The sequence below is a fragment of the Pseudomonas sp. P7758 genome, from assembly GCF_013386485.1.
Lineage (GTDB): Bacteria > Pseudomonadota > Gammaproteobacteria > Pseudomonadales > Pseudomonadaceae > Aquipseudomonas.
The window spans coordinates 1-56,931 of sequence record NZ_JACARS010000062.1; the positions used below are offsets into that span (position 1 = coordinate 1).

The window sequence follows — 56,931 nt, forward strand, 5'->3', positions numbered from 1 at the left end:
CGATGACCTTGGCGCCGCGTACGTACTCGCCGGTGACCGCCGCCAGCATGGTCGGTGAGCCCTGTACGGCTGCGCGTTGCAGGTAGTGTTTCACGGCGCGCAAGCCGCCGAGTTCTTCGCCGCCACCGGCGCGGCCCGGGCCGCCGTGCTTGAGTTGCGGCAGGGGCGAGCCGGGGCCGGTGGCGGCGAAGAACTCGGCGGCTTGCGCGCCGTGAAACACTACCTGCAACGCGCAGCCGTACAGGGCTCACCGACCATGCTGGCGGCGGTCACCGGCGAGTACGTACGCGGCGCCAAGGTCATCGAGACCGAAGTGCACCCGTTCCGCCGCTTCTTCCAGGACCTGCAGATTGGCGAATCGCTGCTGACCCACCGCCGCACCGTCACCGAGGCCGACCTGGTGAACTTCGGCTGCCTGTCGGGCGATCACTTCTACATGCACTTCGATGACATCGCCGCCAAGGAATCGCAATTCGGCAAACGCATTGCCCATGGTTACTTTGTGCTGTCGGCGGCGGCCGGGCTGTTTGTGTCCCCGGCACCGGGGCCGGTGCTGGCGAACTACGGGCTGGACACCCTGCGGTTTATCAACCCGGTGGGCATTGGCGACACCATCCAGGCGCGGCTGACCTGCAAGCGCAAGATCGACCAGGGCAAGAAGAGCCCCCAGGGCATTCCGCAAGGCGTGGTGGCGTGGGATGTGGAGGTGACCAACCAGTTGGGTGAGCTGGTGGCCAGTTATGACATCTTGACGTTGGTGGTCAAACGCGAGGAGTGAGTGCTGAGACCAATGTGGGAGCTGTCGAGCCCCAGCGAGGCTGCGATGGGATCACCGCGCCGTACCTGCCAGACCGCGGCGCCTGCATCGCAGCCTCGCTGGGGCTCGACAGCTCCCACAGTTGATCTCAGTTGATCAGGAGCGTGTATTCGTATCCCGTGACGCCCTGCGTCACCACTGAACAGATTGATTTTTTATTCCGCACGACACACCTTAGCGAATCGTTTTTCTAAAAGGTGACGCCCGCAGTGTCCGATTTTCCGACTCTCAAAACCGAACGCCTGACCCTCAGAGAACTTACACAGGAGGATGCGGTGGGGTTGTTTGCGATTCATAGCGACGCTGAAGCAATGAAGTGGTTCGGTGCCGACCCAATCACCGAGCCTCATCAAGCGGAGCAACTGATCGAGCTGTTTGCCAGTTGGCGCACCTCACCCAATCCGGGGATTCGCTGGGGGATTGAGGAGACAGCCACGGCAGCGCTGATCGGCACCTGTGGTTTCTTCAAATGGAATCGTATGTGGCGCAGTTGTGCCATCGGGTTTGAGATGGCGCAATCGGCACAGGGACAGGGGCTCATGAAGGAGGCGGTTTACGCCGCCCTTCGATGGGCGTTCCAGCACATGGAACTCAACAGGATCGAGGCGCTGGTTCATCCTGACAACGCCCGGTCACTGAACCTGCTTGAGAAAGCCGGGTTCGTGCGTGAAGGAACGTTGAGGCAGGCGGGTTACTGGAACGCAGCTCATCAAGACCTGGTTCAGCTTTCGCTGCTGCGTGGGGAGTGTGAGTACCTTTAGTGTCTGCGCGCGGTCCGGCGGTAAACCAGCGTATCGCGTACGCCGAAGTACTCGCAGCGCCGCGCGCCTTGAAGGGTTTCCACCCATTCAAACCCCGTTGCCTCAGCCAGTCGTTGACTGGATATGTTCGCCGAAGAAGTGGTCAGGCGCAGTGTGTGCCCGCTCAACTGCGAAACCAGAGCGGTCAATGCCTCCCTCATCAGCCCATGACCGGCGTGTGCCTGATTGCCCCAATAGCCAACTTCGTAGCTGTGAATCTCATCGGCCAGCGGCAGCAGGCCGATACAGCCCACCAATGCCTGGGGCTCGTCGCGAGATAACAGGAAATACCGTTTCTCCCCGACAGGCGCATCGAAGTCTTTTGCCGCGCGCTGCAGGCTTTCCTGCGTGTCCTCCAGCGTCCAGTGCGGCTTGCTCCATACGAGAAACCGGCGGTGCAGTGCGTAGCTGGCGTTCAAGGCATCGGCGAGTTTTTCAGCGAGCGCCACATCAGGCGCAACCAGGGTCATCCGGTCAGTTTGCAGGGTTGTGGGCAGCGGCGCCTGCTGTTCAATGGTTTGCACCCACACGAATCCTTCGTCTTCACTGGGTGGCTCGAGCATGCTGAACACGCTTTTCAGCGCGTCCTCCGGCACCTTTTTGTCGGCATTGCGTTGGGCATTTCGCGATAACGCCAGCTCCAGCGGTGCGCTCACCAGGATGCCGATCACCGGGACTGCATAGTCCCTCGCGATGGACAGCAACTCCTCCCGATGACGCCGCGCCGGCAAAGCAGCATCGAAGACGATTGCGCCGTGCCCCAATCGCTCAAGGTTTTCCGCCACCCAGCGAGACTTGCCCGCCCCCTGCACGCCCATGACCACGTACACATGAGTGCCCTTTGCCGCCTGTGACAGCTCGTGCCTCAACCGCGCATACGCGAGCTGCCATGCCTGTCGATTTCGTTCAGGCGTGAATTCCCTGCCGAACTCGGTTTCCAGATAGTCGTCAGGGTTGATCACCAAGGGCAAGTCCATCGACCGATCCTCCATCAAAAAGGCACGTCGCCCAAAATCGTCGCGCGGTGCATCACCCGCCTTTGCGGTCGGTAATCATCAATCGCGTAATGCTGGGTAATGCGGTTATCCCAGAACGCTACATCATTCGCCTTCCATCGCCAACGCACGGTGAATTCCGGACGGCTCACGTGGCTGAACAATAACCGCAACAACGCATCACTTTCCGCCGCCTCAAGCTCATTGATCCGCGTGGTAAAGCCTTCATTCACAAACAACGCCTTGCGCCCGGTGGCAGGATGCGTCCTGACCACCGGGTGTGACAGCGGCGGGTGATCCTTCCGGGCTTTTTCGTAGCGCGCCAATGCTTCGGGCGTGCTGCCGAAGCGCTCGGTGGGAAATGATTTGGTCAATTCGTGGGTGGCGGTCAGGCCGTCGAGCAGTTGCCTGACGGGGGCCGATAACCCTTCAAACGCAGCCACGCCATTGGCCCACAACGTATCCCCGCCGAACGCAGGCACTTGCCTGGCCGCCAACACAGAGCCCATCGCCGGTGCAGCGAGGAAGGTCACATCGGTGTGCCAGATGGCGTTGTCGCGGACATCGGTCACGGCGGTGTCGATCAGCAGCAGTTCCGGGTGCCGGTCAACGTGCGGGTAAATCGGATGCCGGTGCAAATCACCAAACCGCGCGGCAAATGCCACGTGCTGCCCGGGGGTAATGGCCTGGTTACGGAAGAACAACACCTGGTGCTGCAGCAGTGCTTGCTCCACCCAGTCGTGTTGTTGATCCGTCAGAGGCAGGGCCATATCCAGCCCCTCAACCTCGGCGCCGATGGTAGGGCCAAGGGGATGAAGCGTCAGGCCCATGATTATTCTCCGATGAACTTGTCGCTGACGAAGGCGGAATAGTCAGGCAGGACCTTTTCGATTTTTCCCTGCTCTTTCAGAAATTCGGCGGTCTTGCCGATTTCCCTGGCGGTGCCACCGGCGAGGTATTGCGCGCTTTTCTGTTCGGCGGCCGTCGGGAACGACGAGCCATCGAGCAGCTCGGGAATGTCCGCAGCGTTGGCGCCTGTGAGCCGGGCGATGCTCTTCACGGGGGCAGAATCAGCGGTCCAGTCTTTTTTATGCGCGGCGTAATCGGCAATCGCCGCCAGGCTGACCCTGGCAAAATCGGCAACGACCTTCGGATTCTTTTCAGCGAAATCCTTGCGCGCTACCCACACTTCAAAGGTCGGGGCGCCCCAGTTGGAAACTTCGGCAGCATCCGTGAGGATCTTGCCGGTCTTACGGATTTCACCCAGGGCAGGCGACCAGGTAAACGCCCCGTCGATATCGCCGCGGGCCCAGGCGGCGGTGATTTGTGCCGGTGTCAGGTTGACGATGTTGACTTTGCGCGGGTCCAGGTTCCAGTGCTTCAGCGCGCCCAGCAGGCTGTAATGGGAGGTCGACACAAAGGGCACGGCGATGGTTTTGCCGATCAGGTCATCAGGGGTCTTGATCCCGCTGCCGTCGCGAACCACCAGGGCCTCGGAACTGCGAATCTGCGCGCTGACAATGAACGCCACCAGCGGCATGTTTCGCGAAGCCGCCGCGGCCAACGGGCTGGAACCCAGGTTACCGATCTGCACATCACCGGAAGCCATGGCGGCCAGGACGGCCGGGCCCGCGTCGAATCTGCGCCAATCGATCTGCTGGCCGATACCTTTTTCATATTCGCCATCGGCGATGGCGCGTTTGATCGGGTCGATGCCGTTGATGTAGCCGATGGTGAGGTCAGCGGATTGAGCGCTTAGGGAGAGGACAGCGAGGCCCACGGCCGAGAGGAGGTTGCGGGCCAGTTTCAGCGTGTTCATTTTTATAGATTCCTGAGCGGATAAGACTTGAACAGCGCGGACTCCGGCTCTCCAAGGGTCAACTCAGTTAGATGATATTGATCTATAAAAAATAAAATAAATAATTTTATGGAATTAGCTTAGAGCTTCTGCAGGAGCGATCAAGCTCGCTCCTGCAGGGTCATGTCACTCTTGAACATCCATGAACTCTTTGGCCCAGCTCACGTAGGTGTCGGGGAACGTGTAGGTGTGGGTCAGTTCGCTGGCGGTCAGGTTTGACGTGCTGCGCGTCAGGTTGCGCTGTTCGCGAAGGCTGTCGTAGGTGGCCTTGATCGAGGCGAAGTACGCGCCGTGCCCGGCAACCACAATCCGCACACCCAATTTGGCCAGGCGTTCGTTGTCATTGAGATGCGGGTTGGCGTAGGTCACCAGCATCAACGGCACCGTCAGGCCTTCGGCGATCTGTTCAAGGTGGTCGAAGTCACGGACACCCACCATGCAGATGCCGTCTGCGCCAGCCTCTTGATACGCCTTGGTGCGATGGATAACGTCTTCCACCGGCAATACGGCGGCGTTGGTCCGGGCGATGATCGAAAGCTGCGGATCGACCCGGGCCTCCAGGGCCGCCTTGACCTTGCCCACGCCCTCTTCCGTGCTGATGAGGTCGGTGGATTTGCGCCCGAACTGCGCGGGCAGCAGGGTATCTTCAATGGTCAGCGCCGAGACGCCAGCACGCTCCAGTTCCTGAACGGTGCGCATCACGTTCAGTGCATTTCCGTAGCCGTGGTCGGCGTCGGCGATCACCGGAAGCTGCGCCACCCGGCCGATGCGGGTGGCCTGCTCGACGAACTCACTCAGGGTAATCAGCGCGAAGTCCGGTGCAGCCAGGACCTGTAATGACGCCACCGAGCCTCCCAGGATGCCGACTTCGAAGCCCAGGTCTGCAGCGATCCTGGCGGACATCGGGTCGAACACCGAGGCGGTGTGAAAGCAGTGTTGGGAGGCCAGCAGCTCGCGAAACGAGCGCCGTAGATCCTGGTGGGAAATTTTCGACATGTTCACTCCTCACTGTCGCCGTATACGCGGGAACGACCAGTGCCAATTCAAAAGTAAGGCTAGCGTATCACGCCGGAAAAAGATGGTTGATGACGTTTGAGAAACTTATACATCACGCTTGGCGGGGGGAAGCCCGCCGCCATTACTTCAACCGTCCCGCCTCTCCCAGCCAGGTTGACGCGCCCTGGTGCAACCATTCGGTGGCGGCGGGATTGTGTTTGACCCGGCTATCCAGGAACGCCACACCCATGGCCTGAATCGCGGCCACCTGCTTGGGGTCCGGCGCCGGTTCGCCCGCCATCGGGCCGCCGCCGCCAGGTTTGGCGCCGTGCTTGTGCCCTCGACCCTTGGGCGCGTCGCCAGACGAAGCACTGCCCTTGTCGGTCCTTTTCGCCGGCCGGCTGAACAGCTCGCTCCCGGACAAGGTCTTGTGCGTCGCACTGTTCAACTCCAGCTGAACACTGCCCGCCGCTGTCACCGACTCGCCCAACACCTCTCGCTGACGGTAAGAGCTGACCCAGTTGAACGGGTCTTCATCCTGCTGGCCGGTCATCGACAGCACGGGCGCCGTTATCCGGGCAAACACGTCCGGCCGGGCATCGGCGTCCACATAAGGGCTGAGCAGCAACACCGCCTTGGGTTGAATCCCGACGCCCGGGGTGGCCCCGGGCTCCAGCGCCCCGGCGAGTGCCTCAGCGGTCTGCGCGCCAAAATCAAAGCCGGCCACCACCACCTGGTTCCAGTCGATGGCCGCCAGTTGCGCGTCGCCTTTGGCGGCCCGTGCCCGAACTTCGCTCAGGACTTTCTGCAAGGTCGACAGCCTGTCACGCAGGGCGGCGGCGGAGTAATGACTGCTCGCCATCCCGCGAAAGTCGCCATATACCGCCTGCTGCGAGGCAAAGATCGATTGATCATGGGCGGGTTCCTGAACCGACAACACCGCATAACCGGCCTGCGCCCAAGCCTTGCGCCACGCCACCCCGCCCGAGGCCGGCTCACCCAAACCCGGCAAGTAGATAATCAGCGGCAGGCGCTCATGGGTCACCGGTGCCAGCCACGCAACGTTCACCGATTGCTTGTCGAGCTGCCAGGTCGCGCCCCAGCCGGACGTTTCATAATGGGACGGTTGATACGCGGTGCTCAGTTCCTTGTTGACCCGCTCGCTGAATTCGGCCCGCGGGTTTGGCGGATCGCCCGCACACCCCGCAATCAATCCCAGGCTGCCCACCAGGGCGCTCACCGCCAGCCAGTACCGAGGTTGAAGGTTCATTCGATTCACACCGCCGTTCAGTTCAAGGTAACTGGCAGCCTAACCGACCCGCCGGCGAACGCAGCACCCGCGCAGGTAAAGAATGGGTAAAGCGTGACGGCACGATGGCCCTCTTCGCGGGTCTTTGTTTTATCAAAGCCGGAAAAATTTCAAGGAGACGCCTGTGAGCATCAGAGACAATCCCGAGGACTATCAGGATCTCAAGCGGGCCGTCGGTTTGCTGGAGTCACCCTCCCTGACGGCCAGGCTGTCCGGCATGATCGGCTCCCCGATTGAAAGCGCGGTAAAGGCATTGCCGGGGGTGGTTTCCAAACGGATCAATGGCGCGGTGGCGGCAGCGCTGCATTCATCCGCCGGCGCGGCGCTGAAAAGCCTGGACAACAGTCCGAGAAAACCGGCCTCGACCCGGCTGCACAAGGCTTTTGCGGCCACCTCGGGCGCCATCGGCGGGGCCTTCGGTTTCGCGGCGCTGTTTATCGAGCTGCCGATCTCTACCACCATCATGATGCGCGCGGTCGCCGACGTGGCGCGCAGCGAGGGTTTCGACCTGGGCGACTTTTCGACCAAACAAGCCTGCATCGAGGTGTTTGCCATGGGTGGCACCAGCCAGGCCGACGATGCAACGGAGACCGGTTACTACATGACCCGCAGCTTCACCACCCAGGCCATGCAACAACTGTCCAAGGAGCTGGCGGGGATCGCCGCCAAGCAGGGCTCCAAGGCCATCAGCAGCTTGTCCCCGGGCCAAGCCGGGAAATGGCTGGCGATCCTCATCGATAAAGTCGCGACACGTTTTGGCTTTACCATTTCCAGCAAGTTCGCAGCCCAGGCCGTTCCCGTGATGGGCGCCTTTACCGGGGCGACAATCAATGCACTGTTCACCCACTTCTACCAGGACATGGCGCGGGGGCACTTCATCGTGAAACGGCTGGAAGAGAAATATGGTTTTGAGCCCATCAAGGATGCGTACATGGCCATCAAGGCGGCGCCCCGGGTGAACTAGAAGCGCGGAAATGCCGGAAAAATTTTTAATGCCGTGCATCCACTTCGCTGCCTCGCGCGTACATTCATCCGCAGGGCGCAAGAATTAGGGAGATACGCAGGAAGAGATCACCCGGACGCCATACCCTTGAGCTATCTGATGAATAGAAAAACAACATCATAATGATGGCACTGTCTGATACCTTGTTGTACGAACATAACCACTTTGAGGATTGTCATGGGCGAAGGCGCTCCTATTCCGCCGAATGAAATTGAACGGCTAAAAGAGGTCGCGAAATTTTGTCCAACCGACAGCGATAGTGATGATGTATTTGAAAAGATCGTCGAGATGGCGTCTGCCTATTACAACGCCCCCATCGCACTGATTTCAATTGTCGATAAACACCGGCAATGGTTCAGGGCACGGGTGGGAATTACAGAAACGCAGACACCGCGAGAAGTGTCTTTTTGCGCCTACTCTACCCTGGATAACGCCCTGCTGGAGGTGTCGGACGCAACGCTGGATGCCCGCTTCAAAGACAATCCCCTGGTCACGGGGCCGCCGCATATTCGTTATTACGCGGGCGCGCCATTGATCACGGAGGATGGCTTTACCCTGGGAAGTCTCTGCATCATTGATACTGTCCCCCGCCCTCCCATGAGCGAGCGTGACAGTGCAATGCTCAACGACTTTGCCGAGCTGGTCATGATGCGCATACAGGGCATGCGGTCCCGCAACTTCGTAGACCAACCGACTGGGCTATTCAATCGACTCAGGCTTGAGGAAGATATACGTCAAGCGCTTAAGCTTGAAAACGCGTGCCATGTGTACGCAGTTGACATTATCTCGCCAAAGTTTCTCAACGATATTGTAAAGGCCCTGGGCTACAGCTTTGCCGGAGACCTGGTTCTGGCGATCAAATCTCGCCTGCAAAACCTGTTACCCGCGCAGTGCCTGCTTTACAAAATCAGCCCGACGCGGTTTGGCTTCATCCTAGAGGAGAATCAAACCACCGAGCACATCTGCGAAAGTATTCTCAAGGACTTCAAAAAGCCTGTTGAATGCCACGGCATCCCCATCCTCATGCAAGTCGGGATTGGCGTGCTGCCCATTCACCATTCCGGCCCGCAAGACTGGCTACGCCTGCTGGTGAGTGCGGCAGATGAGGCGCGTGACCGCAAGCTGGGCTGGTCTCTTTATGAACCCCAGTTTGATGCGGCTCAGCAACGCGCTTTCATGTTGCTGAGTTCGTTGCCGGAAGCGGTCAGCTGCGACAAACAGTTCAGCCTGGTGTATCAGCCCAAAGTCAAACTGCCCTCGGGAAGCTGTGATTCGGTAGAGGCATTGCTACGCTGGACCCATCCGTTGCTTGGCCCCATCAGCCCTGCCGAGTTCATCCCCCTGGCCGAAAAAACCGCGTTGATACCGTCCGTTGGATTATGGGTGCTCAACGCAATCATCCGGCAAGCCGCAGCCTGGAAAGCACAAGGCGTGCGCCTGCGAATAGCGATGAACATTACCGTCAGCGATCTGGAAAGCTCCGAGTTCGTGGACGCGATGATTGATGAGCTTCACCGGCATGACCTTGACCCTGCCGACTTTGAACTTGAGTTTACCGAAAGCATGTTGATGACCAACCCTGAGGAAGTCATCCGGCAACTGCAGCGCGTTCGGCAGATTGGCATAGAGGTCGCGGTTGATGATTTCGGCACGGGCTACAGCAACTGGGCGTACCTGAAGGAACTGCCGGCCACTACCGTCAAGCTGGATCAATCATTGATCAGCGGGCTGGGCAGCAATCAAAATGACAAGCAGTTGGTTAAAACCCTGATAGGCCTGGCGAAAGGGCTCGGCTACCGAGTCGTTGCCGAAGGCGTAGAAAACCAGGAAATCCTCGACCTCTTGATACAGTGGGGATGTTCCGAAGCGCAGGGCTACCTGATAGCAAAGCCCATGACCGCAACGGACCTGGAAACCTGGATAAGCCAGGGCCGCTAGCGAACAGGCCCACAGCGTGGGCCCGTAAACGTCAGGCGCCAGTGTCAGGCCAGTTCAAAGCGATCCAGGTTCATCACCTTGGTCCAGGCCGCCACGAAGTCCTCGACGAACTTCTCCTCGGCGTCGGCACTGCCATAGACTTCGGACAGCGCCCTCAACTGGGCATGCGAACCGAACACCAGGTCGACCCGGGTGCCCGTCCACTTGACGGCACCGGTCTTGCGGTCATGCGCCTCAAAGGTATCGTGGCTGCCGGTGACTGGCTTCCATTCAACGCCCATGTCCAGCAGGTTCCTGAAGAAGTCATTGGTCAGGGTTCCCGGGCGCTCGGTGAATACCCCGTGCTTGCTTTCCCCGACATTGATACCCAAGACCCGCAGTCCGCCCAACAGCACCGTCATTTCGGGTGCGGTCAATGTCAGCAGTTGCGCCTTGTCGATCAGCAACGCTTCGGCCGACACCTTGTAGTGCCCCTTCTGGTAGTTGCGAAAGCCATCGGCGACCGGTTCAAGGAAACCGAACGACTCGACATCCGTCTGCTCCTGGGAAGCATCCGTGCGCCCTGCCGTGAAAGGCACCGTGGTCTGGCGGCCGGCATTTTGGGCCGCCAGCTCAACCCCCACGCTGCCCGCCAGCACGATCAGATCGGCCAGGGAAATCTTTTTGCCTCCCGTCTGTGCGGCATTGAAGTCGCCCTGAATAGCTTCGAGACGCTTCAGTACGCCCGACAGTTGCTCAGGCTGGTTGACCGCCCAGTCCTTCTGCGGAGCCAGGCGCAGGCGCCCGCCATTGGCTCCCCCGCGTTTATCGGAGCCGCGGAAGGTGGACGCCGCTGCCCATGCCGTCGAAACCAGTTGTGAGACCGTCAGCCCCGCGGCGAGAATCTTTTGCTTGAGCGCCGCCACATCCTGTTCATCCACCAGCGGATGATCGACCGCAGGAATCGGGTCCTGCCACAGCAACTCTTCCGCGGGGGTTTCCGGGCCGAGATAACGCGCAAGCGGGCCCATGTCGCGGTGGGTAAGCTTGAACCAGGCACGGGCAAAGGCGTCTGCCAGTTGGTCCGGGTTGGCCAGGAAACGTCGGGAGATCTGCTCGTACGCCGGATCGAAGCGCAGCGCCAGGTCCGAGGTCAGCATGCTCGGCGCATGCCGCCTGCCGGCGTCATGGGCATCCGGAACTTTGCCGGCGCCGGCACCGTTCTTCGGCGTCCACTGGTGGGCGCCCGCCGGGCTCCTGGTCAGTTCCCATTCAAAGCCGAAGAGGTTTTCGAGGTACTCATTGCTCCATCTTGTCGGCGTCGAAGTCCAGGTCACCTCCAGCCCGCTGGTGATGGTGTCACCGCCCTTGCCGCTGCCGAAGCTGTTTTTCCAGCCCAGCCCCTGCTCTTCCAGGCCAGCCGCTTCCGGTTCCGGGCCGACGTTATCCGCCGGACCTGCGCCGTGGGTCTTGCCGAAGGCGTGACCGCCGGCGATCAGGGCTACGGTCTCTTCATCATTCATCGCCATGCGACCGAAGGTTTCACGGATATCCTTCGCCGAGGCGACCGGATCCGGAACACCTTCAGGCCCTTCCGGGTTCACGTAGATCAAGCCCATCTGCACAGCGGCGAGGGGATTTTCCAGGTTGCGCTCACCGCCCCCGGTGCGGCTTTCTTCGTTGCCATGGTTCTGCGGTTCAGCCACCAACGGACCATCACCCGGCTGCTGCATTTTCTTTTGCACGCCGTAACGCTCTTCTCCCCCCAGCCACGTGGTCTCGGCGCCCCAGTAAACGTCCTCGTCCGGCTCCCAGACATCCGGGCGACCGCCGGAGAACCCGAAGGTCTTGAACCCCATGGACTCCAGCGCAACGTTACCGGTGAGTACGATCAAATCGGCCCAGGAAATCCGCCGGCCGTACTTTTGCTTGACCGGCCAGATCAGGCGACGGGCCTTATCCAGGCTGACGTTGTCAGGCCAGCTGTTGAGCGGTGCAAAGCGCTGCTGACCGGAACCGGCACCGCCGCGACCGTCGGCGGTACGGTAGGTCCCGGCGCTGTGCCAGGCCATGCGAATGAACAGCGGGCCGTAATGGCCAAAGTCCGCAGGCCACCAGTCCTGGGATTGCGTCATGACATCGCGCAAATCCTGCTTGACCGCTTCGAAGTCAAGGCTCTTGAACGCCTTGGCGTAATCGAAGCCCTGACCCATGGGGTCGCTGAGGGAGGAATGCTGATGCAGGATCTTCAGGTTCAGTTGCTGGGGCCACCAGTCTCGGTTCGTGGTGCCGCCACCCGCAGCGTGGTTGAAAGGGCATTTCGATTCAGTTGACATGCTTGGCACACCTTTTAGTGACGTTTTCAAAGATTAGCCTCGTTCGCAGAAAACTCTAATAGCTGCAACGTTATCCCCTGATAGACCTGTTCTTGGGATTGAAAGCCGTCCTGGGGCCCCGCCCTGCATAAGAGCCACTGGGATCTCAAGACCAGAAAAAGCCATCCGCTCGACCTTTTATCGCGCGAACCCATCTTCAGTTTGCTTGCAGCTCTTGCGCTTGCGGTATTATGGTATACCATCATACACAAACCAATCAGCACCCAGGTGGAGCAGCCATGAGTTTTGAAATCCGCAAGATCGTCAGCTATGTAGAAGAAACCTTTATTGAAGGCGGCAAGGCCTCCGACACGCCAGTGACTATGGTGGGCCTGGCTGTCGTCCTGAAAAACCCGTGGCTGGGTCGCGGTTTTGTCGAAGACCTGAAACCGGAAATCCGTGCCAACTGCTCGGATCTCGGCGCACTGATGGTGGAGCGCCTGATTGGCATTATCGGTGGTGCAGACAACATCGAAGCCTATGGCAAGGCCGCCGTGGTCGGTGCCGACGGTGAAATCGAACACGCCTCGGCAATCATCCATACCCTGCGCTTTGGCAACCACTACCGCGAAGCGGTCAAGGCCAAGAGCTACCTGAGTTTTACCAACAAGCGCGGTGGCCCGGGCACATCGATTCAAATCCCGATGATGCACAAGGATGACGAAGGGCAGCGCTCGCACTACATCACCTTGGAAATGCAGATAGAAGATTCCCCGCGTGCCGACGAGATCGTGGTGGTCCTTGGGTGCGCCGACGGCGGCCGCCTGCACCCACGCATCGGCAACCGTTACATCGACCTGGAAGAGCTGGCAGCCGAGAAAGCCCAGTAAGCAAGACCGGTCACCCAAACAAAAAACATGCAGGAGCGCTCCATGATTCAGCTCACCGCTGATCGCACCCCGGCTGGCACCAGTTATCTGGCGACCGGCCAAGGCCAGCCTGTGGTTTTGATCCACGGCGTGGGCCTGAATAAAGAAATGTGGGGCGGGCAAGTCGTTGGCCTGGCCACGAATTATCGCGTGATCACCTATGACATGCTGGGCCATGGCGCCAGCCCACGCCCGGCTGCCGGCACCCCGCTGCTGGGGTATGCCGACCAGTTGCTGGAACTGCTCGACCACCTGCAACTGCCTCAGGCAACGGTGATCGGGTTTTCCATGGGCGGCCTGGTTGCGCGGGCGTTTGCCTTGCATTACCCCGAACGCCTGCAAGGCCTGGTGGTGCTCAACAGTGTGTTCAACCGCAGCGCCGAACAGCGTGCCGGGGTGATCGCACGCACTGCCCAGGCCGCCGAGCATGGCCCGGATGCGAATGCCGAAGCCGCGCTGTCACGCTGGTTCAGCCGCGAGTACCAGGCAGCCAACCCGGCGCAGATCGCTGCGCTGCGTGAAACCCTGGCGGGCAACGACCCCCAGGGCTACCTCACCACGTACGAGCTGTTCGCGACCCAGGACATGTACCGCGCCGACGACCTTAAGGGTTTGCGCACGCCGACCCTGGTCGCCACCGGTGAACTCGACCCGGGCTCGACCCCGGAGATGGCCCGGCAACTGGCCGATCGCATTCCCGGTGCGACGGTTGCAGTGCTGGCCGAGCAACGGCATATGATGCCAGTGGAATCGCCGCGGCTGGTCAACCAACTGCTGCTGGGCTTTCTTGACACGGTGTACACCCAAAAAAATCCAATAAAGGGGATCGTTGCATGACACTCGCACGCTTCCAGATGTGCATCGGCGGTGAATGGGTCGATGCCCTGTCCGGCAAGACTTTCGACAGCCTCAACCCGGCCCTGGCCGAACCCTGGGCGCAACTGCCCGACGCCGACGAGACGGATGTGGAGCGCGCCGTGCAGGCCGCGCAAAGCGCCTTCGACAGCCCGGCCTGGCGTGGCCTCACCGCTACCGCGCGGGGCAAACTGCTGCGCCGCCTGGGAGATTTGATTGCCGAAAACAAGGAACAACTGGCACAGCTCGAAAGCCGCGACAATGGCAAGCTGATCCGCGAGACACGCGGTCAGGTCAGTTACCTGCCGGAGTTCTTCCATTACACGGCAGGCCTGGCCGACAAGCTTGAGGGCGGCACCCTGCCGCTGGACAAGCCGGACCTCTTCGCCTACACCGTGCACGAAGCCATGGGCGTGGTGGCCGCGATCATTCCATGGAACAGCCCGCTGTACTTGACCGCGATCAAACTCGCGCCGGCCCTGGCAGCGGGTAATACCATCGTGATCAAACCGTCGGAGCACGCCTCGGCGACCATCCTCGAACTGGCGCGCCTGGCCCTGGAGGCTGGCATTCCGCCGGGCGTGGTCAATGTGGTGACTGGCTACGGCCCAAGCACCGGCGCCGCCCTCACCCGCCACCCTTTGGTGCGCAAGATCGCCTTTACCGGCGGCGCAGCCACGGCGCGGCACGTAGTACGCAGCAGCGCCGAGAACTTCGCCAAGCTGTCGCTGGAACTGGGCGGCAAGTCACCGAACATCATCTTTGCCGATGCCGACCTCGACAGCGCCATCAATGGTGCGATTGCCGGGATATACGCGGCGTCGGGGCAAAGCTGTGTGTCTGGCTCGCGCCTGCTGGTGCAGGATGAAATCTACGACGAATTCGTCGAGCGCCTGGTAGAGCGCGCCAAACGCATTCGCATCGGCAACCCGCAGGACGACGCCAGTGAAATGGGCCCCATGGCCACCGCACAGCAACTGGCCGTGGTCGAAGGCCTGGTGGCGGATGCCATCGCTGAAGGTGCGCGCCTGCGTACCGGTGGCAAGCGTCCGCAGAACCTGGGCGAAGGCTGGTTCTATGAGCCGACCCTGTTCGAGTGCGACCGCAACTCGATGAAGATCATGCAGGAAGAAGTGTTCGGCCCAGTGGCCTCGGTCATCCGTTTCAAGGACGAAGCCGAAGCCCTGGCCATCGCCAACGACTCTCAGTTCGGCCTCGCCGCCGGCATCTGGACCCGCGACCTCGGTCGTGCCCACCGCCTGGCCCGCGACGTGCGTTCGGGGATTATCTGGGTCAACACCTACCGCGCCGTCTCGGCCATGGCGCCCATTGGCGGCTTCAAGAACAGCGGCTATGGACGTGAAAGTGGCATCGATTCGGTACTGGCTTACACCGAGCTGAAGACGGTGTGGATCAACCTTTCCCAGGCGCCCATGCCTGATCCTTTTGTGATGCGTTAAGAGACCCCGACCATGATCGAACCCGGCATTTACAAAGACGTCATGAGTTCATTCCCGTCCGGGGTGACGGTCGTCACTACCCTCGACCCGGATGGCGGCATCGTCGGCATCACCGCCAGCGCATTCAGTGCGCTGTCGATCGACCCGGCACTGGTCCTGTTCTGCCCCAACTATGCATCGGACACCTATCCGATCCTGCGCGACAGCAAGCGCTTTGCGATTCATTTGCTGTCCGCCGACCAGACCGCCGAAGCCTATGCCTTTGCCAGCAAGGGCAAGGAAAAGGCCAAGGGCATCGAGTGGCACTTGAGCGAACTGGGCAATCCGCTGCTGGCCAAGGCCACGGCGATCATCGAGTGCGAGTTGTGGCGCGAATACGACGGTGGCGATCACGCGATCATCGTCGGAGCGGTGAAAAACCTGATCCTGCCCGAGCAACCGGTCACACCGATGATCTACCACAAGGGCAAGCTGGGCCCGCTGCCCACCCTGGCCTGAGGAGCTGATTGATGAGCGACGACAAGTACCAACGGGGCCTGAAAATCCGTACGCAAGTGCTGGGCGAAGCCTATGTGCAACGTTCGATCGAGAACGCCGACGACTTCACTCGCCCCCTGCAGGAGATGGTCACCGAATACTGCTGGGGCCATGTGTGGGGCCGTGAGGGTTTGTCGCTTAAAGAACGCAGCATGATAAACTTGGCGATGATTTCGGCCCTCAATCGGCCCCATGAACTCAAGCTGCACGTGCGCGGCGCCTTGCGTAACGGGCTGAGTCGTGAACAAATACGCGAAATTCTGCTTCAGGTCGGCATTTATTGCGGGGTTCCCGCCGCCGTGGACAGTTTCCGACTGGCCCGTGAAGCCTTCGCCGAAACCGACGCCGAGGCCTCCAGTTAACCGCAACATTCAGAGCAGCCCCCATGAAACGCCTGCCACTCGACGACAGCTTCAAGGTCAATCACAACCCGGTCACCCTGCGCGAAATCGTGCTGGCAAAACTGCGCAGCGCCATCATGAACTTCCAACTGCTGCCGGGTGACCGCCTGGTGGAACGCGACCTTTGCGACCGCCTCGGCGTCAGCCGCACCTCGGTGCGCGAAGCCTTGCGCCACCTGGAGTCCGAAGGCCTGGTGGAGTTCGCCGATGCCAAGGGCCCGCAAGTGGCGATCATCACCCTGGCCGATGCCGTCGACATCTATGAACTGCGTTGCGTGCTCGAAGGCTTGATCGTGCAGTTGTTCACCCTGCGCGCCAAGGCCAAGGACATCAAGGCACTGGAAAAAGCCCTCGAGGAAAACCGCAAGGCCCTCAAGGACGGTGAGCTGCAACAGGTCATTGATTCGGTACAAGGATTCTACGACGTGTTGCTCGAAGGCTCCGGCAACCACGTGGCGGCCACCCAACTGCGTCAGTTGCAGGCACGTATCAGCTACTTGCGCGCGACCTCGGTATCCCAGGAAAACCGTCGCGGTACCAGCAACCAGGAAATGGAGCGTATGGTCCAGGCGATCAAGAGCGGCGACCCGCTCGCCGCCCACCAGGCCTGTGTCGACCACGTGCGCGCCGCCGCCGCCGTGGCCCTGGATTACCTCAAGCGCAAGCAGGAAGAGACCGGCAAGATCCCCGAGATCACACTGCCCATCGCCCTCAAAGAACCGCGCATAGGTCACTGACCATGCCCAGCCCCAGTTTTTGCCCGACATGTGGCAGCAGTGACCTCGGTCACCAGCTGCCACCGGGTGATACCCATGAGCGCCTGATGTGCCGGGGCTGCGGCTACATCCACTACATCAACCCGAAGATTATCGCCGGCTGCATCATCGAGCAGGACGGCAAATATCTGCTTTGCCAGCGGGCCATCCCGCCGCGTCCTGGCACCTGGACGCTGCCGGCCGGCTTCATGGAAGGTGGCGAAACCACTGAACAGGCCGCACTACGCGAAGTCTGGGAAGAAAGCGGCGTACGCGCGGAGATCCTCTCGCCCTACTCGATTTTCAGCGTGCCGAAGATCAGCGAGGTGTACATCATCTTCCGCGCCATCGCGCTGCAGATCACCGGCCAGTTCGGGCCGGAGACCCTCGACTACAAGTTCTTCGCGCCCGAGGACATTCCCTGGGACAGCATCTACTACCCGGCGATCCGGCAGATCCTCGAGCGTTATATCGAGGAACGCCAGGCTGGGGTGTATGGCATCTACATCGGTAACGACGACAGCGGCAAGATTCACTTCATCCGCTGATCGTCAGACCCGACACGGATCAAAAATGTGATGTATGCCTGATACCCCTAAGGCACCAGCCCTTCCACGATGATGATCTGCGCCTCGCCCGCCCCTTCACGACGCGCCTTTGCCTCCTGATACTCCGCAGACTCATAACAGGCCAGCGCCTGCTCGTAGCTGTCGAACTCGATCACCACATTACGTTGCCTGGCAGGCCCGCCTTCCATCGCGGCGCTGCGCCCGCCCCTGGCCAGGAAGCGCCCGCCAAACTTCGCGAAGGCCGCAGGCGCGCGCTGGGTGTACTGCGTGTACTGCTCTGCATCGGACACATTTACATGAGCAATCCAGTAAGCCTTCATCGTGACATCCTCTTGCTTGGTTTTGTGGTATACCATAATACATACAACCAATAAATCGAGCAGCCACCATGTCTTTCAACAACATCGCAGACATCATCGAAGACTACCGCCAAGGCAAAATGGTGCTCCTGGTGGACGACGAGGATCGGGAGAACGAAGGCGACCTGTTGCTGCCCGCGGTGTGCTGCACCGCCGAGACTATCAGCTTCATGGCCCGGGAAGCGCGTGGCCTGATTTGCCTGACCCTCACCGACGAACACTGCCAGCGCCTCGGCCTGCAGCAGATGGTGCCGAGCAATGGCAGCGTGTTCAGCACCGCGTTTACCGTGTCCATCGAAGCCGCCACCGGCGTGACTACCGGCATCTCCGCCGCCGACCGGGCGCGCACGGTGGCCGCGGCCGTGAATGCCGATGCGGGGCCGGCCGACATCGTGCAACCGGGGCATATTTTCCCGTTGCGCGCCAAGGATGGCGGCGTGTTGACGCGCGCCGGGCACACCGAAGCCGGTTGCGACCTGGCGCGCCTGGCCGGGCACACACCAGCCTCGGTGATCGTCGAAGTGATGAACGATGACGGCACCATGGCACGTCGCCCTGACCTTGAGGTGTTCGCGCACAAGCATGGGATCAAGATCGGCACCATCGCCGATCTGATCCACTACCGCCTCAGTACCGAGCGCACCGTAGTGCGCATCGGCGAGCGCGACCTGCCCACAGTGCACGGCACGTTCCGCCTGATCACCTTTGAGGACCGCATTGATGGCGGCGTGCACATGGCGATGGTCATGGGGCAGTTACACCGCGACACGCCCGCCCTGGTGCGCGTGCACGTGATCGACCCGCTGCGCGACCTGGTGGGCGCCGAGTATAGCGGCCCCTCCAACTGGACCTTATGGGCCGCCCTGCAACGCGTCGCCGCAGAAGGCAGCGGCGTGGTGGTGGTGCTGGCCAATCATGAATCCTCCCAGGCCCTGCTCGAACGCGTCCCGCAGTTGACCCAGACGCCGCGCCAGTTCAGCCGTTCGCAGTCGCGGATCTATTCGGAAGTCGGCACCGGCGCGCAGATATTGCAGGACCTTGGCGTCTGCAAGCTGCGCCACCTTGGCCCTCCGCTGAAATACGCCGGGCTGACAGGCTACGACCTGGAGGTGGTGGAGAGCATTCCGTTCACCGAATGACGGATAACCGGTAAGGCAAAGTGCTTGCACAAAGCTTGGAATACCATAATATGATATTCCATCGACCGAGTACTTTTGCCAAGTGCGCATGCCAGGGATAGCGCCAGTAACAAGCCTTGGTACGGTCGACTTTTGAGGCTTCGCAATAGAGGCTTCGAGAGACCTACTGCTCCCGATAGGCGGGCATTACCAGGCCCGCTCAATAACAAAACAAATGAGGGCGTGAAAATGGTGTTGAACAAACGTGCAACCGCGATGCTGTTCGCGGGTTTGCTGGCCACGGCCACTCACGCGGCCCTGGCGGCCGAAAGCGTCAATTTCGTGAGCTGGGGCGGTAGCACCCAGGATGCGCAAAAGCAGGCGTGGGCCGATCCTTTCAGCAAGGCCAGCGGGATCACTGTGGTGCAGGACGGTCCCACCGACTATGGCAAGCTCAAGGCCATGGTCGAGAGCGGCAACGTGCAGTGGGACGTGGTAGACGTGGAGGCTGACTTCGCCTTGCGCGCCGCCGCTGAAGGGCTGCTCGAACCCCTGGATTTTTCGGTGATCCAGCGCGACAAGATCGACCCGCGGTTTGTCTCCGACCATGGCGTCGGCTCGTTTTTCTTCTCCTTCGTACTCGGCTACAACGAGGGCAAGCTCGGCGCTGGCAAGCCACAGGACTGGGCCGCGCTGTTCGACACCAAAACCTACCCCGGCAAACGTGCCCTCTACAAATGGCCAAGCCCTGGCGTACTCGAACTGGCGCTGCTGGCTGACGGCGTTCCCGCCGACAAGCTCTACCCCCTGGACCTGGACCGCGCCTTCAAGAAACTCGACACCATCAAGAAAGACATCGTCTGGTGGGGCGGCGGCGCACAGTCCCAGCAACTGCTGGCCTCGGGCGAAGTCAGCATGGGTCAGTTCTGGAACGGCCGCATTCATGCCCTGCAGGAAGATGGCGCACCCGTAGGCGTAAGCTGGAAACAGAATCTGGTGATGGCGGACATCCTGGTCGTGCCTAAAGGCAGCAAAAACAAAGGCGCGGCGATGAAGTTCCTGGCCAGTGCCAGCAGCGCCAAGGGCCAGGCCGACTTCTCTAACCTGACCGCTTATGCACCGGTGAACATCGACAGTGTGCAGCGCCTGGACTCAGTGCTGGCGCCCAACCTGCCGACGGCGTATGCCAAGGACCAGATCACCCTCGATTTCGCCTACTGGGCCAAGAACGGTCCGGCCATTGCGACACGGTGGAATGAATGGCTAGTCAAATGAAAATGACGGCAACCACGCCGACCGGGAGCGCCCTCGGCGTTGCTGGCGCAGTTTCCTGCAAACCAGGTGCGCCATCCCTGGCGCAGCGCTGGCGGGGGTCGAGCAACCTGATCCCGGCGCTGCTGTTCCTCGGCCTGTTCTTCCTCGCGCCGCTGATCGGCCTGTTGCTGCGCGGCGTGCTGGAGCCCGTACCGGGCCTTGGCAACTATGAGCAACTGTTCGCTAACTCGGCATACGCCCGGGTACTGCTCAATACCTTTTCGGTGGCCGGCCTGGTGACCCTGTTCAGCCTGTTGCTGGGCTTCCCGCTGGCCTGGGTGATTACCCTGGTACCACGCGGCTGGGGGCGCTGGATCCTGAACATCGTGCTGCTGTCGATGTGGACCAGCCTGCTCGCCCGCACCTATTCATGGCTGGTATTGCTGCAAGCCTCCGGGGTGATCAACAAGGCACTGATGGCGATGGGCATCATCGACCAGCCGCTGGAGATGGTGCACAACCTGACCGGCGTGGTGATCGGTATGAGCTACATCATGATCCCGTTCATTGTGCTGCCATTGCAGGCAACCATGCAGGCCATCGACCCGATGATCCTGCAGGCCGGCTCCATCTGCGGTGCCAGCCCTTGGACCAACTTCTTCCGGGTGTTCCTGCCGCTGTGCCGACCGGGGTTGTTTTCCGGCGGCTTGATGGTGTTTGTGATGTCCCTCGGTTACTACGTCACCCCGGCGCTGCTCGGCGGCGCGCAGAACATGATGCTGCCTGAGTTCATCATCCAGCAGGTGCAGTCGTTCCTCAACTGGGGCCTGGCGAGTGCCGGCGCCGCATTGCTGATCTTTATCACGCTGGTGCTGTTCTACTTCTACCTGAAGCTTCAGCCGGAATCCCCGGTTGGCGCCAGCAACGCGAGGTAAGCCGTCATGCTCCTGACTTCCAATGCCATGAGCCGCAGGATGCGCCTGGGCCTCTACACCACCACCGGCATGATTGGCCTGTTCTTGCTGTTGCCGATCGTGTTCATCGTGTTGCTGTCGTTCGGCTCGTCCCAATGGCTGGTGTTCCCGCCACCGGGCTGGACGCTGAAATGGTACGGCCAGTTCTTCTCCAATGCCGACTGGATGAACGCGGCGGTAGCGAGCCTCAAGGTTGCGGTACTGACCACCGTGTTCGCCGTGGCGCTGGGCCTGCCCACCGCATTTGCCCTGGTGCGTGGGCGATTTCCTGGCCGCGAGTTGCTCTACGGCCTGTTCACCCTGCCGATGATCGTGCCGTTGGTGATCATCGCGGTGGCGGTGTACGCACTGTTCCTCAAGCTCGGCTATACCGGCACGATGTTCGCCTTTGTAGTGAGCCATGTGATTGTCGCGCTGCCGTTCACCATTATCTCGATCATCAACTCGCTCAAGCTGTTCGACCAATCGATTGAAGATGCGGCGGTGATCTGCGGCGCATCGCGCCTGCAGGCCGTATTCAAGGTGACATTCCCGGCGATTCGCCCGGGAATGGTGGCCGGCGCGTTGTTCGCCTTTCTCGTCTCATGGGACGAAGTGGTGCTCAGCGTGATGATGGCCAGCCCGACCCTGCAAACCCTTCCCGTAAAAATGTGGACCACCCTGCGCCAGGACCTGACGCCTGTGATTGCCGTCGCCTCGACGTTGCTGATCGGCCTCTCGGTGCTCGTCATGGTCATCGCCGCCGCCCTTCGCCGGCGCACAGAAACCCGCGCTTGAGCGCCCAGGAGCAAGACATGAGTGCAGTGATCCAAGATACCGCGCAAAACCATGGCCAACCCCTGGTCAGCTTGCGCAACCTGAACAAGTACTACGGTGAATTTGCCGCCGTGGATAACATCTCGCTGGACATCAAGGACGGCGAATTCCTGACCTTCCTCGGCTCCAGCGGCTCTGGCAAAAGCACCACCCTGTCGATGCTCGCAGGCTTTGAAACGCCAAGCAGCGGCGAGATTCTGGTGAGCGGCCAATCCCTGGTCAATGTGCCGCCGCACAAACGCGACATCGGCATGGTGTTCCAACGTTACTCGCTGTTCCCGCATTTGTCGGTGCGCGACAACATCGCCTTCCCCCTGGCGATTCGCAAACTGGCCAGCGCCGAGCGCGAGAAGCGCGTCGACGCCATGCTCAAGCTGGTGCAGCTTGAGCAATTTGCCCATCGCCGCCCTTCGCAACTCTCCGGCGGCCAGCAGCAACGCGTCGCCATCGCGCGGGCGCTGGTGTACGAGCCGCGCATCCTGCTGATGGACGAACCCCTCGGCGCCCTCGACAAAAAACTGCGTGAAGACCTGCAGGACGAACTGCGCCAATTACATCGGCGCCTGGGCATAACCATCGTCTACGTAACCCACGACCAGGAAGAAGCCATGCGCCTGTCCCAGCGCATCGCGATTTTCAGCCACGGCAAGATTGTCGGCCTGGGCAGTGGCTACGACCTGTACCAGAACCCGCCAAATGCGTTTGTAGCCTCGTTCCTCGGTAACTCCAACTTCCTCAAGCTCAAGGCGCAGGGGAATGCGGTGGCATCGTTTGAAGGCCAATCGCTGTCGATCCGCCTGACCAGCGGCTTGCAAACCGAGCAGGAGGTGCTGTTGATGGTACGCCCGGAAAAAGCCTTGGCGCTGAGTGTCGAGCAAGCTACCGAGCAGGCATTGGCGGCGGGTTGGAATGAGGTGTCAGCGATTGTAGGCGAGGTGCTGTTCCTCGGCGAAAGCCAGACCTGCACCGTGAAAACCCTTGGCGGCACCTCGATGACAGTCAAGGCGTTGTCTGCTGCGGGCATGCCACTCAAGGCCGGCGACCCGGTGCGCGTGCGCTGGGCCACGGCGGATGCTTGCGTCTATACCGCATGGGCTGAAAGCGATCTGAACAAGGCCGCCGGCGCCCATTGAGTCACCCTTGGGCCGCCACAACGTCGGGTTGTGGCGGCCTTTTTTTGCCTGCTAACATTGGACTTGGCCGGATGTCATTGATCATCAAGCCAGCTTGCTACAAGGATACGGCTGCATCGGCAGGCCTTAACTGCAGATAAAAAAATGCCCGGCATTGGCCGGGCATTTCAGTTCATTCGATGATCAGTCGGTATAGCCCAACTTTACCGTCCTCATCTTCCGGCTATGCTCGCGCGTCGCCAGGCAGTAATACAGCGGACACGTCACCACCAACCCCACCAGCCACGACAGGTCTGCGCCCTCTACCAGATTGGCCCATGGCCCCACGTACAGCGACGTATTGGCAAACGGCAGTTGCACGATGATGCCGATGAAATACGCCACGATCGCATGCAGGTTAAAGCGTCCGTAAACCCCGCCGTCCGCCTGAAAGATCGACGCAATGTCATAGGCGCCACGCTTGATGATGTAGAAATCGATCAGGTTGATCGACGCCCACGGCACCAGCACCAATAGCAGCGCAAGGATCAGGCCGATAAATTGCGAGATGAAGTCCGCCGACGCGCCCAATGCCACCACGCAGCATCCGGCCAGCACCACGCTGGACAGCACCACACGCACTTTGATGCCGGGTGTCCACTGGCTGGCGAAGGTCTGGATCGAGGTGATGATCGACAGCACCGCACCATACAGATTCAGGGCGTTGTGGCTGATGATATTGAGCAGAAACAGCACCATCAGGATCGACCCCAGCCAGCCGGTGGCTTGCTTGACCGCGACCATCGCCTCAGTGCCTTCGGGTGTCGCCAGGGCGGCGACCAAGCCAAAGGAGAACGACAAAATGGTGCCGAGAGTGGCCCCCAGGTAGGTGGCGACAAAGGGTCGGGTGATGCCGATATCAGCCGGCAGGTAGCGCGAATAATCGCTGGTATAGGGGGAGAAGCTGATCTGCCAGATCACTCCCAACGACACCGTCGCCAGCCAGCCGGCCGGATTGAAGCCGCCACGGGTGAGGAAGTCTGCCGGCAGGTCGTGGGAAAAAATGTAGAGGAAACCCGCCAGCAATGCGCTGCCCATCACCCAGGTGCCGATGCGGTTCAGGGTATGGATAAAGCGATAGCCGATCACGCCAATGGCCGTGGCGCTGAGCGCGCCGATCAGGATGCTGGCCGGCACCGGTACCGACGGCACGATGCCGACGATGGACTTGCCCGCCAGCACAATGTTGGAGATGAAAAAGCCAATGTAGATCAGGGCCGCGAAGAAAACGATCAGCAGCGCTCCGTAGCGCCCGAACTGACCCCGGCTCTGCACCATCTGCGGGATGCCCATGCGCGGGCCCTGGGCCGACGCGAGGGCAATGACAATACCGCCGAGCATGTGCCCGAGGGCAATCGCCAGCAGCCCCCACACCAGGTTGAGATGGAACACCTGAGTCACCATAGCGCCGGTGACGATGGGCAGCGGTGCAATGTTGGTGCTGAACCATAGGGTGAACAGGTCGCGGGCCTTTCCATGGCGCTCCGCGAGGGGGACGTAATCGACCGTGTGATTCTCGATCAGGGGATCTTGCCGGGACATCTGGGGCATGGAAATGAACTCGCGTTTGTCTGATCTTATAGTTGTTTGACGCCAAACCGGGGGAGCTCTCTGGCCACCCCCATACGAACACCATATTATGGTATTCCAACATTTTCACAAGACTGATCCGTAGTCCTGGCACGCATCTGATCCGCTATTGTGCCACACGGCCCCTCTTCATTCAGCGGGCTAACCCCCGTATTCATTGGCTATAAGACCAAAGGTCAACGTTCATCGGCCGCCTGAAAAAGCCCTTGATTAGATTGTATTACGGTATACCATCAGACCTACAAATCTATAAAATCCGCTTCACCCTACGAGGACCGTCCCATGATCGATGCCGCCATCTACAAACAAGTGATGGGGTCGTTTCCGTCCGGAGTCACCGTGATCACCACGCTCGATGATGACGGGCAGATAGTCGGACTTACCGCCAGTGCGTTCAGCTCGTTGTCCATGGAGCCGGCCCTGGTGCTGTTCTGCCCCAACTACAGTTCCGACTCCTATCCGGTGCTGATCAAGAATCAGCGCTTTGCCATTCATGTGCTGTCCGGTGGGCAGCAAAGCGAAGCCTATGCTTTTGCGCGCAAGGGCAAAGACAAGGCGCAGGGCATCGAATGGACGTTGAGTGAACTGGGCAACCCGATCCTCGCCAATGCCACGGCGGTGATCGAGTGCGAGTTGTGGCGTGAGTATGAAGGCGGTGACCATGCAATCATGGTCGGTGCGGTGAAGAACCTGATCGTGCCCCGGCAGAACGCCGGGCCACTGGTGTATTGCCACGGCAAGATGGGCGCCCTGCCCGCCATTGCCTGATCGTTACCGTTGCAGGCGCCCGGCAGCCCGGGCGCCCACCGGTCAGGTGCGGAAGCGGCTGACCAACTGATTCAACGTCTGAGACAACGTCGTCAATTGCTGCGCATCCTGGCGCGTGGAATCAGCCAGGCTCGCCACCAACTGTGCATCCCCGTGAATCTGGCTGATGTGCCGATTGATGTCTTCAGCCACCTGGTGCTGCTCTTCGGCAGCCGTTGCGATTTGCGTATTCATGTCGCGGATCACGTCCACCGACTCGCGAATCAACCCAAAACTGGCCCGTGCGTCGTTGATCGACACCACCGTTTCCTGGGACACCTCCAGGCTGGCATGCATTTGTTTACCCATCTGATGGGTACGCCGGGCGAGGTTGCCCAGCAGCCCGTCGATCTCGCCGGTGGAGTCCGAAGTACGCTTGGCCAGGGCCCGCACTTCGTCTGCCACCACGGCAAAACCACGCCCCTGTTCACCGGCTCGGGCGGCTTCGATGGCAGCGTTCAGCGCCAGCAGGTTGGTCTGTTCGGCGATGGAGCGGATGGTGCCGAGTATCGACTGGATGTCGTTGCTGTCTTTTTCCAGTTGCTCCATGGACTGGGCGGAGTGGCCGATTTCCTCACTCAGGCGCCCTACGCTGCTCACTGCTGCGTCGATCTGCTGCTGGCCGGTGTGCGCCTGGCGCTGTCCGTTGTCGGCAGAGTCGGCGGCCTGGCTGCAGGAGCGCGCGACTTCATTGGAGGTGGCGACCATCTCATGAAACGCGGTGGACACCATGTCCACGGCCTCCCGTTGGCGTGAGGCGACCTCAGCCATTTCCACCGAGACCTCCATGGCACTCCCCGAACTGCTGTGGATCTGCCCGGCCGCCTGGCCGATGCGCTGGATCAGCGTGCGGATCGCTTCGAGGAACTGGTTGAACCAGCCGGCCAGTTGTGCCGTCTCGTCTCGCCCTTTTACCGGCAGACGCGCCGTCAGGTCTCCTTCGCCCTGGGCGATGCCTTCCAGGCCGCTGGTCACACCACGAATCGGCTTGACGATCAGCCCGGCAAACCAGGCGCCCACCACTGCAAACAACACGGCACACACCAGGGCGATCGCCGCGATCAGCCAGGTCAGGCGCGCCGCGCCGGCCATCACTTCACTTTCCCGCACCACCCCGACAAACCGCCAGCCCAATGCCCTGGACGGCCAGACAAACGCCATGTAGCGCTCGCCTGCCAACTCGACCTGCACCAGGCCCTGCCCAGCCTCGCTCAACTGCCGGTAACCCTCGCCCAACTCACTAAGTTTCTTGAAGTTGTGAGACGGGTCATTCGGGTCCACCAACACGGTGTTATTGGCTTCCATCAACATCAGGTAGCCGCTGTCACCCAGCTTGATCTGTTTGACCAGGTCGGTCAGTTGCTTGAGGGAAACATCGATGTTCACCACCCCGCTCGCGTTGCCCTGGCGGTCATTGAAGCTTCGCACCGTACTGACCAGCACCACGTCATCGGCGGCCCAGTAATACGCCTCGGTGCGCAGGGTCTTGCCCGGTTGCGCCATGGCCGTCTTGTACCAGGGCCGGGTGCGCGGGTCGTAGCTCGCCAGCTTCGGGTCACCCGGCCAGAATACATAGCCGCCATCTTCAGTACCCAGTGACAGGTAGGTGTAGGCCGAATGACTCTTGGCCAGGCCCTCGAACAGCTTGAACAACTGCTGATCGCGCTCGCCGAGTGCGACTTGGGCGGCGTCGCTGGCCAGATAGCGTTTCACATCGCCGTTGATACTTTGCAACTGCGGATGCGCCGCCAGGTAGGCGACGTTCTGACTGATACCTTCAAAAAACAATTGCATGGCATTGTCGACCTGGCGAATCTCGCGTTCGCTGCCGTCGATAAAGCCGTCCCGTGCCTCATGGCGCACGTTGAGGATGATCATCACTGCCACCAGAATGACTGGCAGGCTGGCGATCACCGCAAAGGCCAGGATCAATTTTTGTTTTATGTTCATCTAGCTCGCCTTCCTTGTGAAGTGAATGTGCGACCGCTGGAGAGAAAAGTTTTGCAGATATTCCGTATTATGGTATACCAACAATCAATCCGCCGAATAGCCTTCATCACTGGCAAGCTTCACATTGGCGAGAGCACCTAAGGGCCCGCAGTCGACAGGCCGATCACAATAGATCCGAGGTAAGCGTCATGAAATTTTCCCTGTTCGTGCACATGGAACGCTGGGATGAAAGTGTCAGCCATCGCCAGTTGTTCGAAGACTTGACCGAACTGACCCTGATGGCGGAAGCCGGTGGTTTCAGCACCGTCTGGATTGGCGAACACCACGCCATGGAATACACCATCTCGCCCAGCCCGATGCCGCTGCTGGCTTACCTCGCGGCCAAAACCACCACCATTCACCTGGGCGCCGGTACCATCATCGCGCCGTTCTGGCACCCACTGCGGGTGGCAGGCGAATGCGCGCTGCTCGACGTGATCAGTAACGGACGCATGGAAGTCGGCCTGGCCCGTGGTGCCTACCAGGTGGAGTTCGACCGCATGGCCGGCGGCATGCCCGCCTCATCCGGCGGCCAGGCGCTGCGCGAGATGGTGCCGGTGGTACGTGCGTTGTGGAAAGGCGACTATGCCCATGACGGCGACATCTGGAAGTTCCCCACCTCCACCAGCGTGCCCAAGCCGATCCAGCAGCCCAACCCGCCGATGTGGATTGCCGCACGCGACCCGGACTCGCATAACTTTGCGGTAGCTAATGGCTGCAACGTGATGGTCACGCCGTTGATGAAGGGCGACGAAGAAGTCCTCGACCTGAAAAATAAATTCCAGGCTGCCCTGGACAACAACCCGGATGTGCCACGCCCACAACTGATGGTGTTGCGTCACACCCACGTGCACGCGGTAGACGACCCTGACGGCTGGAAAGTCGGGGCCAAGGCAATCGCCCGATTCTATCGCACCTTTGATGCCTGGTTCGGCAACAAGACCGTGCCGGTCAACGGCTTCCTTGACCCGAGCCCGGAAGAAAAATTCGCCGGGCGTCCGGAGTTTGAACTGGAAAGCCTGCACAAGACCGCAATGATTGGCACGCCTGAAGAAATCATCCCGCGCATCCAGTACTACCAGGAGCTGGGTGTGGACGAGTTCAGCTTCTGGTGTGATAACAGCTTGCCCCACGCGGAGAAGAAAAAATCCCTTGAGCTGTTTATCAAGCACGTGGTGCCGGCATTTCGCTGAGGGTAATGCCTGAACCGCACACAGCGCCGGCACTTGCCGGCGTTGTTGTTTCGGGTGGCGGGAATGCGGCATGTGCTTCGGGTCGAGGAGATGTATACGATGCCGGACCGGGGTGCTCCGCCCAAAAACCGCTGTGCCCACTGCCCGTATTCCATGCACTCAAAAAAGTACTTAAAAAAGTGGCTGGAGACGGATTTCAGTAGTTTTGCGTAGAAACGAAAAAAGACGCCGAAGCGTCTATTCCTTAAATCCCAGGCAAAAAAAAGCCACTCTATTGAGTGGCTTTTTCTTTGTGTTTGGAGCGGGAAACGAGACTCGAACTCGCGACCCCGACCTTGGCAAGGTCGTGCTCTACCAACTGAGCTATTCCCGCGTCTTGGTGATGCGCATTCTATAGAATCCTCATCACCCGTCAACCCCTTGATTCAAAAAAGTTTTATTTCTTTTCAACCTCGGTGCGCAGATGCGGCCAGGCGGCGCGCAAATATTGCAGCATGGACCACAAGGTCAGGCCCGCGGCGATCAGCAGCAAGGCGTAGCCCAGCAATACCCAGAAGGAGAAATCCGACGGGTTGGCCAGCAGGATCACCAGGGCAAGCATCTGCGCCGCGGTTTTCCATTTGCCCATGTTGGACACGGCCACGTGGGCTCGGGCGCCGATTTCGGCCATCCACTCCCGCAGGGCGGAGACCACGATCTCGCGACCGATAATCACGGCCGCCGGCAACGTCAGCCAGAGGTTGCCGTGTTCCTGCACCAGCAGGACCAGGGCGACCGCTACCATCAGTTTGTCGGCCACCGGGTCCAGGAACGCGCCAAACGGCGTGCTCTGCTCCAGGCGACGGGCCAGGTAACCGTCCAGCCAGTCGGTGGCGGCTGCGAAGGCAAACACCGAACTGGATGCCATGTAGCTCCATTCGTACGGCAGGTAAAACAGCAATATGAAAATCGGTATGAGCAGGACGCGTAGTACGGTGATCAGATTAGGGATATTCATCGGCACAACTGGCTACGAGGTGAGAAGGCATTCTACTCGCTGTGCAGATTTGCATAAATCAACTCTGCGAGCTTTTTACTGATACCGGGAGCTTTGGCTATTTCTTCGATGCTGGCACGGGACAGCTCCTGCAAGCCACCAAAATGTTTTAACAAGTCCCGCCGCCGTGTCGGCCCGACCCCTGCCACCCCTTCCAGGGTTGAGGTACGCCGGGTTTTGCCACGTCGGGCACGGTGGCCGGTGATGGCGAAACGGTGGGCTTCGTCGCGGATCTGCTGGATAAGGTGCAGCGCCGGGGAGTCGCCCTTCAAGGTGAACTCATGGGCTGCATCATTCAAGTACAAGGTTTCAAAACCGGCCTTGCGGGTGGCACCCTTGGCCACGCCGAGCAGGATCAGGTCGGGTACCGCCAGTTCGTTGAGCACGTCGCGGGCCATGGACAGTTGGCCCTTGCCACCATCCACCAGCAGGATGTCCGGCAGCTTGCCCTCGCCGTCCTTCAGTTTGCTGAAGCGGCGGGTCAGGGCCTGGTGCATGGCGGCGTAGTCATCGCCCGGGGTGACGCCTTCGATGTTGTAGCGCCGGTAATCGGACTTGATCGGCCCTTCCGGCCCGAACACCACGCAGGAAGCCACGGTAGCCTCGCCGCTGGAGTGGCTGATGTCGTAGCACTCCAGGCGCTGGGGCGGCTCGTCGAGCTTGAGCACTTCGGCCAGGGCGTCAAATCGCGCGGCGACGTGTTGGCGGTTGGCCAGGCGTGCGCCCAGGGCCTGTTCGGCGTTGGTCACGGCCAACTGCTGCCAGCGCGCACGGGTGCCGCGCACGCGGTGGCTGATGTCCAGCTCGCGGCCACGCAGTTCGTGAATCGCTTCGATCAGCGCCGGGAAGTCCTCGTGCACCACGTTGACGATCAGTTCGCTCGGCAGGTCGCGCTCGGGGCTGCTGACGTAGTATTGGCCGAGGAACGCCGCCATGACTTCGGCGACCTCCTCTTCTATACCGGTCTGGGGGAAGAAGTTCTTGCTGCCCAGCACCCGGCCGCCGCGCACGCTGATCAGGTGCACACAGGCGCCGCCCGGGTTGACGAAGGCGGCGATGACGTCGACGTCACCGGTGCCGCCCTCCATGCTCTGCTGGTCCTGTACGCGACGCAGCAGGGAGATCTGGTCGCGTAGCTCTGCGGCGCGCTCAAAATCCAGGGTGCTGGCCGCTTGCTCCATGGCGCCGGACAGTTCATCGGCCAGGGCATTGCTGCGGCCTTCGAGGAACATCACCGAGTGACGCACGTCCTCGGCGTATTCCGCAGGCTCAACCAGGCCCACGCACGGTGCCTTGCAGCGCTTGATCTGGTACTGCAGGCACGGGCGGTTGCGGTTCTTGTAGAAACTGTCTTCGCACTGGCGCACGAAAAACGCCTTTTGCAGCAGGCTCAGGCTTTCGCGGATGGCGCCAGCGCTGGGGTAAGGCCCGAAGTACTTGCCCTTCTGCTTCTTGGCGCCACGATGGATGCTCAGGCGCGGAAAGTCGCCGTCCGAGAGAAACACGTACGGGTAGGACTTATCGTCACGCAGCAGGATGTTGTAGGGCGGCCGCCATTCCTTGATCAGCGTCTGCTCAAGCAGCAGCGCCTCGGTTTCATTGGCGGTGATGGTGGTTTCCACCTGGGCGATACGCGCCACCAGTGCCGCCGTCTTCGTTGCCAGGCCGGTCTTGCGGAAGTAACTCGCCAGGCGGCTCTTCAGGTTCTTGGCTTTACCGACGTAGAGCAGGCGCGCTTCGCTGTCGAACATGCGATACACGCCAGGACGGCCACTGCAGGTTGCAAGGAACGCACTCGGATCGAACAGCACTTTAATTTCAGAGGCTGTCATTTCAGGCGCTGGCGTCTACCATGCCGTGGCGTACCGCCAGCAGGGTCAATTCAACATCACTGCTGATGGAAAGCTTTTCGAAAATCCGATAACGGTAGGTGTTCACGGTTTTCGGCGACAGGCACAGCTTGTCGGAGATCGACTGGACTTTTTGACAGCCGACAATCATCAAGGCGATCTGGATTTCCCGCTCCGACAGCGCATCGAACGGCGAGTCGCTGGTGGGCTGGAACGACTTGATCGCCAACTGCTGGGCAATCTGCGGGCTGATGTAGCGTTGGCCGGCGAATACCAGGCGGATAGCCTGGACCATTTCCGCCAATCCCGCGCCTTTTGTCAGATAGCCAGCCGCGCCCGCTTGTAGCAGCCGTGTAGGAAAAGGATCTTCCTCACACACGGTCACTACCACGACTTTGATATCCGGATGGCTGCGCAACAACTTTGTAGTGGCGCCAAGACCGCCGATCCCAGGCATCTTGACGTCCATCAAAACCACATCGGGCTTCAACTCCCGGGCCTTGATCAGGGATTCCTCCCCTGACTCGGCCTGGCCGACTACTTGCAGGCCATCGATGTCAGCCAGCATTCGTGTAATGCCTGTACGAACGAGATCATGGTCATCGACTACTAGCACCCTAATCAAGCAGACACCTCGCGATATGGTCTTATAGGTTGCTGAACACCTTAGCAAAAAACCACGGCGCAGACCTAGCTGCAAGCGTCATATATATAGAGTTTCAATGCACAACGGGCCGCCGCCGAGTGGCGGGCGGCTCAATTTCCTGGGTAAAAGGTCAGGAATCCGGGGCCGATGACCGGTTTTTTCCATTGGTGGAGAGTGAATGCTCGGCCAGGGTAGAAGTCAGGCGATGGATTGCATCCTGGTCTTCCTTGAACATCGCACGGTAGTTGCCCAGCACTTTTTCTTCGATTTGGCTCAGATTTTCCAGTTGGGTCGGCGTCGGCGTGCCGGTCAACACGTACAGGATATCGACACCTTTTTCTGCCACCCGGGACAAGTAATCGGCCTTGGGCGCACGGCCGCCATTTTCGTATTTCCCCTGTGCGTTAGCTTCTACACCTCCTATTTCACCAAAAGTTTTCTGCGACAGGCCAAGTCGCTCTCTTTCTTGCCTTAACCGGAAACCGATTCCACTCATTTGGATGTATGATCCTATTTGGCACACCCCAAGAGGTGACACACTCATCTCGTTTTACACAAACTTGAACGGTTTTGAACTATGCCCGGTATTCGCACTGCTGCACAAGCCAAGGCTTGGCTGGAACATCAAGGTAAGTCTGTTCAAGCGTTCGCCCGGGAACATGGCGTGGACCCGGCAACCACCTATCAAGTGCTCGCTGGGCGCAAAAAGGGACGACGTGGAGAAGCCCACAAGGTGGCGGTCCTGTTGGGCATGAAGGACGGAATCATCCCGGTTGAGGGCGAAACCGTGAGACAAGAGCAGGAAGTCATTTCTTGAAGTGAGTATGCGCTTATTAAAACCAAGTGCCTGTTTTCCTCGAACTGGCAGTACTCGCACCCGATCACGGCCGGCAATTGCGCTCCATGCGCCAGAAGCAATCCTCCGCTCCAACGATTTCCAGGCCCTTGCGCTGATAGAGCCTTCGCGCCGGGTTGGTCTTGAAAACGGTCAACCGTAAAAGACCCAGCCCTTGCGCGCGCGCCTTGTACACCATCTGCTCGATAACCCAACCGCCAGCCCCTTGATGACGAAACGCCTCAAGGATGTGCAGCTCGCGGATATACAGTGCCTTGGGGTCACGACTGATGCTGATGAAACCCAGCACCTCGTTATCGCGACAGATCAGCCAGTTTTCTCGTCCGGCCCAGGCGGTATCGAAACCGGCATCGGACCACGACAAGTCGTATTGGCGATAATAATTACCCATGGCCTGGTGGGTCAGGGTCCGGGCGAAGGCCAGGTGTTGGCTGGTCGCGGCCTGCAGTTGAAACGCCATGTGCCTGAACTCCCTAGATTGCCACCTGTTCTCCCTGCCACTGGCCGCCGGTGTCGCGTCGTGCAATCACCAGCGTATCGCCTACACCCGGGCTAGCCGCGATCAAACCACCGTCGGCGCCCCAGATTGCGCTGCGCCCGGCGCAGGCCCAGCCACCGGATGGACCGCCGTGGTTGGCCATCAGCACCAGCATCCGGTGCTCGGCGGCATAGCCCTGTAGCAAGGCGGTGTCCGGCGCGTAGCCGCCTTCGCTGATCAGCACACCCGCAGCGTAGATGTTCGCCCCGTCCTCGGCAGCCTGTCGAGGGTGGCTGGCGTGGGAAAAATCCGCGCATACCGCCAGGGCGATCCGGTCGTCCCCCCATTCAAGGGCCGCCCCGCCCTGCCCCGCAGCAAACGCCACGCCTTCACCGGGATGCAGATGCTGCTTGGTATAGACCGACACCGAGCCATCCGGCCCCAGCACCAGCGCACCGATCAACACCTCACTGGCGCCCCCCAAGCGAATCGGCATGCCCACCACCGCGGTAATGCACAACTCACGGGCCATCTCCCGCAGCGGCGCCAGCGCTTCATCGCCGGGCGCGATCGCCAGCCCGGCGGCCAGTGAAGGTTCATAGCCGGTCAGGGACAGTTCCGGAAACACCAGCAATTGCACACCATGCTCTGCCGCCGTGCGCATGAATGCCAAGTGACGCGCGATATTTCCGGGCACGTCGCCGGCAATGGAGATGGATTGGGCAGCAGCAATCGTGAAGGCAATCATGGTCGCATCCAGGCAATCATCGTGAACTCCGTGCAGCATATCGACACTTGGGTCATAGCCGTAAGTACCCACACTCAATAGAAATTACTGATTGAATCCACCCGCTCGCCTCAGTTAAGCTCCCCCCATCATTTGGAGACACACCATGTTGCAACTCACCCACACCCAGGTTTGCCCTGCTGCCAGCGCCCAGCGCTCGGTCGTGGCTGCCCGCGTGAGCGGTTTGAGCGCACTGGTCAGCTTTTATTTTGGGTATTGGTTTAGCCACTGGCGCGCCTGATACCTGAAATCGGCGCCCACTACTCAAGGGGTCGCCTACCAGAGAAATCTAACCCCCGGTCGGCTCCCCGACCGGGGGTTTTGTTTTTTCAGCCCTTATTATTTTTGCCACACACCGAACACTTAAAGGACTCACGCCATGAACTACGCCACCTATTACCGCTACGACACCTCCACCGCCTGGCGATTTAGCAAGCTCCGTTCGGGACAGCCTGCCGCCTCCGATCGGTCACCTATTGGTGGCAAGCCAACACACGTAGCCAATACGGCCAATTGTCGAACACCCCAGTAGGGCAGAGCGTGCGGGAACAGCCCGCCGCTTGCCCAGGAAGCCCGAATATGAACGCCTCGATCGCCGCTCTGCCTGTTTCCACCCTGTCCTGCGCCAATGAAGCGCTGACCCAGCGTTTGCCCAGTGCCCTTGAGCTCAAGCACCAACTGCCCCTGAGCCCATTCCTCAATGAACAGATCCACGCCCATCGCCAAGCCGTGCGCGCCATTCTCAAGGGTGAAGACTCACGCCTGCTGGTGATTGTCGGCCCGTGCTCGATCCACGACCCGGAATCGGCCATGGAATACGCACGCAACCTGAAAAAACTGGCCCATGAAGTCAGTGACCAGATGCTGCTGGTGATCCGCGCCTACGTCGAAAAACCCCGCACCACCATCGGCTGGAAAGGCCTGGCGTACGACCCGCGCCTGGATGGCAGTGATGACATGGCCGCCGGCCTGACCCTGTCCCGGGAACTGATGCGGGAAATGCTGCGCCTGGGCCTGCCGGTCGCCACCGAGCTGCTGCAACCGATGGCTGCCGGCTACTTCGATGACCTGCTGAGCTGGGTCGCCATTGGCGCGCGCACCACCGAATCGCAGATCCACCGCGAAATGGCCAGCGGCCTCGGCATGCCCGTCGGCTTCAAGAACGGCACCGACGGCGGCGTGGCCATCGCCTGTGACGCCATGCGCTCCGCCGCTCACCCGCACCGTCACTTCGGTGTCGACAGCCAGGGCCATCCGGCGATCATCCAGACCCCGGGCAACCCCGACACTCACCTCGTGTTGCGCGGCGGCCATCGTGGGCCGAACTACGATCGCCAGAGCGTGGCCCAGGTTCACGCCGACCTTGCCAAGAGCAAAGTCGCGCCGCGGATCATGGTCGACTGCAGCCACGCCAACAGCGGCAAAGACCCGCTGCGCCAACCGGCGGTGTTCAACGACGTGCTGGAACAGCGCCTGCAGGGCGACACCTCGCTGATCGGCATGATGATCGAAAGCCACCTGTTTGAAGGCTGCCAACCATTGAGCCCGTCGATGAAATACGGCGTGTCGATCACCGATGGCTGCCTGGGCTGGGACGGCACGGAACAGCTGCTGCGCAGCGCTGCCGAGCGGTTGCGGGTACACAATCGCGCCTGACAATGAAGATCAAATGTGGGAGCGGGCTTGCTCGCGAATGCGGTGGTTCAGCCAGCACATGCATCAACTGGCGCGCCGCTTTCGCGAGCAAGCCCGCTCCCACACTGGATCTTCATTCACTTGACTAAAGTGGATAAAGAGCCTCATCAAACTGCGCCAACTTCGGAAACACCAACGGCTGGTCATCCGCCAGCCCTTCCAATCGCTGCTGGTAACTGTGCAGGAAAGTCTGCCGGGCCTCGGCGCTGATATACGGCACATGCCACGCCACAAACGGCTCCAGCACCTCAAACCCGACATACGCCAGCGTGCCACGCAGGATCGGCCGCAGCATGTCCTCCAACGGCCCGTGAATCGCCCCCTCGCCAAACATATGCTCGCGCCCGCCGAGGGTCACCGTGACCAGCGCTTTCTTGCCGGCGAGCCCGCCCTGATCATAAAACCGCTTGCCGCCGTAGCACACGCCCGACACCAGCACCCGGTCAATCCAGCCCTTGAGCATCGCGGGCGCCGAGAACCAGAAGATCGGGAAGTTGAGGATCAGCAGATCGGCCCACAGCAGCTTGTCCAACTCCTGCCGGATATCCGCCGCGATGGATTGGCTTTTCACCCCCAGGCGCTGCTCCAGGGCATACACCAGGTAGTCGGGGTTCTCCCGAGAGGTGAAGTCCGAGGCGCTGGCTACGGGATTCCAGTGCATCGCGTACAAATCACTGACCTGTACCTCATGCCCCTGCGCTTGCAGGGTAGCCGTGGCCTGGTCACGCAAGGCCGCGGTAAACGACTGCGGCTCGGGATGGGCGTGGACAATCAACACCTTCATAAAAACTCCTCAAGAAGTAAGCGCGGCCCGTTTGGCCAGCAAATGGTCGAGCCAGTCGGGGTCCATTTCCGGCTCCGATGAAAACAGCAAGCCGGTGTAGTCCTGATACGGCGGGGTGAAGATCGCGCTGCGGCTGCCCTGGTCCACCACCCTGCCCCGCTGCATCACCACCACTTCGTCGGCAATGGCGCGCACCGTGGCCACGTCATGGGTGATAAACAGGTAGCCCACGCCCAACTGCTGCTGAATGCGGTTGAGCAGTTTCAGCACGCCTTCGGCCACTAACTGATCCAGGGCCGAGGTCACTTCGTCGCAGATGATCAATTGTGGGTCGGCCGCCAGGGCGCGAGCGATGCAGATACGTTGTTTCTGGCCGCCGGACAGCTCACGGGGCTGACGCTCCATGAAGGTGGCCGGGTCCAGCTCGATCATCTCCAGCAACTCGGCGACTCGGGCGCGCATGGCCTTGCCCTTGAGGCCGAGGTAGAAGGTCAGTGGCCGGCCAATGATGTCGACGATGCGCTGGCGCGGGTTCAGCGCGGTATCGGGGATCTGGTAGATCATCTGGATCCGTCGCAACTGCTCCTTGCTGCGCCGACGAAAGTCCGCCGGTAACGCTTCACCGTCATACAGCACCTGCCCCGCCGTAGCCGGCAGCAACCCGGTAATCAAGCGTGCGGTGGAGCTTTTGCCGCTGCCGGACTCACCGATCACCGCCAACGTCTGGCCGCGATGCAAGCTCATCGACACGTCATGCAGCACCGGCTGATGCCCGTAGCTGGCGCACACCTGACGCACTTCCAGCAACGGCATCTGCTGCTGGGGACAGGCCTTGGGTTCGGTGCGAAAGCTGCGCACCGCCCACAGGGATTTGGTGTAGTCCTGCTGCGGGGCGCTGAGCATGGCGCGGGTCTCGGCCTCCTCCACCAGCTTGCCGTGGCGCAGCACCATGATGCGGTCGGCCATCTGCGCGACCACCGCCAGGTCATGGCTGATATACAGCGCGGCACTGCCGAAGGTTTTCACCGCATCGCGAATCGCCGCCAGCACTTCGATCTGGGTGGTGACGTCGAGGGCGGTGGTGGGTTCGTCGAAGATGATCAGGTCCGGGTGACAGGCCATCGCCATGGCGGTCATTACCCGTTGCAGTTGCCCGCCGGAGACCTGGTGCGGATAACGCTGGCCGATGGTTTCCGGATTGGGCAGGCGCAGCACGCGGTACAACTCCACCGCCTCGCGTTCAGCCTGGGCGCGGCTGATGCCACCGTTGATCACGGCGGTTTCCACATGCTGGTCAATCAGCCGGTGGGCCGGGTTGAACGACGCGGCAGCGCTTTGCGCTACGTAGGCAATCCGCAGTCCTCGAAGCTTGCGCAAGGCTTCGGGTTTGGCCTGCAACAGTTGAATGCCGTCAAAGCACACCGAGCCACCGGTGATGCGACAACCATCGCGGGCAAAACCCATGGCCGCCAGGCCCAACGTTGATTTACCCGCGCCGGACTCGCCAATCAACCCCAGCACCTCACCCCGCTGCAACGTCAGGTCGATGCCCTTGATCAGCGGATGCCAGGCATCCTCGTAATGCCCTTCGATCTGCAGGTTGCGGATTTCCAGCAGTGGCTTGTCCATCCTCAACACTCCTTCAGGCCGCTGGATTTATGCAGCATCCAGTCGACGACAAAATTCACGCTGACGGTGATCAACGCCACCGCCAGGGCCGGCAGCAACGGGCTGATGTCGCCGAAGGTAATCAGCACCGCATTGTCGCGGACCATGCTGCCCCAATCGGCGGTGGGTGGTTGAATGCCCAGGCCAAGGAACGACAGCGCGCTGATAAACAGGAACACGAAACAGAACCGCAGGCCGAACTCGGCAATCAATGGCGCGGCGGCATTGGGCAGCACTTCGCGGGTGACCAGCCACCACAGCCCTTCCCCACGTAAGCGCGCGGCTTCGACGAAGTCCTGCACCACCACGGTCATCGCCACGGCCCGGGACAGGCGAAACACCCGGGTCGAATCCAGCAGTGCAATCACCAGCACCAGCGAGGTGGCATTGGTGCCCACCACGCTGAGAATCAGCAAGGCGAAGATCAGCTGCGGGATCGCCATCAGAATGTCCACCACCCGCGACAACCCTTGATCGACCCAGCCGCCCTTGATCGCCGCAATCAAGCCGCTCAAGCCACCCAGTAAAAACGCCAGCACCGTCGTCAAAAAAGCGATGCCCAGCGTGTTGCGCGCGCCATACACCAGGCGGCTGAACATGTCCCGCCCAAGGTTATCGGTGCCCAGCAGGAACTGGCCGCTCCAGGGCGCAAACCCGTCACCCACCACCTGGGTTTCCCCGTAAGGTGCGAGCAGCGGCGCAAATAACGCCACCAGCACGTACAGCACGATGACCAGCAGGCCGAACTTCGCGCTCAATGGCGCCCGGGCCAGTTGTGTGAGAAGGCTCATGGTCTACCCCTTGGGATGCATCAGGCGTGGGTTGGTGGCGATGGACAGCACATCGGCGCCGGTATTGAGCAGGATGTAGGTGGCGGCAAAGATCAGGCTGCACGCCTGCACCACCGGGATATCGCGCTTGGACACCGAGTCCACCAGCAACTGGCCGAGGCCCGGGTAGACAAACACCACCTCCACCACCACTACGCCCACCACCAGGTACGCGAGGTTGAGCGCGATCACGTTGACGATCGGCGCCAGGGCATTGGGCAGTGCGTGGCGCCAGATAATCCGCGACTGGCTGATGCCCTTGAGCCGGGCCATTTCGATATACGGGCTGGCCAGCAGGTTGATCAGCGAGGCGCGGGTCATGCGCATCATCTGCGCGATCACCACCAAGCTCAGGGTGGCCACCGGCAACACCGAACGTTCGAGAATGGTGGCGAATGAGGCATCCGGCGCCAGGTTGGACAGGCTGGGAAACCAGCCCAGCTTGACCGAAAACACCAGGATCAGCAGGTAGGCGACGAAGAACTCCGGGAACGACACCGCACTCAGGGCCGAGGTGTTGAGCAGGCGGTCGAACCAGCTGTTGCGGTACAGCGCGGCGAGCATCCCCAGCACCAGCGCCAGGGGCACCGAGACCAACGCCGCCAGTGCCGCCAGGCGCAAGGTGTTGCCCAGGCGTGCGCCGATCAGTTCGGCGATGGGCCGCTGGTTGGCCAGGGAAGCGCCGAGGTCGCCGTGCAGGAGGCGCAGCAGCCATTGCACGAACCGGCTCAGGGGCGGCAGGTCCAGGCCCAGTTGGGCGCGAAAGGCGGCGACGGTTTCCGGCGTGGCGGACTGGCCGAGCATGGCCTGGGCGATATCACCGGGGAGCATGCCGACCGCCAGGAAGATGATCACCGAGACGGCGAACAACGACAGCAGGCCAAGGGCGAGACGTTGGAGTACCAGTTTGAATAGGCTATTCATGTTCGGTTCTCATGAGTGGGGCATGTTCTCGAAGGCGACACAGGACCAATGTGGGAGCGGGCTTGCTCGCGAAAGCGGTGTGTCAGCCAATACAGATAGAGACTGACCCACCGCATTCGCGAGCAAGCCCGCTCCCACAATTGATTTGTGGCGTATCTGAAATCTTCACGCCTGCCACCACCGCTCGATCAACCGCAACCCATCCAGTTCCCCATACGGCGCCGTCAGCGGTCCATGGCTGACGCGGATCGAGCGGGCCGCCACGGAGCTGGCGAACAACGGCACAATCGCCCCGCCGTCGTCCCGGCACAGGCTCTGCATTTCGTTGTACATCTCCTGGCGCAGCGGCGCGTTCATCTCACCTCGCGCTGCGTTGAGCAACTGGTTGAAGCGGTCGTTATCCCAATGGGTTTCGTTCCACGCCGCGCCCTTGGCGTAGCCGATGCTGAACATGCGGTCGGCAGTCAGGCTGCTGTACCAGAACGAGGTGGTGAACGGCTGCTTCATCCAGATATTGGAGAAATAGCCATCCGCCGGCTCGCGCACCACGTCGATATCAATCCCGGCCTGGCGTGCCTGCTCCTTGAACAGCACCGAAGCATCCACCGCGCCGGTATAGGCGGCATCGGAAGCTTGCAGGCGCACCTTCAGCGACTCCACACCGGCCTTGCGCAGGTAGAATCGCGACTTGTCCGGGTCGTAGGTGCGCTGCTCCAGGGCGGCGTTGATGAAGCGGCTGCCGGGCTGGATCGGATGGTCGTTGCCCACCAGGCCATAGCCATGCAGCACCGAGGCCAGCAGGGTTTCGCGGTTGACCGCATGCTTCATCGCCATGCGGATGTCGTTGTTCTTGAACTCGTTGCTGTCGCACAACATCGGGAAGGTGTAGTGCTGGGCGCCCTTGGTTTCTTCGATGACCAGCGTGGGATTGCGCTTGAGCAAGGCCACGGTTTTCAGGTCGACCTTGTTGATCACGTCGACTTGCCCGGTGACCAGCGCATTGACCCGCGCTGCGCCGTCGGCAATCGCCAACAGCTCGGCGCTGGCGAAGTGTGCCCTGCCCGGCTTCCAGTAATCAGGGTTGCGCTCCAGGTCCATGCGTACGCCCGGCTCGAAGCTTTTCAGGCGATAACCGCTGGTGCCGATCCCGGCCTGCCAGTCGGCGGCGCCGTCCTTGGCGGGCATGATCACCAGGTGGTAATCGGCGACCACATAGGCGAAATCGGCATTGCCCGAGTGCAGTTCGAACACCACTGCATCGCTGCCCTTGGCGCTGACACTGGCCACATCGCCGATCACCGTCTTGGCCGCCGAGGTGGAGTTGGCTGCCAGGTGATGGTTGATCGAGGCCACCACGTCGTCAGCGGTCAGGCTTTTGCCGTTATGGAAGGTCACGCCCTGGCGCAGCTTGAAGGTCCAGATGCGCGCGTCGGGCGTCGACTCGAAGCTTTCGGCCAATTCGGGGATAGCGCTGCCGTCCACCGCGATTTCCGTGAGGGTGTTGTACACCGCCGAAAAGCCGACGAAGGTGAAGGTGTCGACCCAGGATCCCGGGTCGCGGGAGTCGGTGGTGCTGCCGCCGGCCAGGCCCATGCGCAGCACGCCGCCCGGCTTGGGCGTGGCCTCCTCGGCAAAGGCCTGCAGCGGCAGGCCCATGGAAAACGCGGCGGCCACGGCACCGGCTACGGCGCTGTGCTTGAGGAAGTCCCGCCGGTGCATCGCTTGAGTCATTTTGTTGTTGTTTTCGCTCATGGTGTTGCTCCTCTAAAGGTTCACACAGGCATGCTTCAACTCGATCAAGGTCACGCCGTTTCGCTTGAAACCGTTACGCAAATCCGTCTGCAGCTCATCCAGGTTCTGTGGCTCGCTGACCGTGCAGCCGAACGCCCGCGCCAGGGCGGCGAAGTCCGGGTTGCGCGGCAGTACGCCGATGGGTTCGATGTCCAGGTTCAGCATGTCGTCGCGAATCTGCCCCAGGGCGTCGTTGTTCCAGAGCAACACCACCAGCGGGCTGTCCAGTTCTTCCACGGCCGTGGCCAGTTCCTGGGCGGTGTAGAGAAAGCCGCCGTCGCCCACCAGCACCAGGCCGGGCCGTTGCGGTGCGCCGAACTTGGCGCCGATACCGGCCGGCAGGCCATAGCCCAGGGTGCCGTAGCCGGTGGGATGCAGCCAACTGCGGGTGGCGTTGCTGGGAAAGGCGTAGTTACCGGTGTAGGCCAGTTGGGTCATGTCACTGCTGATGAAGGCATTGGCGGGCAACTCGGCGGCCACGCGGTCGAGAATCGCCTGGTGAATCCGTTGCAACGGACCATGGCCGCTGCTGACTGCCTGGCGTAACGTCGCGACCGCAGCGGTGGCGGCATCCGCGTTGCGCGGCGTGGCTGGCAAGCGTTCCAGCAAAGCCAGCGTCGTTTGCCGGGCATCACCGTGCAACGCGACGGCGCAAGGATAGAAATCGTTGAACTTGCGCGGGTCGATATCCACCCGCAGCAGCTCGCCATTAATCGGCAGGCGTTCACGCCAGAAGTCGGTATCGGCCATTTCGGTGCCGATGGCCAACACCACATCCGCCTCGGCGATGAGCTGCCAGCCGGGCTCGACACACAGGGTCGAACCGGCATTCAGCGGATGCTCCACCGGCAACAATCCCTTGCCGGCGACACTGCTGAAAAACGGCGCCGCCAACTGCGTACTCAAGCGCTGCAAGGCATCGGCCGCCAACAGTGCACCACCACCGGCAATGATCATCGGGCGCTTGGCCGCGGCCAGTTTTGCCACTGCCTGATCAAGGCTTTCAGCCGATGGCAAACCGCGTCCGGGACGGCGCACCACCTCATTGCTCCAGTCCCGTTTGATCGGCGCCGACAGTACATCCAGCGGCACCGAAATATGCACCGGGCGCGGTCGCTCACTGTCGAACACCGCGTAGGCCCGCGCGATCAACTCCGGCAAATCCTCGGCACTCAACGCCACCGCTGAAAACGCAGTGATGGGCGCGGTCATCGCCCGCTGGTCCTGGGTTTCATGCAGGCAGCCCCAGCCTTTGCCGAGGCTGGCGGTGTGGTTGACGCTGGAAATCACCAGCAGCGGAATCGAGTCGGCATACGCCTGGCCGATCGCCGTCGCGGCATTGGTCACCCCCGGCCCGGTGATGATGAAACACACCCCCGGCTTGCCGCTGACCCGCGCATAACCGTCGGCCATAAAGCCGGCGCCCTGCTCGTGGCGGGTCAGCACATGCCGAATACCGCTGCCCGGCAAGCCGCGATACAGCTCCAGCGTGTGCACGCCGGGAATCCCGAACACCGTGTCGACACCATAGTTGGCCAGCAATCGCACCAGGGCCTGGCCGCCCGTCAAGGTTTTGCTTTGCATTGTCATCTCCTTCACGCCTGGGCGAGACGGATCAATGCATCGACCGCCGTGGCGCCCCGGGCATTGACCAGCAATGGGTTTACATCGAGTTCCAGCAACTGCCCGGCGTTGGCGCAGGCATAGTCGGCCACCGCACGAATCGCCGCCACCAGGGCTTCCATGTCGGCCACTTCCCGTCCGCGAAAGCCTTGCAGCAATGCGGCGCTGCGCAGGCCGAGCAAGGCGTTGCGGATTGCGTCGTCGGTGGTGGGCAGCAGCAGGCTGCGGCTGTCCTTGAGCAACTCCACGAGGATTCCACCAGCGCCGATCACCAGCGCCAGGCCGAAGTCGTTTTCGCGCTTGATGCCGACAATCAGCTCGGCCAGCGGCGGCGTAGCCATGGACTCCAGCAGCAGCTGATCGAACGGCACATCCGGCGCATAAGCGGCGATTTGCTCGCGCATATGAGCCAGGGCAGCAGTCAAGGCGAAGCCGTCCTGCAGGTTGAGCGCCACGGCGCCAGCTTCGGTTTTATGCGGCAAGTCGGCACTGACGGCCTTGAGTACCAGCGGGTAACCCAGCACTTTGGCATCGGCTATGGCCCGCTCGGGAGTGCTCAAGACACCGGCTGGCGTGGTCAGGCCGAAAGCCCGTAAAGCCTGCTTGGAATCCCACTCATCAAGCGACTGTCCGTGTTCTTCAAGCGCTTGCGGGCACAGCGGCACCAGTATCGACTCACCCCGCGCCAACAACGCCCGGCGATTGTCTTGATAGGCGGCAATCCGGCCCCAGGCCGCCAGCGCATCTTCCACGCCTTGCAACGCGGCAACGCCCTGGGCATGCAGACGCTCGCGAGCGTGGGCCGGGAGCAATTCAGGAAATGCAGAGGTGACAAAGCCAGTCTTGCCGTGGCGAGTCAGCGCACTGCAAAACAGCTCCAGCAGCAGGTCGCACTCCTTGCGCTCACCGGTAAATTCCGCCGGGTAGTCGAGCACCAGCATTGCCGCATCCGCTTCGGTGCGCAGTGCCGTGTCGAGCATCGTATTAAGCGCGTCGCTGTTGCCCCAGATGGCCGTGGTGAAATCCAGCGGGTTGACCAGGTTGGCGTAGCTGGGCAGCACCTGCGCCAACTCTTCACGCTGGCCTTCGTCGAGCTTCGGCAGGCTCAAATCGTTGCGCTCGGCGTAGTCGGCAATCAACCCGGCATCACCACCGGAACAGGCCAGGGCGATCAGGCTGTTGCCCGCCGGCAGATTACCGCAGGCCGCCGCCTTCAGGGTCTCGACAAAACTCACCGGCCCGCTGACCCGGATCACACCCAGGCGCGCGAACAGACTGTCGTACAGCGCATCGGAACCCGACAACGAACTGGTATGACTCAAAGCCAACTCGGCGCCGATCTGTGACACCCCGGTTTTCAGGGCGATGATCGGAATGCCTTTCTCCAGGGCCTTGTGGGCCGCACGGGCGAACCCCGGCACATTCTTCAAGCCTTCCAGGTGCAAGCCAATCGCTGTAACGCGCGGCTCGTCGAGCAGCACGTCCATCAACTCGGCAACCCCCAGCTGCGCCTGGTTGCCCACCGACGCCATATAGGCCACCGGCAGCGAACGGTCGCTCATGGACAGGTTGTAGGCAAAGTTGCCGCTCTGGGTCAGCACCGCAACGCCCTTCTCGACCGGCTTGCCGCCATGGGCCACCGGCCACAACGCCGAGCTGTGCAGGTAATCCAGCAGGCCATAGCAATTGGGGCCCAGCAGTGCCATCTCGCCAGCGGCCTTGAGCAGTTGTTGCTGCAAGGCTTGGCCCTCGGCGCCGGTTTCGGCAAACCCGGAGGCGTAGCAGATGGCGCCACCGGTGCCAATGGCCGCCAGTTCGGCGACACAGGTCAGGGTCAGCTCGCGATTGGTAGCGATAAACACCGCGTCCGGACCGCACGGCAAATCGGCCACGCGACGCACGCAGGGAACGCCATCGAGGCTGTCATGTTGCGGGTTGACCAGCCACATCTGGCCGGCAAAACCACCCTCGGCGCAGCGCTTGAGGGCACGGGCCATGCTGCGCCCTCCGACAAACGCCAGGTGACGGGGCGCCAGCAGGCGCTTGAGATTGTCGCGAATAGCCTGGGACATAAGCGTTCTCCGACCCGATCAACGCAACAGTGGCCGCAACAGTTCGCGGGCAATAATGTGGCGCTGGATTTCCGAAGTGCCTTCCCAGATCCGCTCGATCCGCGCGTTGCGCCAGATGCGCTCCACCGGGCCTTCGTCCATCAAACCCATGCCGCCATAGATCTGCACTGCTTCATCGGCAACCTTGCCCAGTACTTCGCTGGCAAACAACTTGGCCATGCCGGCCTCGCCGTCGGTCATGGTGCCCTGGTCCATTTTCCAGGCGGTGTTCAGGGTCAGCAGTTCGGCCGCACGGATTTGCGTGGCCATGTCGGCGAGCTTGAACGAGATGCCTTGGTAGGTGCCGATGGGCTGGCCGAACTGCTTGCGGTCGGCCGCCCATTGCAGGGAAACGTCCAGCGCACGCTGGGCCTGGCCGACGCAGTTGGCAGCCACCATCACCCGGCCTGCGGTCAGCCAGGCATTGGCGACTTCCCAACCTTTGCCGACTTCGCCGAGGACTTTGGAGGCTGGTACGCGGCAGTCGTCGAAGAACATTTCATAAGTGTGGTAGCCGCGGTTGCTGACGCACTTGGGGCCCCGGCGAATGGTCATGCCCGGCGTGCCACGGTCCACCAGGAACGAGGTCACGGCATTGCGTTGGCGACCGTTGTGTTCGTAGGTGTCGGTAACGGCAAACACGATGGCGAAATCCGCGTGGCCGGCGTGGCTGATGAAGTGCTTGCTGCCATTGAGCACAAAGTCATCACCGCTGCGCACGGCGCGGGTCTTAATCGCATTGGCGTCGGAACCGGCACCCGGTTCGGTCAGGGCAAAGCAGTCGATCTTCTTGCCCTGCACGCACGGCAACAGGTACTCGCCAATCTGCGCGCCGGTGCAGGCCATGAGGATTTTCGACGGCCGGGCGACAAACACATGCAGCGCCCAGGAGACTTTCGACAACTCGCGCTCAATCAACGCCTGTGACAGGTAATCCAGGCCGCCACCGCCGACGTCTTCCGGCATGTTGAAGGCATAGAAACCGGCAGCGATGGCCTTGTCACGAATCTGCGCGGCAAGCTCCGGCGAAACTTCATCGGCGCGGTCCACCGCCTCCTCGTGGGGCAACAACTCCTTGGCAACAAAACTGCGTACCGCGTCCACCAACATGTCTTGTTCTTGGCTGGGCTGGAAATTCATGGCGCTACCTGTCGATCGTTCGAGGGTGTTTTGAAGGGGAATCAGTTGCCGGAGAAGTTCGGTGGGCGCTTTTCCATCGAGGCGCGCAGGGCTTCAGCACCGTCGGCGCTGCGTCCACACAGCAGGCCGGCGGCGAGTTCCGCCTGGAGCTGCTCGGGCAGGCTGCGCCCGGCGCCTTCGCGGATGAGGGTTTTGGTCTGGGCAAACGCAAAGGTCGGGCCGTTGGCCAGGCGCGTGGCCAGCTCGGCGACGTGGGTATGCAGTTGCTCGTCGGCAACGACTTCGCCCACCAGCCCGGCGGCCAGGGCGCGGTCGGCGCTCCACAATTCATCGAGGAACAGCAGGCGCTTGGCTTGCTCGCTGCCGATCAGGCGCGGCAGATGCCAGCTGGCGCCGGCGTCCGGCGAGTAGGCCATGCTGGTGTAGCCGGCCTTGAAGCGTGCCGATTGCGCGGCGACGCGCAGGTCGCAGCACAGGGTGAGGTCCATGCCGGCACCGACCGCCGTGCCGTTGATGGCGGCGAGGGTAGGTTTGTCGAGGGTGTGCAGGCGGGTCATCAGGGCGTGGGCGGTTTCGGTCCAGCCGTAGGTTTCGAGGGCGCCACGGGCTTCGGCATCGGCCCATTCGGCAAGGTCGGCACCGGCGCAGAAGCTGCGACCACTGCCGGTCAGTACCACCACGCGCACAGCCGGGTCGCGGTTGAAACCGTCCAGCAAGGCATGCAGGTGCTTGAGGGTCGGGATGTCCAGGGCATTGCGCTGGGGGCCGCGATTGAGGGTGATCCAGGCAACGCCTGCCTGCACCTGAGTGAGCACGGACGGATCTGTAGTCATGGAATCCTCGAATTATTTTAATTGGCTTGAGGGGTGCGACATGGGGCGATACTAAACGAGTGTTCAGTAAGGAGGCAATCGGGTAACTGCAAATATTTTTCGAGGGGAAAATGCCGGCCCGGACATTGCGTCCAGGCGGCGCGGAATCGTCAGTTCAGGGTTTGATCTGGAAGCGCTTGCGCCCGCCCGACTGCAAGCCATCGACCCAGGCTTCGCAGATCTGGATGCCCTGCTCCGGGGTGAAGGTGCCGGGATTGAGCCCCGATTCCAGCCACAAGCCGTCGAGCAAGGCGCTCAAGGCGATGGCCGCCAAATCGGCATCGAACTGCTTCCAGCCCTCCTCCCCGGCCATGTCCACCAAGGCCGAACGCATGATGGTGCGGTACTCGCCATAGGAGTGTTCGTGGGCCTGGTTGATCGCCGGGGCCGTCTTGACCGCCCCCCAGAACACCAGCCAGGCATCCAGCAGTTGCGGGTCGAGCAATTCGGGGGAGAACGAGCCGCGGAAGAACGCCGACAGCCGCTCCCGCGGGCTGGGCGGCGCCTTGGCCATCGCATCCCGCAGCAAGTCCATGACCTGCCGGGTGATTGACCGATAGGCCTCGGCCACCAGCTCATCCTTGCCCGAGTAGTGATGACTGATCAGCCCCACCGACACCCCGGCCTCGGCGCTGATCTTGCGGATCGACGCGCCCTGGAAGCCGTCGCGCTTGAGGCAGGCCAACGTCGCCTGCACCAGATTGGCCTTGCGCAACTCCGGTTCCATGCGGGAGAAACGGGATTCCTGGGTCATGAGGCGGTGTCCTTGGGTTGAGTCGGCTGGACGACTCTACCTCACTCCCGGAACCCCGGCGACACCCGATCCAGTAACCGCAGCAATGCCGCCCATGCCAGTTGCATGGCGTCCGGGTCTGCCAGTTCGCCCTCTTCCAGTGGCCGGCCTGGCTCATTGAACTGCCGCTCGGTGTATTCACACACGTGCGCAGGCGGCAGGATCAGCTTGCCGCACGCCTGGGCGGCGATCTGGATATCGCAGGCCTTCTCCAGGTAATACATGCGCAGGAACGCCTGGCTGACCGTCTCCCCTACCGTCAACAAACCATGGTTGCGCAGCATCAACACCGGCTTGTCGCCGAGGTCGCGCACCAGTCGCTGTTGCTCGTCCATGTCCAGCGCCACGCCTTCGTAGTCGTGGTAGGCGACCTTGCCGTAGAACTCCATGGAAATCTGGTTCACCGGCAACAGCCCGCATTCCAGGGCCGCCACCGCACAGCCGGCGCGGGTATGGGTGTGCAGCACGCACTGCGCATCTTCGCGGGCGCCGTGAATCGCGCTGTGAATCACAAACCCCGCCGGGTTGACACCATGGGCCGAAGCCTCGACCGCACGTCCGTCCAGGCCGATCTTCACCAGGCTGGAGGCGGTGATCTCCTCGAACATCAGCCCATAGGGGTTGATCAAAAAGTGATGCTCGGGCCCCGGGATACGCACCGAGATATGGGTGAAAATCAAATCGCTCATGCGAAAGTGCGCGATCAGCCGGTAGCAGGCGGCAAGCTCTTCGCGCAGCTGTCGTTCGGTGGCCCCAGGCATTTTTATTCTCCAGGCGGGTGGGTGATGTGGTTGACGCTAATCCAGTCGCCAGTAAAAAAACAAGTTGATTTTTTACTGAGGCTGACCTCCTATAGAAAAATAATAACAACAGCGCCTGGAGTATCCGCACCATGTCGCCCCATGCCTTTCCGCATCTTTTTGAACCGTTGGTACTGCGTGGCAAACGCCTGAAAAATCGCATCATGTCCAGCGGGCACGACACCTCGATGCCCACCGACAACCAGGTCAACGAGCAGTTGATCGCCTACCACCGGGCACGCGCCGAAGGCGGCGTGGGGTTGATTGTGTTGCAGGTGGCCGGGGTGCACGACAGCGCCCGCTACACCTCCCATGTGCTGATGGCCACCGATGACAGCTGCATCGACGGCTATCGCCGACTGGCCGAAACCTGCCACGCCCACGGCACCGTGGTGCTGTCGCAGATTTTCCATCCGGGGCGGGAAATCATGGAGTCGGCCGACGGTTTGCTGGCGGTGGCTTACTCGGCTTCCGGGGTGCCCAACGAACGCTTCCGGGTGATGCCGCGCGCCCTTGACCAGACAATGATCGACGAGATCGTCGCCGGCTACGGCGCTGCGGCAAGGCGCCTGTATCAGGCCGGGATTGACGGTGTGGAAGTGGTCGCCAGCCATGGTTACCTGCCCGCGCAATTTCTCAACCCGCGGGTGAATCGCCGCACCGACGGCTACAACGGCGAGCTGGAACAGCGCCTGCGTTTCCTGCGGGAAATCATCGCCACGGTGCGTGCCGAAACCGACGAGCACTTCATCATCGGGCTGCGCATTTCTGCCGATGAACGCGACCCCGAAGGCCTGACCGAAGAGGATTCCCTGGCCGCCGTGCAACAGCTGCAATCACACCTGGATTATGTGCACATCGTTGCCGGCACCTCGGCCTCCCTCGGCGGCGCGATCCATATCGTGCCGCCCATGGCGATTGCCCCGGCGTACCTGGCGGCAGAAGCGGCGACGTTCAAGACGCACCTGTCGATTCCGCTGTTCGTTACCGGGCGCATCAACCAGCCCCAGGAGGCCGAACTGATGCTGCAACGCGGCCAGGCCGATGTGTGCGGGATGACCCGCGCGCTGATCTGCGACCCGCGCATGCCGGTCAAGACCTCAAGCGGCCATGCCGAGGATGTACGCGCCTGCATCGCCTGCAATCAGGCGTGCATCGGCCACTTCCACAAAGGCCTGCCGATCTCCTGCATCCAGCATCCCGAGACCGGCCGCGAATTGCAGTTTGGCCAACTGCAAACGGCACTGCGACGCCAGCGGATCATGGTCGCCGGTGGCGGCCCGGCAGGGATGAAAGCGGCAGCGGTGGCGGCGCAGCGCGGACATGAGGTGACCTTGTATGAAGCCAGTGCCCAATTGGGCGGCCAGGTGCTTCTGGCGCAGTTACTGCCCCGGCGCAGCGAGTTCGGCGGGGCCAGTACCAACCTGCAGCGCGAGATGGAACTGGCCGGGGTCCGCGTGGTGCGCAACACCCGCGTCGACCGCGCATTGGTGGAACGCGAACAACCTGACCGGGTGATCATCGCCACCGGCGCCGAGCCCTACTGGCCGGCCTTCGAACGCGGCGGCGAGCTACAGGTGGTGGATGCCTGGCAAGTGCTGCGCGATGAGGTGCAACTGGGCCGTTCGGTGGTCGTGGTGGACTGGCGTTGCGACTGGATCGGCCCGGGCATTGCCGAGCGCCTCACCCGTGCCGGCCATCAGGTGCAACTGGCGGTGAACGGCACCCATTGCGGGGAAAACCTGCCGTTGTACGTGCGTGACCAACTGGCCGGCGAACTGCATCGGCTGGGCATTCCGATCATCCCTTACGCCCGTTTGTACGGCTGCGACGACACTACCGTCTACCTGCAACACACCGCCAGCGGCGAGCCGATGCTGCTGGAAAATATCGACACCCTGGTGTTGTGCCAGGGCCACCAGCCGGTGGACACTCTGGGCGCAGAACTGGAAGGCCTGGTGGCGTTCACGCGGATCGGCGATTGCCTGGCGCCGCGTACCGCCGAAGAGGCGATTTATGAAGGATTGAAAGTAGCGTGGGACATTTGAACGACCAACCGCCACAGCTGTTTCTCGGCACCCGCATCCGCGGCTTGCGCAAGGCCCGGGGCATGACGCTTACCGAATTGGCGCAGATGAGCGAATTGACGGCCGGTTATATCAGCCAACTGGAACGCAACCTCGCCTACCCGTCGATCCCGGCCTTGTTCAACATCGCCCGCAGCCTGGGGGTGACGATCCAGTGGTTTTTTGCCAGCGAAACCACGCCGGCAGCGGAGGATGAAGGTTTTGTGGTGCGCAGGAACAATCGCCAGAGCATTCACTATGAGGACGGGATCGTCGACCAGTTGCTGACGCCCCTGCCCAATCATCAATTGGAGATGCTGCACTCGCGCTTTCCACCGGGCACCTATAGCCAGCAGAGCTATAGCCATGAGGGTGAAGAGGCGGGTTATGTGTTGAGCGGAACGTTTGAGTTATGGGTGGGCGAGCGGCATTTTCAGCTGGCTGAAGGCGACAGTTTCAGCTTCCCCAGCAGTGAGCCCCATCGGTATGGCAACCCCGGAAAGGTGGATGCGGTGGTGATCTGGGTGATTACGCCGCCGACGTTTTAGACCGTTGGGGCAACTAAGGACGTTTCCTACGATACGCGGGGAGTTCTGGATGGGGGCCATCAGTAGTCGGTAAAAACGGCTCTTGCTATAAAACCGACTACTTTTTTATGAGGGTGCCGGTCATGTTTGAGTCGTTTGCGTGGTTCAAGAAACCCACTGAGGAAGATCTGGAAAATATCAGGGCTATCAAGCGGTACAAAACCATGAGGATAGTGGGTGAGTGGGGTATTTCTGTCGACCCGGCGGAAATCGCCAACTCACCCGAGTTCAAGGAACACAAGCGCAAGATACGTGAACTGATATTCAAATAACCCATGGGGCTACTACTGATACTGCCGTTACTGGTGAGTGGCTATTTGGTGTGTTTGAAACACCCCGGCCATTACTGCCGCCTCCACCGCTTTGAGGGCCAGTTACTCTATCTACAGGTCGCAAGATTAGGCTGGACCTGCCTCGTACTGTCGTTCGTACTGACCACTTTGATTCTTTGCCTGTCCAAACAGCCGCTGCAACTGGCTGGCCAGACAATCCCCATTGATTACAGTGCTTATCTGGGCAAGCTGCTGATAGAGCTGGATATTGCCACCGAGAGAAATCATGGCCTCTGGGTATTTTTGCTCCAGGTCGGCCTGACAGCCATGATCATTCCCTACTGCTGGGCGCGATTATTTGTGCGTTGGCGTCGACGAAGACTGCAACTTGCTTCAGAGGAGGAACTGAACCAGCAATTGATGCTCGAGCTTCTAACGGGGCGCCCCCTCAGGACCCTACTCAGGGAATCCATTGCGCGCGGCTCTCAATGCATGTTCACGCTGAACGATCGGAATGTTTATGTGGGCGTTGTTTCATCCATCTGCGAGCCGAATGAGTCCGAAGGTATAGATCACGCCTTCAGTCTGATTCCGACCTGCAGCGGCTATCGCGACAAGGACACCTTGGAAATCATCCTCGATACTGAATACCCGGATGCGTCAGACGCTATTTCCATCATGCTGCTCCAGGAAGCGGTGGTATCAGCCACCCGCTTTGACCCTGCGACGTGGATGTCTTTCCAATCCCGCATACGGGCGAAACCCCAGCCTATCCGGAGCTATCGTCGTGAGTCGGCACGCAGGAAAAAGACGCCAGGTGCCTGCGCCTGAGGTCCTCCCGCCAAACAGTAAACCTTCCAGCCATTCCCACATCTACCCGCCGGTTTCAGTGCACACAAAAACGCAACACTGAACTGCACCGATTGTGATGGCCGCTTCACACCGGGGTTTATATAGTCGTTCCTACTGCAACCCGCCATGAGCCAGCCGGCCCATCACAAGGAAGCGTTCGATGACTGACCTGCATACCCTTACGGCCGCCGAACTGCTGGCGCAATTTGCCAGCCGGCAACTCGCGCCCATCGACTACTACGACCAGCTCCTGGCCCACATCGACCGCTGGGAGCCGCAGATCAACGCGCTCTATGCCTTCGACCCGCAACAGGTGCGTCAGCAGGCCCAGGCCTCCACCGAGCGCTGGAACAAGGGCCAACCCAACGGCGCCCTTGATGGCGTACCGGTGACTCTCAAGGAATTGATCGCCACCGAAGGCGTGCCCATTCCCCTCGGCAGCGCGGCTACCCGCCTGACCCCGGCCCTCAGGGACGCACCGCCCGCAGCCCGCATGCGTGAAGCGGGCGCGATAATCCTGGCCAAGACCACCAACCCGGACTTCGGCATGCTGTCTTCCGGCCTGTCGAGCTTCCACGGCATCACCCGCAACCCGTGGAACACCGCCAACAACACCGGCGGTTCCAGCTCCGGTGCCGCCGCAGCGGCCGCCGCCGGTTACGGCCCGCTGCACGTGGGCACCGACATCGGTGGCTCGGTGCGCCTGCCCGCCGCCTGGTGCGGCCTGGTGGGATTCAAGCCGACCCTGGGCCGCATCCCCATCGACCCGTACTACACCGGCCGCGCCGCCGGGCCCATGACCCGCACCGTCGACGACTGCGTGCTGTTGATGCAACACCTGGCCCGCCCCGATGCCCGCGATGCCACCAGCCTTCCGCCGCTCACCACCCAGTGGAGTAACCAGCCGCTGTCGGTCAGGGGCCTGCGCGTCGGCCTGATGCTTGAACCCGGCGCAGGCATGCAGCCTGAAGGCTTCGTGTGTGAAGCCGTGGAGCAAGCCGCGCGGCTGTTCGAAGCCCACGGCGCCAAGGTCACGCTGATCCCGCCAATCATGGACCGCGCACAACTCGATGGCCTCGACCATTTCTGGCGCGCCCGCCAGTGGGGCGATTTGTCGGCCCTGAGCAGCGAGCAGTTCGACAAGGTCTTGCCGTACATCCGCGACTGGGCCGCGCCGGGCGCCGAGATCAGCGGCGTACAAGCCGTAAAGGGTTTCAACCAGACCTTTGAAATGCGCCGCCGCGCCGCGCAGGTGTTCACCGAACTCGACCTGGTGCTGTCCCCCACCAACCAGGTCAATGCGTTCCCGGCCGAGTGGCCATCACCGAGCAACAACCCGCAACTGCCGTTCGAACACATCGTGTTCACGGTGCCGTGGAACATGGGCGAGCAACCGGCGTTGTCGATCAACTGCGGTTTCGCCGCCGATGGCATGCCCATCGGCCTGCAGATGATCGCCCCGCGTTTTGCCGATCAATGGCTGCTGCAAATCGCTAAAACCTACGAGAGCTGGCGTGGCGCAATCCACCACTGGCCGAATCCTTCCTGACTTTTGACGCTGTAAGAACTGCCCACCCACACGCCAGCTCCGGGCCCTCTTGGCCTGGAGCTCGGACGACCTATAACTAAAATCGAGGGGCTGGTATGCACACTGAGCAATTGACACGATCCGATCCTGATCACGCACCCGAAACACCGTCCCCGGACGCCGGCAAAAAGAGCATCTTCGCCGTGGTCCTGGGCAACGCCGTGGAGTTTTTCGACTTTGGTGTGTACGCAACCTTTGCGGTGATGATCGGCCACACGTTCTTCCCGTCCGACAGCGCTTTCGTCAGCCTGATGCTGTCGGTCACGGCGTTCGGTATCGGCTTTATCGTCCGGCCCCTGGGCGCAGTACTGATCGGCGCCTACGCCGACCGCGTCGGGCGCAAACCGGCGATGCTGTTGACCCTGGTGATGATGGCCGTGGGCACCGGCAGCATCGCGATATTGCCCGGTTACGATACCATCGGTATCGCGGCGCCGATCCTGCTGGTGCTCACCCGCATGATCCAGGGCCTGGCCTGGGGCGGTGAAGCCGGCCCCGCCACCACCTACATCCTCGAAGCGGCGCCACCCCACAAACGCGGGACCTACGCCTGCTGGCAAGTAGTCGCCCAGGGCGTCGCAGCCATGGTGGCCGGGCTGGTAGGGTTCACCCTGACCAAGGTCATGTCCCCGGAAGACCTCAACAGCTGGGGCTGGCGCGTGCCGTTCGTGTTCGGCCTGCTGGTGTTGCCGATCGGCATCTACATCCGCCGCAACCTCGCCGAAACCTTCCACGGCCACGGCGAGCAGACCAGCACCGGCGACCTGGTACGGGAAGTCTGCGGCAAGCACCGGCGCGCACTGGTGCTGGGGTTGCTGATCCTTTCCGGCAGCACCATCACCCAGTACTTCCTCAACTACATGACCACCTTCGCCCTCACCGAACTGAAGCTGCCCACCAGCATCTCGATGCTCTCGACCCTGGTGGCCGGCGCAGCGATGGCCGTGTGCGCGGTGGCCGGCGGCATGCTCTGCGACCGCTTCGGGCGCCGTACGATCCTGATGACACCGCGGGTGGTGTTGCTGTTGATTTTGTTCCCGGCCCTGCAACTGATGACCGAGCACCCAAGCCCGGCGACCTTCCTGCTGACCCTGGCGGTACTCTCGGGCCTGCACGGCATGAGTGGCGCGGCGCTGATCGTGTTGCTGGTGGAAAGCTTCCCGAAATCCGTGCGCTCCACCGGTTTCTCCATCGTCTACGCCTTCGGTGTGGCAGCGTTCGGCGGCACCGCGCAGATCATCATCACCTGGCTGATCGGCACCACAGGCGACCCGATGTCGCCGGTCTGGTACCTGCTGATCGCCAACCTGGTGTGCCTCACCGCCGCCTGGTTCGCCAAGGAAACCCGTCCGCCGCTGCCCGGCAGCCCGGCCCGCGAAACCCGGCTCGCAGAAGCTTCGGTTCGCTGAATACCTTTTCCCACTGTCCCGCGTCTTTTCGCCACCGACCGGCAGCACCTGAAGGCCTGCCGGGACGGTCGCCTTACGTCTGATTTGTATGGGGATTTACCATGTATCCACGTCTTTTGCTGGCCGTCACCCTGGCGTCCAGCACCCAGGCTTTCGCCCAGGAAAACGCCCAGGCCAGCGCACCGGGCTTCCTCGAAGGCAGCACCCTGGACCTGAACCTGCGTCACTACTATTCCAACCAGCACACCAAACGCACCACCCACTTGAGCATCAAGAAAGCCGGCGGCGTCGAGCCCACGCGTGTACGGGAAACCTGGGTGCAGACCAGCATGCTCAAGTACAGCTCCGGCTACACCCAGGGCCTGATTGGCGTGGGTGTGGACGCGGGGATCTTCAGCGCGGTCAACCTGGAACGCGGCCACGGCAAAGTGGCCAATGGCGGCGACCGGGTGCTGGTGGACGGCGACGGCGATGCGATTCCCACCTGGAGCCGGCTGGGGGTGGGCGACGTGCGTTTTCGCCTGTCCAGCACCGAGATCAAGGCTGGTCGGCTGATGACCGACAATCCGATCCTGCGTTACAAGGACAACCGCGCCCTGCCCTCCAGCTTCCAGGGCGTGGGCTTGTTCAGCAACGAATTCGACTGGCTGTCGGTGCAGGGCGGCAGCTTCGAGCGGGCGATTCC

General features: G+C 61.4%; 53 protein-coding genes, 1 tRNA gene and 2 pseudogenes (1 of these 56 only partly in view). 27 read left to right on the plus strand and 29 right to left on the minus strand.

All coding sequences use genetic code 11. From position 1 onward, the window contains the following. Nucleotides 1-229, minus strand: a 229-nt coding sequence (locus HX873_RS13580; RefSeq protein WP_371318395.1) for a hypothetical protein, incomplete at its 3' end; no start/stop codon positions are given. Here HX873_RS13580 and HX873_RS13585 point away from each other — a divergent pair. Continuing rightward, nucleotides 170-778, plus strand: a pseudogene (locus tag HX873_RS13585) (MaoC/PaaZ C-terminal domain-containing protein); the annotation flags it as partial. The gene HX873_RS13580 and the pseudogene HX873_RS13585 sit on opposite strands and share 60 nt — an antisense overlap. 248 nt (nt 779-1,026) lie before the next feature. Continuing rightward, on the plus strand, nt 1,027-1,578 hold the full coding sequence (locus HX873_RS13590; RefSeq protein ID WP_177122791.1) for a GNAT family N-acetyltransferase: 552 nt from the start codon (nt 1,027-1,029) through the stop codon (nt 1,576-1,578). Here the strand turns inward: HX873_RS13590 and HX873_RS13595 are convergent. The 5 genes from HX873_RS13595 to HX873_RS13615 all read right to left on the minus strand — a co-directional run bounded on the left by HX873_RS13595 (nt 1,575) and on the right by HX873_RS13615 (nt 6,736). Then, entirely contained in the window at nt 1,575-2,594 is a 1,020-nt protein-coding gene (locus HX873_RS13595) for a GNAT family N-acetyltransferase (protein WP_177122792.1), read from the minus strand. The genes HX873_RS13590 and HX873_RS13595 overlap by 4 nt on opposite strands. 14 nt (nt 2,595-2,608) lie before the next feature. After that, nucleotides 2,609-3,442 (minus strand): taurine dioxygenase, encoded by an 834-nt coding sequence (tauD, locus tag HX873_RS13600; protein WP_087694292.1) that lies wholly within the window; start codon nt 3,440-3,442, stop codon nt 2,609-2,611. A gap of 2 nt (nt 3,443-3,444) precedes the next feature. Continuing rightward, nucleotides 3,445-4,431, minus strand: coding sequence for a taurine ABC transporter substrate-binding protein (tauA, locus tag HX873_RS13605; RefSeq protein ID WP_177122793.1), 987 nt, complete (start codon nt 4,429-4,431; stop codon nt 3,445-3,447). A gap of 165 nt (nt 4,432-4,596) precedes the next feature. Beyond that, the gene (locus HX873_RS13610; protein WP_003208921.1) at nt 4,597-5,466 is read right to left on the minus strand and encodes an oxaloacetate decarboxylase; all 870 of its coding nucleotides are present in this window, start codon (nt 5,464-5,466) and stop codon (nt 4,597-4,599) included. A 142-nt stretch (nt 5,467-5,608) separates the two neighbouring features. After that, nucleotides 5,609-6,736, minus strand: coding sequence for an alpha/beta hydrolase (locus HX873_RS13615; protein WP_177122794.1), 1,128 nt, complete (start codon nt 6,734-6,736; stop codon nt 5,609-5,611). Nucleotides 6,737-6,899: 163 nt separating this feature from the next. On the opposite strand from HX873_RS13615, the gene HX873_RS13620 reads away from it, so the two are divergent. Both HX873_RS13620 and HX873_RS13625 read left to right on the plus strand, forming a co-directional pair. Then, nucleotides 6,900-7,739 (plus strand): EcsC family protein, encoded by an 840-nt coding sequence (locus tag HX873_RS13620; RefSeq protein WP_177009355.1) that lies wholly within the window; start codon nt 6,900-6,902, stop codon nt 7,737-7,739. Between the two features lie 216 nt (nt 7,740-7,955). After that, a complete protein-coding gene (locus HX873_RS13625; RefSeq protein WP_003208926.1) occupies nt 7,956-9,716 on the plus strand; it encodes an EAL domain-containing protein in 1,761 nt (586 codons plus the stop codon). Nucleotides 9,717-9,760: 44 nt separating this feature from the next. Here HX873_RS13625 and katG read toward each other — a convergent pair whose 3' ends face one another. Next, nucleotides 9,761-12,031, minus strand: a complete 2,271-nt coding sequence (katG, locus tag HX873_RS13630) for a catalase/peroxidase HPI (RefSeq protein WP_177122795.1) — start codon at nt 12,029-12,031, stop codon at nt 9,761-9,763. Nucleotides 12,032-12,309: 278 nt separating this feature from the next. Between katG and HX873_RS13635 the strand changes: the two genes are divergently transcribed. Genes HX873_RS13635 through HX873_RS13665 form a run of 7 tightly spaced genes read left to right on the plus strand, consistent with a single transcriptional unit; the run spans nt 12,310 to nt 17,495 of the window. Beyond that, nucleotides 12,310-12,900 carry an amino acid synthesis family protein gene (locus HX873_RS13635; RefSeq protein ID WP_177122796.1) on the plus strand — a complete coding sequence of 197 codons (591 nt, stop codon included), beginning with the start codon at nt 12,310-12,312 and terminating at the stop codon, nt 12,898-12,900. Between the two features lie 42 nt (nt 12,901-12,942). Continuing rightward, on the plus strand, nt 12,943-13,776 hold the full coding sequence (locus tag HX873_RS13640) for an alpha/beta fold hydrolase (protein WP_087694299.1): 834 nt from the start codon (nt 12,943-12,945) through the stop codon (nt 13,774-13,776). Beyond that, complete coding sequence (locus HX873_RS13645) at nt 13,773-15,254, plus strand: aldehyde dehydrogenase (RefSeq protein WP_087694300.1); 1,482 nt, start codon at nt 13,773-13,775, stop codon at nt 15,252-15,254. Before HX873_RS13640 ends, HX873_RS13645 begins: the two co-directional genes overlap by 4 nt. Before the next feature lie 12 nt (nt 15,255-15,266). Further along, a complete protein-coding gene (locus HX873_RS13650; RefSeq protein WP_010567340.1) occupies nt 15,267-15,752 on the plus strand; it encodes a flavin reductase family protein in 486 nt (161 codons plus the stop codon). Between the two features lie 11 nt (nt 15,753-15,763). Continuing rightward, the gene (locus HX873_RS13655) at nt 15,764-16,153 is read left to right on the plus strand and encodes a carboxymuconolactone decarboxylase family protein (RefSeq protein ID WP_087694301.1); all 390 of its coding nucleotides are present in this window, start codon (nt 15,764-15,766) and stop codon (nt 16,151-16,153) included. 23 nt (nt 16,154-16,176) lie between these two features. After that, nucleotides 16,177-16,929, plus strand: a complete 753-nt coding sequence (locus tag HX873_RS13660; RefSeq protein ID WP_087694302.1) for a GntR family transcriptional regulator — start codon at nt 16,177-16,179, stop codon at nt 16,927-16,929. 2 nt (nt 16,930-16,931) lie between these two features. Beyond that, entirely contained in the window at nt 16,932-17,495 is a 564-nt protein-coding gene (locus HX873_RS13665; RefSeq protein WP_087694303.1) for an NUDIX hydrolase, read from the plus strand. Nucleotides 17,496-17,542: 47 nt separating this feature from the next. Here HX873_RS13665 and HX873_RS13670 read toward each other — a convergent pair whose 3' ends face one another. Further along, nucleotides 17,543-17,836: a DUF1330 domain-containing protein gene (locus HX873_RS13670; RefSeq protein ID WP_087694313.1), complete on the minus strand. Its 294-nt coding sequence runs from the start codon at nt 17,834-17,836 to the stop codon at nt 17,543-17,545. 68 nt (nt 17,837-17,904) lie between these two features. Here HX873_RS13670 and ribBA point away from each other — a divergent pair, with 68 nt between their 5' ends. The 5 genes from ribBA to HX873_RS13695 all read left to right on the plus strand — a co-directional run bounded on the left by ribBA (nt 17,905) and on the right by HX873_RS13695 (nt 23,170). Further along, nucleotides 17,905-19,014, plus strand: coding sequence for a bifunctional 3,4-dihydroxy-2-butanone-4-phosphate synthase/GTP cyclohydrolase II (ribBA, locus tag HX873_RS13675; RefSeq protein ID WP_087694304.1), 1,110 nt, complete (start codon nt 17,905-17,907; stop codon nt 19,012-19,014). A gap of 228 nt (nt 19,015-19,242) precedes the next feature. After that, nucleotides 19,243-20,268 (plus strand): ABC transporter substrate-binding protein, encoded by a 1,026-nt coding sequence (locus HX873_RS13680; protein WP_087694314.1) that lies wholly within the window; start codon nt 19,243-19,245, stop codon nt 20,266-20,268. Next, nucleotides 20,265-21,182, plus strand: a complete 918-nt coding sequence (locus HX873_RS13685; protein WP_168197505.1) for an ABC transporter permease — start codon at nt 20,265-20,267, stop codon at nt 21,180-21,182. The genes HX873_RS13680 and HX873_RS13685 overlap by 4 nt, the downstream gene beginning before the upstream one ends. Before the next feature lie 6 nt (nt 21,183-21,188). Next, nucleotides 21,189-21,998 carry an ABC transporter permease gene (locus HX873_RS13690; protein ID WP_087694306.1) on the plus strand — a complete coding sequence of 270 codons (810 nt, stop codon included), beginning with the start codon at nt 21,189-21,191 and terminating at the stop codon, nt 21,996-21,998. A 17-nt stretch (nt 21,999-22,015) separates the two neighbouring features. Next, nucleotides 22,016-23,170, plus strand: a complete 1,155-nt coding sequence (locus HX873_RS13695) for an ABC transporter ATP-binding protein (protein ID WP_087694307.1) — start codon at nt 22,016-22,018, stop codon at nt 23,168-23,170. 183 nt (nt 23,171-23,353) lie between these two features. On the opposite strand, the gene HX873_RS13700 is transcribed toward HX873_RS13695, so the two are convergent. Continuing rightward, nucleotides 23,354-24,760, minus strand: coding sequence for a cytosine permease (locus tag HX873_RS13700; RefSeq protein ID WP_087694308.1), 1,407 nt, complete (start codon nt 24,758-24,760; stop codon nt 23,354-23,356). A gap of 321 nt (nt 24,761-25,081) precedes the next feature. Between HX873_RS13700 and HX873_RS13705 the strand changes: the two genes are divergently transcribed. After that, the gene (locus HX873_RS13705; RefSeq protein ID WP_087694309.1) at nt 25,082-25,567 is read left to right on the plus strand and encodes a flavin reductase family protein; all 486 of its coding nucleotides are present in this window, start codon (nt 25,082-25,084) and stop codon (nt 25,565-25,567) included. Nucleotides 25,568-25,609: 42 nt separating this feature from the next. On the opposite strand, the gene HX873_RS32095 is transcribed toward HX873_RS13705, so the two are convergent. Together HX873_RS32095 and HX873_RS32100 are read right to left on the minus strand one after the other, a co-directional pair. Beyond that, on the minus strand, nt 25,610-26,395 hold the full coding sequence (locus HX873_RS32095) for a methyl-accepting chemotaxis protein (protein WP_371132958.1): 786 nt from the start codon (nt 26,393-26,395) through the stop codon (nt 25,610-25,612). A 72-nt stretch (nt 26,396-26,467) separates the two neighbouring features. Continuing rightward, nucleotides 26,468-27,556, minus strand: a pseudogene (locus HX873_RS32100) (sensor histidine kinase); the annotation flags it as partial. Between the two features lie 188 nt (nt 27,557-27,744). Between HX873_RS32100 and HX873_RS13715 the strand changes: the two are divergent. Beyond that, a complete protein-coding gene (locus tag HX873_RS13715; RefSeq protein ID WP_102368697.1) occupies nt 27,745-28,788 on the plus strand; it encodes an LLM class flavin-dependent oxidoreductase in 1,044 nt (347 codons plus the stop codon). A 297-nt stretch (nt 28,789-29,085) separates the two neighbouring features. Here the strand turns inward: HX873_RS13715 and HX873_RS13720 are convergent. From HX873_RS13720 to HX873_RS13740, 5 genes are all read right to left on the minus strand, one after another. Further along, nucleotides 29,086-29,161: transfer RNA gene (locus tag HX873_RS13720), tRNA-Gly, on the minus strand. A 63-nt stretch (nt 29,162-29,224) separates the two neighbouring features. Beyond that, nucleotides 29,225-29,785, minus strand: coding sequence for a CDP-diacylglycerol--glycerol-3-phosphate 3-phosphatidyltransferase (pgsA, locus tag HX873_RS13725; protein ID WP_003208929.1), 561 nt, complete (start codon nt 29,783-29,785; stop codon nt 29,225-29,227). 32 nt (nt 29,786-29,817) lie between these two features. After that, the gene (uvrC, locus tag HX873_RS13730) at nt 29,818-31,656 is read right to left on the minus strand and encodes an excinuclease ABC subunit UvrC (RefSeq protein WP_218170317.1); all 1,839 of its coding nucleotides are present in this window, start codon (nt 31,654-31,656) and stop codon (nt 29,818-29,820) included. Nucleotide 31,657: 1 nt separating this feature from the next. Further along, the gene (gene uvrY / locus HX873_RS13735) at nt 31,658-32,299 is read right to left on the minus strand and encodes a UvrY/SirA/GacA family response regulator transcription factor (RefSeq protein WP_008436066.1); all 642 of its coding nucleotides are present in this window, start codon (nt 32,297-32,299) and stop codon (nt 31,658-31,660) included. Nucleotides 32,300-32,450: 151 nt separating this feature from the next. Continuing rightward, on the minus strand, nt 32,451-32,816 hold the full coding sequence (locus tag HX873_RS13740; protein WP_023658724.1) for a helix-turn-helix domain-containing protein: 366 nt from the start codon (nt 32,814-32,816) through the stop codon (nt 32,451-32,453). 81 nt (nt 32,817-32,897) lie between these two features. Here HX873_RS13740 and HX873_RS13745 point away from each other — a divergent pair, with 81 nt between their 5' ends. Further along, nucleotides 32,898-33,137: a DNA-binding protein gene (locus HX873_RS13745; protein WP_008436063.1), complete on the plus strand. Its 240-nt coding sequence runs from the start codon at nt 32,898-32,900 to the stop codon at nt 33,135-33,137. A gap of 64 nt (nt 33,138-33,201) precedes the next feature. On the opposite strand, the gene HX873_RS13750 is transcribed toward HX873_RS13745, so the two are convergent. Next, a complete protein-coding gene (locus HX873_RS13750; protein WP_008436062.1) occupies nt 33,202-33,636 on the minus strand; it encodes a GNAT family N-acetyltransferase in 435 nt (144 codons plus the stop codon). Nucleotides 33,637-33,649: 13 nt separating this feature from the next. Beyond that, complete coding sequence (locus HX873_RS13755; RefSeq protein WP_177122798.1) at nt 33,650-34,402, minus strand: carbon-nitrogen hydrolase family protein; 753 nt, start codon at nt 34,400-34,402, stop codon at nt 33,650-33,652. A 618-nt stretch (nt 34,403-35,020) separates the two neighbouring features. Between HX873_RS13755 and HX873_RS13760 the strand changes: the two genes are divergently transcribed. Continuing rightward, a complete protein-coding gene (locus HX873_RS13760; protein ID WP_003208943.1) occupies nt 35,021-36,097 on the plus strand; it encodes a 3-deoxy-7-phosphoheptulonate synthase in 1,077 nt (358 codons plus the stop codon). A gap of 124 nt (nt 36,098-36,221) precedes the next feature. On the opposite strand, the gene HX873_RS13765 is transcribed toward HX873_RS13760, so the two are convergent. The 11 genes from HX873_RS13765 to HX873_RS13815 all read right to left on the minus strand — a co-directional run bounded on the left by HX873_RS13765 (nt 36,222) and on the right by HX873_RS13815 (nt 49,433). Next, nucleotides 36,222-36,920, minus strand: a complete 699-nt coding sequence (locus tag HX873_RS13765) for an NAD(P)H-dependent oxidoreductase (RefSeq protein WP_003208945.1) — start codon at nt 36,918-36,920, stop codon at nt 36,222-36,224. A gap of 9 nt (nt 36,921-36,929) precedes the next feature. Next, nucleotides 36,930-38,549, minus strand: coding sequence for an ABC transporter ATP-binding protein (locus tag HX873_RS13770; RefSeq protein ID WP_177122799.1), 1,620 nt, complete (start codon nt 38,547-38,549; stop codon nt 36,930-36,932). Between the two features lie 2 nt (nt 38,550-38,551). After that, nucleotides 38,552-39,379, minus strand: a complete 828-nt coding sequence (locus HX873_RS13775; protein ID WP_087694880.1) for an ABC transporter permease — start codon at nt 39,377-39,379, stop codon at nt 38,552-38,554. A 3-nt stretch (nt 39,380-39,382) separates the two neighbouring features. Continuing rightward, nucleotides 39,383-40,342 carry an ABC transporter permease gene (locus HX873_RS13780; protein WP_003208950.1) on the minus strand — a complete coding sequence of 320 codons (960 nt, stop codon included), beginning with the start codon at nt 40,340-40,342 and terminating at the stop codon, nt 39,383-39,385. A 165-nt stretch (nt 40,343-40,507) separates the two neighbouring features. Then, a complete protein-coding gene (locus HX873_RS13785) occupies nt 40,508-42,094 on the minus strand; it encodes an ABC transporter substrate-binding protein (protein WP_177122800.1) in 1,587 nt (528 codons plus the stop codon). 12 nt (nt 42,095-42,106) lie between these two features. Continuing rightward, nucleotides 42,107-43,717, minus strand: coding sequence for a 5-guanidino-2-oxopentanoate decarboxylase (locus HX873_RS13790; protein WP_177122801.1), 1,611 nt, complete (start codon nt 43,715-43,717; stop codon nt 42,107-42,109). Between the two features lie 11 nt (nt 43,718-43,728). Next, nucleotides 43,729-45,828: an acetate--CoA ligase family protein gene (locus HX873_RS13795; RefSeq protein WP_177122802.1), complete on the minus strand. Its 2,100-nt coding sequence runs from the start codon at nt 45,826-45,828 to the stop codon at nt 43,729-43,731. A gap of 18 nt (nt 45,829-45,846) precedes the next feature. After that, nucleotides 45,847-47,007 carry an acyl-CoA dehydrogenase family protein gene (locus HX873_RS13800; protein ID WP_008436052.1) on the minus strand — a complete coding sequence of 387 codons (1,161 nt, stop codon included), beginning with the start codon at nt 47,005-47,007 and terminating at the stop codon, nt 45,847-45,849. 41 nt (nt 47,008-47,048) lie between these two features. After that, nucleotides 47,049-47,840 carry an enoyl-CoA hydratase/isomerase family protein gene (locus HX873_RS13805; RefSeq protein ID WP_023658721.1) on the minus strand — a complete coding sequence of 264 codons (792 nt, stop codon included), beginning with the start codon at nt 47,838-47,840 and terminating at the stop codon, nt 47,049-47,051. 154 nt (nt 47,841-47,994) lie between these two features. Next, a complete protein-coding gene (locus HX873_RS13810; RefSeq protein WP_003208961.1) occupies nt 47,995-48,633 on the minus strand; it encodes a TetR family transcriptional regulator C-terminal domain-containing protein in 639 nt (212 codons plus the stop codon). A gap of 41 nt (nt 48,634-48,674) precedes the next feature. After that, nucleotides 48,675-49,433 (minus strand): class II aldolase/adducin family protein, encoded by a 759-nt coding sequence (locus HX873_RS13815; protein WP_177022036.1) that lies wholly within the window; start codon nt 49,431-49,433, stop codon nt 48,675-48,677. Nucleotides 49,434-49,564: 131 nt separating this feature from the next. Here HX873_RS13815 and HX873_RS13820 point away from each other — a divergent pair, with 131 nt between their 5' ends. The 7 genes from HX873_RS13820 to HX873_RS13850 all read left to right on the plus strand — a co-directional run. Then, the gene (locus HX873_RS13820; protein WP_177122803.1) at nt 49,565-51,520 is read left to right on the plus strand and encodes an FAD-dependent oxidoreductase; all 1,956 of its coding nucleotides are present in this window, start codon (nt 49,565-49,567) and stop codon (nt 51,518-51,520) included. Next, complete coding sequence (locus HX873_RS13825) at nt 51,496-52,086, plus strand: helix-turn-helix domain-containing protein (protein ID WP_173406084.1); 591 nt, start codon at nt 51,496-51,498, stop codon at nt 52,084-52,086. Before HX873_RS13820 ends, HX873_RS13825 begins: the two co-directional genes overlap by 25 nt. Before the next feature lie 122 nt (nt 52,087-52,208). Further along, on the plus strand, nt 52,209-52,397 hold the full coding sequence (locus HX873_RS13830) for a hypothetical protein (protein ID WP_003208968.1): 189 nt from the start codon (nt 52,209-52,211) through the stop codon (nt 52,395-52,397). Between the two features lie 3 nt (nt 52,398-52,400). Further along, nucleotides 52,401-53,228 carry a hypothetical protein gene (locus HX873_RS13835; protein WP_087694888.1) on the plus strand — a complete coding sequence of 276 codons (828 nt, stop codon included), beginning with the start codon at nt 52,401-52,403 and terminating at the stop codon, nt 53,226-53,228. Nucleotides 53,229-53,409: 181 nt separating this feature from the next. Then, entirely contained in the window at nt 53,410-54,798 is a 1,389-nt protein-coding gene (locus HX873_RS13840) for an amidase (RefSeq protein WP_008436038.1), read from the plus strand. A 95-nt stretch (nt 54,799-54,893) separates the two neighbouring features. Then, nucleotides 54,894-56,246 carry a citrate-proton symporter gene (locus tag HX873_RS13845; RefSeq protein WP_256349632.1) on the plus strand — a complete coding sequence of 451 codons (1,353 nt, stop codon included), beginning with the start codon at nt 54,894-54,896 and terminating at the stop codon, nt 56,244-56,246. Nucleotides 56,247-56,347: 101 nt separating this feature from the next. After that, nucleotides 56,348-56,931, plus strand: the 5' end (the start) of a protein-coding gene (locus HX873_RS13850) for an OprD family outer membrane porin (RefSeq protein ID WP_008436036.1). Its footprint extends 763 nt past the window's final position; 584 of the gene's 1,347 nt are visible here — the first part of the coding sequence; it begins with the start codon at nt 56,348-56,350; the stop codon falls past the right edge of the window.

Coding starts and splice junctions, on each gene's coding strand:
- HX873_RS13830 (WP_003208968.1), top strand. CDS start 52,209: ATGTTTGAGTCGTTTGCGTGGTTCAAGAAACCCACTGAGGAAGATCTG.
- HX873_RS13685 (WP_168197505.1), top strand. CDS start 20,265: ATGAAAATGACGGCAACCACGCCGACCGGGAGCGCCCTCGGCGTTGCT.
- HX873_RS13690 (WP_087694306.1), top strand. CDS start 21,189: ATGCTCCTGACTTCCAATGCCATGAGCCGCAGGATGCGCCTGGGCCTC.
- HX873_RS13670 (WP_087694313.1), bottom strand. CDS start 17,836: ATGAAGGCTTACTGGATTGCTCATGTAAATGTGTCCGATGCAGAGCAG.
- HX873_RS13625 (WP_003208926.1), top strand. CDS start 7,956: ATGGGCGAAGGCGCTCCTATTCCGCCGAATGAAATTGAACGGCTAAAA.
- tauD (WP_087694292.1), bottom strand. CDS start 3,442: ATGGGCCTGACGCTTCATCCCCTTGGCCCTACCATCGGCGCCGAGGTT.
- HX873_RS13840 (WP_008436038.1), top strand. CDS start 53,410: ATGACTGACCTGCATACCCTTACGGCCGCCGAACTGCTGGCGCAATTT.
- HX873_RS13785 (WP_177122800.1), bottom strand. CDS start 42,094: ATGAGCGAAAACAACAACAAAATGACTCAAGCGATGCACCGGCGGGAC.
- HX873_RS13645 (WP_087694300.1), top strand. CDS start 13,773: ATGACACTCGCACGCTTCCAGATGTGCATCGGCGGTGAATGGGTCGAT.
- HX873_RS32095 (WP_371132958.1), bottom strand. CDS start 26,395: ATGGAGGTCTCGGTGGAAATGGCTGAGGTCGCCTCACGCCAACGGGAG.
- HX873_RS13635 (WP_177122796.1), top strand. CDS start 12,310: ATGAGTTTTGAAATCCGCAAGATCGTCAGCTATGTAGAAGAAACCTTT.
- HX873_RS13595 (WP_177122792.1), bottom strand. CDS start 2,594: ATGGACTTGCCCTTGGTGATCAACCCTGACGACTATCTGGAAACCGAG.
- HX873_RS13765 (WP_003208945.1), bottom strand. CDS start 36,920: ATGAAGGTGTTGATTGTCCACGCCCATCCCGAGCCGCAGTCGTTTACC.
- HX873_RS13750 (WP_008436062.1), bottom strand. CDS start 33,636: ATGGCGTTTCAACTGCAGGCCGCGACCAGCCAACACCTGGCCTTCGCC.
- HX873_RS13760 (WP_003208943.1), top strand. CDS start 35,021: ATGAACGCCTCGATCGCCGCTCTGCCTGTTTCCACCCTGTCCTGCGCC.
- HX873_RS13740 (WP_023658724.1), bottom strand. CDS start 32,816: ATGAGTGGAATCGGTTTCCGGTTAAGGCAAGAAAGAGAGCGACTTGGC.
- HX873_RS13665 (WP_087694303.1), top strand. CDS start 16,932: ATGCCCAGCCCCAGTTTTTGCCCGACATGTGGCAGCAGTGACCTCGGT.
- katG (WP_177122795.1), bottom strand. CDS start 12,031: ATGTCAACTGAATCGAAATGCCCTTTCAACCACGCTGCGGGTGGCGGC.
- HX873_RS13610 (WP_003208921.1), bottom strand. CDS start 5,466: ATGTCGAAAATTTCCCACCAGGATCTACGGCGCTCGTTTCGCGAGCTG.
- HX873_RS13820 (WP_177122803.1), top strand. CDS start 49,565: ATGTCGCCCCATGCCTTTCCGCATCTTTTTGAACCGTTGGTACTGCGT.
- HX873_RS13745 (WP_008436063.1), top strand. CDS start 32,898: ATGCCCGGTATTCGCACTGCTGCACAAGCCAAGGCTTGGCTGGAACAT.
- HX873_RS13770 (WP_177122799.1), bottom strand. CDS start 38,549: ATGGACAAGCCACTGCTGGAAATCCGCAACCTGCAGATCGAAGGGCAT.
- HX873_RS13615 (WP_177122794.1), bottom strand. CDS start 6,736: ATGAACCTTCAACCTCGGTACTGGCTGGCGGTGAGCGCCCTGGTGGGC.
- HX873_RS13655 (WP_087694301.1), top strand. CDS start 15,764: ATGAGCGACGACAAGTACCAACGGGGCCTGAAAATCCGTACGCAAGTG.
- HX873_RS13805 (WP_023658721.1), bottom strand. CDS start 47,840: ATGACTACAGATCCGTCCGTGCTCACTCAGGTGCAGGCAGGCGTTGCC.
- HX873_RS13815 (WP_177022036.1), bottom strand. CDS start 49,433: ATGCCTGGGGCCACCGAACGACAGCTGCGCGAAGAGCTTGCCGCCTGC.
- HX873_RS13680 (WP_087694314.1), top strand. CDS start 19,243: ATGGTGTTGAACAAACGTGCAACCGCGATGCTGTTCGCGGGTTTGCTG.
- HX873_RS13790 (WP_177122801.1), bottom strand. CDS start 43,717: ATGCAAAGCAAAACCTTGACGGGCGGCCAGGCCCTGGTGCGATTGCTG.
- HX873_RS13810 (WP_003208961.1), bottom strand. CDS start 48,633: ATGACCCAGGAATCCCGTTTCTCCCGCATGGAACCGGAGTTGCGCAAG.
- HX873_RS13780 (WP_003208950.1), bottom strand. CDS start 40,342: ATGAATAGCCTATTCAAACTGGTACTCCAACGTCTCGCCCTTGGCCTG.
- HX873_RS13795 (WP_177122802.1), bottom strand. CDS start 45,828: ATGTCCCAGGCTATTCGCGACAATCTCAAGCGCCTGCTGGCGCCCCGT.
- HX873_RS13845 (WP_256349632.1), top strand. CDS start 54,894: ATGCACACTGAGCAATTGACACGATCCGATCCTGATCACGCACCCGAA.
- uvrC (WP_218170317.1), bottom strand. CDS start 31,656: ATGACAGCCTCTGAAATTAAAGTGCTGTTCGATCCGAGTGCGTTCCTT.
- ribBA (WP_087694304.1), top strand. CDS start 17,905: ATGTCTTTCAACAACATCGCAGACATCATCGAAGACTACCGCCAAGGC.
- HX873_RS13660 (WP_087694302.1), top strand. CDS start 16,177: ATGAAACGCCTGCCACTCGACGACAGCTTCAAGGTCAATCACAACCCG.
- HX873_RS13650 (WP_010567340.1), top strand. CDS start 15,267: ATGATCGAACCCGGCATTTACAAAGACGTCATGAGTTCATTCCCGTCC.
- HX873_RS13695 (WP_087694307.1), top strand. CDS start 22,016: ATGAGTGCAGTGATCCAAGATACCGCGCAAAACCATGGCCAACCCCTG.
- tauA (WP_177122793.1), bottom strand. CDS start 4,431: ATGAACACGCTGAAACTGGCCCGCAACCTCCTCTCGGCCGTGGGCCTC.
- HX873_RS13705 (WP_087694309.1), top strand. CDS start 25,082: ATGATCGATGCCGCCATCTACAAACAAGTGATGGGGTCGTTTCCGTCC.
- HX873_RS13775 (WP_087694880.1), bottom strand. CDS start 39,379: ATGAGCCTTCTCACACAACTGGCCCGGGCGCCATTGAGCGCGAAGTTC.
- HX873_RS13835 (WP_087694888.1), top strand. CDS start 52,401: ATGGGGCTACTACTGATACTGCCGTTACTGGTGAGTGGCTATTTGGTG.
- HX873_RS13715 (WP_102368697.1), top strand. CDS start 27,745: ATGAAATTTTCCCTGTTCGTGCACATGGAACGCTGGGATGAAAGTGTC.
- HX873_RS13640 (WP_087694299.1), top strand. CDS start 12,943: ATGATTCAGCTCACCGCTGATCGCACCCCGGCTGGCACCAGTTATCTG.
- HX873_RS13800 (WP_008436052.1), bottom strand. CDS start 47,007: ATGAATTTCCAGCCCAGCCAAGAACAAGACATGTTGGTGGACGCGGTA.
- HX873_RS13700 (WP_087694308.1), bottom strand. CDS start 24,760: ATGCCCCAGATGTCCCGGCAAGATCCCCTGATCGAGAATCACACGGTC.
- pgsA (WP_003208929.1), bottom strand. CDS start 29,785: ATGAATATCCCTAATCTGATCACCGTACTACGCGTCCTGCTCATACCG.
- HX873_RS13755 (WP_177122798.1), bottom strand. CDS start 34,402: ATGATTGCCTTCACGATTGCTGCTGCCCAATCCATCTCCATTGCCGGC.